Source organism: Providencia sp. (assembly GCF_040396775.1).
In the GTDB taxonomy this organism is placed as follows: domain Bacteria; phylum Pseudomonadota; class Gammaproteobacteria; order Enterobacterales; family Enterobacteriaceae; genus Providencia.
The window spans coordinates 57672-115342 of sequence record NZ_JBEBNT010000008.1 but is presented as its reverse complement, the minus strand read 5'-3'; the positions used below and the strand labels follow the sequence as shown (position 1 = coordinate 115342).

Here is a 57671-nt window from a genome sequence, read left to right as displayed (position 1 = left end):
ACTGACTCACCTCAATGCGTCGGGCGAGGCGCATATGGTTGATGTTTCAGCCAAAGCTGAAACTGTCCGTGAAGCTCGTGCAGAAGCTTATGTCACCATGACCCCCGAAACCTTAACTATGATTGTTGATGGCAGCCACCATAAAGGGGATGTATTCGCAACGGCACGTATCGCAGGTATTCAAGCGGCTAAAAACACATGGCAGTTAATTCCATTATGCCACCCTCTGTTGCTAACTAAAGTGGAAGTCACCCTTGAAGCAGAACAGGCACATAACCGTGTTCGCATCGAAACATGTTGCCGCCTCACGGGTAAAACTGGGGTGGAGATGGAAGCATTAACGGCGGCTTCGGTAGCAGCATTGACCATTTATGATATGTGCAAAGCGGTGCAAAAAGACATGGTCATTGGCCCTGTTCGTTTGTTAGAAAAAACAGGTGGAAAATCTGGACATTTTAAGGTGGAATGATGATCACAGTATTATTTTTTGCACAAGTTCGCGAATTAGTGGGAACGGATAGGCTTGAAGTTACTGAAAAATATCACACGGTTGAGTCTCTACGTCTTGCCCTGTCACAAAAAGGTGATCGCTGGGCACTGGCGTTAGAAAACGGCAAATTGCTGGCGGCAGTTAATCAATCATTTGTTTCCCTTGAACAGCCTCTGGTAGAAGGGGATGAAGTGGCCTTTTTCCCACCGGTGACAGGGGGATAATGATGGAAAACACCCATATTGCCGTCCAAACACACAATTTCAGTGTTGGTGAACAATATCAGTGGCTTGCTGAGTGTGACAGTGATGGTGCTGTCGTTACTTTTACAGGCAAAGTTCGCAATCACAACCTTGGTGATAGCGTCGCAGCCTTAACCCTTGAGCATTACCCAGGAATGACGGAAAAGGCCTTAGCAAACATTGTGATAGAGGCAAGAGAGCGCTGGCCTTTACAGCGCGTGAGTGTGATTCACCGTATTGGCACTTTGCAGCCAGGTGAAGAAATCGTGTTTGTTGGGGTGACGAGCGCACATCGTAATGCAGCATTTCAATCTGCTGAATTTATTATGGATTACTTAAAGACTAAAGCGCCGTTTTGGAAAAAAGAGACATTGCCAGATAACGAACGCTGGGTTGAAGCGAAAGATAGCGACGAAGCATCAGCAAACCGCTGGTAATCGCACTTTTTCCTCCGAAAAATACGAATTTGCCGAATGGTAATGTCATAATAATGTGTTAGACTTTGGTTAATTTTCTCCGATTGCAGTATTTTTACTGTGTCGATTTTTATTTTAGCAAAAGGGTAACCATCATGGGTCAGTTTGATCAACGTAATGATTCTCTTGTCCAGAGGGCCGAAACTGGCGTTCAGGCATTTATGTCACAGGTTTACGGCTGGATGACAGTTGGTCTACTGTTGACAGCATTTGTGGCGTGGTATTCAGTCAGCAGTGGTTTGTATTACACCATTGCAACTAACAAAATTTTATTCTTCGGAATGATCATTGCTGAACTGGGTTTAGTAATGGGAATTTCGTTCTTACTGCAACGAATTAGCGGAATGATGGCAACGGGCATGTTTATGCTCTATTCATTGCTAACAGGCTTGACCATTTCTGTCATCCTCGCCGCGTATACAGGTGAATCTGTCGCAGGGACCTTTGTTATCACTGCGGTCATGTTTGGTGCATTAAGCTTCTACGGCTACACCACTAAGCGCAGCTTAACAGGGATGGGTAACTTCCTGTTTATGGCACTGATTGGTATTGTTGTGGCTTCTTTAGTTAACATCTGGCTGCAAAGCTCAATGATGTACTGGGTGATCACATACGGTGGTGTGTTATTGTTTGCTGCATTAACGGCTTATGACACACAAAAACTGAAGGAAATGGGTGCTCAAATTAATGAAGATGACAGAGAAACAATGCGTAAATACTCCATTATGGGTGCGTTGTCTCTATACTTAGACTTCATCAACTTGTTCCTGATGTTACTGCGTATCTTCGGTGACCGTCGCTAATTGTGAGTAACGCATTCGTTAATTGAATGTTTTAACCAGTAAAATTCAAAACCCTTGTTACTTCGGTAGCAAGGGTTTTTTCATGGTAATCGTACCAAAGAATATAATTTGTTTATTATTTTTTGGTAATTCAGAATTTAGTTAAGTGTTTTACAACGCTAAATCTATTCGCCTTGATAACTGAACTAGGCAATTTTCTTTCTAAAGAGATAATACGCCGCAGAACTGGTGATAATAGCGATAATCAGTAATGGCCATAAACTTTGAAAAACCACTGAAAAATCAGCGTCTTTTAGGTAGATTTGTTTAGTGATTTCAGTAAAGTGGCGAATAGGGTTAACCCAAGTGATGTCTTGCAGCCAAACAGGCATATTCTCGACAGGGGATATATAACCAGATAGCAGTACAGCTGGCATCATAAACACGAACACTCCAATGAAAGCCTGTTGCTGTGTCGAGCAAAGGGCTGAAATTAACAAGCCAAACCCCACTAATGACAAACCATAAAATAGCATTGTGCCGTAGAACAGTAGCAATGAGCCTGCAAACGGAATTTGATAACAAAAAATCCCAATAACCAATACAAGGCTTGCTTGGGCTGTTGCGACAATTAACGCCGGTACCGCTTTACCAATAAAAATCTGCCATGTTGTTAATGGGGAAACCAGTAGCTGATCCAACGTCCCTTGTTCCCTCTCACGTGCAATGGAAAGGGAGGTCACAATCAGCACGCCAATCGTTGTAATGAGCGCCACTAAAGAGGGCACAATAAACCACTTATAATCTAAGTTTGGGTTATACCAGTTGCGAATAACCAACTCACTATTATTGGGTTTAATTTGGTTTTGTGTTAACTCTTGCTGATATTGCATTACAATCTGTTCGACATAACTCGCCGCAATTTGTGAACTGTTTGAATTACGCCCATCAAGTAACAGCAACATATTCGCAGGGGAATGTGAGTCGATATTTGCACTAAAGTTTTGGCTAAAACGCACGGCTAGCAGAGCTTTACGGTTATCGAGAGTGTCGCGTACTTCATGTTCGCTTTTAACCAGCAACACGTGGGAAAATGCACTGGCTTTAGCTAACCGTTGAGTAAGCTCAACAGCGTGTTTACCGCCATCTTGGTCAAAAATGGCAATGGTGGTGTTTGTTACTTCTAATGTGGCCGCAAGTGGGAACAAAATCATTTGAAAAATCACAGGTAAAATCAAAATAACCCGTGTTTGCGGTTCTTGTAATAATGACTGTAATTCTTTCATAATTAAGGTGTATAAGCGATAAAACATAGAGCACCTCAATCAAGGCGGCGGCGTGTTTTTAGCGCCGTCAGACCAATAAATAAGATTGCTGAGGCAATCAATAATAAAAAATCAATCAGCAATACCCAGTAAATATCCCCCGCGAGGAACAACGTTTGCAAGCTGCTGACAAAGTAACGCGCTGGGATAAAATAGGTTACCCACTGAATGATGGCAGGCATGCTATCAATCTCAAAAATAAATCCAGATAGCATTATCGCGGGTAAAAATGCGGCATTTAAGGCCACCATTGCGGCATTAAATTGGTTGCGGGTAATGGTGGATATTAATAACCCCATGCCAAGAGCGGTAGCAAGGTATAGGCTCGTTATAACAAACAGCACTAATAATGACCCGCGATAGGGAACGCCCAGAACAAAGGTTGTCACGACCATGCACAGCACCATCACAAAAGTGCCGAGAACTTGGTAGGGTAATAATTTTGAGAGCAACAATTCAGTGCGAGTAATTTGAGTTGAAAGCAAGGCTTCCATTGTGCCGCGCTCCCATTCACGGGCAATCACCAGTGACGTTAAAATCGCCCCAACAACAGTGATAATAATGCTTATAGCGCCTGGAATAATAAAATGTTGACTGATTGCCGCTTCATTAAACCAGTAGCGCATATTGAGCTCAATTAATGGTGAAACCGCATCTGCATGGTTTTCACCTTGTTGTTGCTGCCATATTTGCCAGACGCCTTTGGTGTAGGCTTGAACAAAGTTGGCGGTGTTTGGTTCACTCCCATCGGTGATAATTTGTATCGCAGCGTGCCCTTCAGGTTGCAGCAGCTGCGCAGAGAAATTCACCGGGATCACGACAATTCCACGAATTTCACCGGCTTGCATTTTGTTGGTTAACGCTTTTCGGTTATCACTGACCGTCGCGTCAACAAAAGGGGAACCTGTAAAGGTATCTACAAGTTCCCGTGCAGGCTGGCTTTGTTGCTCCATTAAAATACCAAGGCGTAATTTACTGGAGTCCAAGTTAATGCCGTAGCCAAAAATAAATAGCAGCATCAATGGGATCAGCACTGCAATTAGGGCACTACTGGGGTCGCGGACAATCTGTTTGGTTTCTTTCCAGCACAACGCTTTTAGCCGGCGCCATGAAAAATAGGGGGCGGAATGCGTCATTTTGCCTCCTGTTGTTTGTCGTAATTCATAATGAGCTCGATAAACGCATCTTCCATAGAGGGATCTGGGTTATCATTAGTGGCAACTTGCTGTTTTAGCTCATCAGGTGTGCCCGCAGCGATAATTTTACCGTGGTAAACCAGCCCTATTCGGTCGCAATATTCTGCCTCATCCATAAAATGGGTCGTCACCATTACGGTTACCCCTTTATCTACCATTCCATTGATATGTAACCAAAACTCTCGGCGAGTTAATGGGTCGACGCCTGAGGTGGGCTCATCCAAAAATAAAATATCGGGCTCATGCATGAGTGAGCAGGCAAGGGCAAGGCGCTGCTTATAACCCAAAGGAAGGGATTCAGTGATTTGATTAATAATGGGGTTAAAGCTAAAAGCATCCACCATTTCTTGGATTTTGCCAGACTGTTTTTTATGGTGTAATCCATAAACCCCAGAGAAAAATTTTAGGTTTTGCCCCACCTTTAAATTGCCATAGAGCGAAAATTTTTGTGCCATATAGCCAAGGTGTTGCCTTGCTTTATTAGAACTGGTTTTTAAATCCATACCCAGCACTAAAGCTTGCCCTTCAGTGGGTTTCATCAGGGCACACATCATTTTAAAGGTTGTGGATTTCCCTGCACCATTGGGCCCTAGTAATCCAAATATTTCACCACGTTTGACTTGGAAATTGACGTGATCCGTTGCAGCAAAATCACCAAATTTTTTAGTCAGATTACGTGCTTCAATCACGGTTTCCTGTGGGTTAGGCGGGATCTGCGGTACAATAGCCGCTAATTCTGAGCGGTGGGAAGGGCCTCCGCCAAGAAGGTCAATGAAGGCATCTTCAAACCGGGGTTGTGCGGCTATAAGCTTACTTTCTTGCATGTTGAGCGCATTTAACAGGCTTTCTTGAGACGCATCAGGCTTCAAAATTAGGCGGACATAACGGCCTTGGATCACGCCATCTGTGGTTTCAGGAAGCACGAGTGCATTTTGCAGTACGGTACGTTTTTGTGCGGCTGGAACTTCAAGTAAATAGGAACGACCCGCCATTTTTTGTGTTAATAACTCAGGTTTTCCCGAATAGAGCAATTGGCCTTTATTGAGAAGTAGAACCTCTTTACATTGCTGGGCTTCATCAAGGTATGAAGTGCTCCACAATATTAACATTCCATCATCAGCAAGGGTGTGAACCATCTGCCAGAGTTCACGTCTTGCGATAGGATCAACACCAACACCGGGTTCATCCAATAGCAAAACTTTCGGTTTACCCAGTAAGGTACAGGCTAAACCCAGTTTTTGCTTCATACCACCTGAAAGCTTACCCGCAAGGCGCTCAGTAAAAGGGGCAAGGTTAGTGAATGAAAGCAATTGTTGGTAAGTTTTTTCGCGCTCTTCCCCAATAACACTGCGCAAATCGGCGTATAAGTCCAAATTTTCTTGAACCGTTAAATCTTCATACAAACCAAACTTTTGCGGCATATAACCAAGGTTTGCCCGTACTGCGATACTGTCTTTAATGGGGTCTAACCCCATGACACTAATCTGCCCTGCGTCAGGTTTAAGCAACCCAGCGAGCATACGCATTAACGTCGTTTTACCTGCGCCATCGGGACCCACCAACCCGGTGACAGACCCACCGTGAATGCCCATTGTGAGGCTTTCAACCGCAGGCGAATCTAAGCCACTAAAGCTTTTTTCGACCCCTTGAAGACGGATGCTGTAATCATCACTCATGGCTATTTCTTACTGTTTGTTATCTGCAAAGTTAATGGTAACAGGCATTCCTTGGCGCAAAGCATCGTCTGCATCATCAACAATAATACGTAATCGATAAACTAAATCAGTCCGTAAATCAGGGGTTTGGACGCTTTTAGGGGTAAACTCAGCGGTGGGGGAAACAAAACCAATCGTACCATGGTACGGTTGGTTAGGGCGGCTATCGGTGTAGAGCGTGACTTTTGCTCCTGGAATGGCGTTCCCAAGGTGTGGCTCGCTGACATAGGCACGCACCCAAACAGGGTGCGTAAGGGTAACACTAAAAATACTATTTCCTGCACCAACATTGGTACCCGGCTCAATGGCTCGAGTCAAAATAGTGCCATCGGAAGGGGCGACTAGTACGGTATCTTGTAAATCGAGTTCTGCTTGGGCAACAGCGGCTTCTGCTTGCAGCCATTCCCCTCTTGCCGCGGCTATCTCTTCTTGGCGAAAGCCACTTTGGTATTGGTTTAGTTTGTCTTGAGCGGCTTGAAGAGCAGCAAAGGCTTGATTACGGTTATTTTTTGCATTATCGAGGTCATTGGCGGAAATGACACGAGAAGCCGCTAAGCCTTGCTGACGTTTATAAAAGTTATCCGCGTATTGCCAAGCAGCTTGTCGTTGGGCGACTTCAGCTTCAACTTGGGCAATTTCTTGGGTGCGGTAACCGCTCTCTTTTAACGCTAACTGTGCTTTGGCACTTTCTCTCATACCTTTAGCTTTATTCAATGCATTAATAAAAGGTGCATCATCCAATTGGCCTAGTTTATCGCCTTTTGCAATGCGCGCGCCCTCATCAACGGCTAAGGACACGAGCTTGCCGGACACTCTAAAACTCAAATTAACCGTTCGTACATCAACATTGCCATATAACGTTAATGTTTTATCTTGTTGAGATTGATAGTAATAATAACCGCCAACTGTTACGCCGATTAATATGACAATAATAAAAACAAAAATAGAACGGCTTTTATTGTTCATCGCTAACCCTAGTTAATCGCCAAAAAATTTTTCCACTTTAATGATTTAATCATATCACTTTTCAATCTGTTTGCGGTGACGTAGTCCTGCTAATAATATATTTGTGTGTTCAATAAGGACTTGATTAATAATTTTAAATTCATTTTCATTGATATGTTTCCACCCCGTTTGGCGTAATAACGTTTCTCGCGCGATGCGAAATGACAGCGTTTCACCTAAAATAGCATGAGTATGAATAAGTGTGGTGAGGTGATTGGGGTCAGCCCCAATATAAACAGCGATTAAGCGGTTTAGGCGTGAATGGATAGGGCCTAAAGCTTGCTCATGAATGATGGTGTAGGCTTCTGTGGGGTTGAGTTGTTCACGTGCTAATATACGAGAAAAGCTTAAGTTTTTCTTTTCCAATTGGAAATAGTTATAGGCGATGACCGTTTTTTGCAGTAAATCAAGAGCTTCCTGAGGTGTTCTTTCATTAACAGGTTGATTTAAAAAATGGTCAATGGCGCTAAACACATCATGAAAACTCTCTTTAATATTTTTAGCGATCATTTTTGCGACAGCTAAATAAAGCCCTTCTTTGGAACCAAAATAGTAGGAAATAGCCGCAATATTTTGCCCTGAGGCTTGTGCTATTTTGCGGGTGGTAGCTCCATCAATCCCTTGTTCTCCATAAACATCTGCTGCTGTAAGTAGTAATTGTAACTTTGCGTTTTCTCCCCGCAAGGTTGGTGACGAATTTATATTCATAAACATTCCTTTAAATCAGAATTAAATCATATCTTATAAGCTCTAATTGGCTCTTTATGTTTAAAAGGGGTCATAAACGACAACTCATAGTGTTGTATAAGTATATATACTATATAGAGGGAATTTTATATTAATTTATTACCCAAACTAAATTAATATATTTATCACCATCAAATAATGTTAGAATTTTGCAATGTCGCACGGCAGTTTGTGCTTTTTCTTCTGACTCACTTCCCCCAGAACTGCCACAATCAACTTGAAGCGGTGAAGCCCGGAGTAATTTAATTTGACAACTTTTTCAGACCTCGCGTTAAACGAGGAAATTTTGCTTGCCATTAATGAGTTAGGCTATGAAAGTCCAACGCCTATTCAACAACAAGCTATCCCCGCAGTGCTTGCAGGAAACGACCTTCTTGCTAGTGCGCAAACCGGAACGGGGAAAACGGCAGGCTTTACGCTGCCGATTTTACAAAAGCTGGTTTCTAACCCTCGCGGTAATAACCGTCGGCCAATCCGTGCACTAATTTTGACGCCAACGAGGGAACTTGCGGCTCAAGTTGCTGAGAATGTAAAAGAATATAGTCGCCACTTGCGTATTCGTTCATTTGTTGTTTTTGGTGGAGTGAGTATTAATCCGCAGATGATGAAACTGCGTGGTGGGGTTGATATTTTAATCGCCACACCTGGTCGTTTATTGGATTTAGAACATCAAAATGCGGTTGACCTTTCTCAGGTCGAAATGTTTGTATTGGATGAAGCTGACCGTATGTTAGATATGGGCTTTATTCACGATATTCGTCGTGTTATCAATAAATTACCTAAAAAACGCCAAAATTTACTGTTTTCAGCAACCTTTTCTGATGACATTAAACAGCTTGCGAATAAATTGCTAAATAACCCTGTTACTATCGAGGTTGCACCACGAAATTCAGCGTCTGAGCAAATAACGCAATATGTTCATTTAGTGGATAAAAAGCGTAAAGCTGAGTTATTGTCATTTATGATCGGCCGTGATAACTGGCAGCAAGTTCTTGTTTTCACAAGAACAAAGCACGGGGCAAACCGTTTAGCTGAACACTTGAATAAAGATGGTGTTAAAGCCGCAGCTATTCATGGTAATAAGAGCCAAGGTGCAAGAACTCGTGCTTTAGCGGATTTTAAATCAGGAGATATTCGTGTTTTAGTGGCAACTGACATTGCAGCTCGCGGCCTTGATATCGAGCAACTGCCTTATGTGGTCAATTTTGAATTACCAAATGTTGCCGAAGACTATGTTCACCGTATTGGTCGTACGGGTCGTGCAGATGCAACTGGTATGGCGGTATCATTAGTGTGCATCGATGAGGCTAAGTTACTTAAAGATATCGAAAAACTGCTGAAAAAATCGATTCCACTGATGGCGATTGACGGTTATGAGCCAGATCCATCCATTAAAGCCGAGCCAATTCAAAAAACACCACAGCGTAATGAGCGTCGCTCTGGTGATAGAAACCATGGTAACAATACTAAGTCACCACGTCGTAGCCATTCGCCAGCTGTAAAATCAGGTGGTAATAAAAGCTCAGCGTCCTCCTCTCCTTGGAAAAATGCACAAAAGAAAGTGAAACAAGGGCGTAATGACGGCTAATTGTTATAAAAAATGATGTGGTTGTTCGCAAAAAGAAGATTGCATTAAATTTTAAGGGGGTAAGGCTCCGCTTTATTCCCTTAAAATCCACTTTTTTATTTTTAAACACCCACTTAAACCAATCGTTTGATTGGAGTTATCTCCCCCTCTTTTAAAATTAATTTTCGACTTATTTAGCCAAGAAAAGGTATTATAGTCGGCTTAAATTAGTGCCTTTATTTGCCTGTTGAATGGGTTGGTACTGTCTATATTCCATAAAAATTGAATTTTACCTTTGTCGTTTTTTTGTGTGAGCCATTTATGCGTGTTTTATTAGCTCCTATGGAAGGAGTTTTAGACCCCCTTGTTCGTTCTTTATTAACTGCGGTTAATGATTATGACCTTTGTATCAGTGAATTTGTGCGAGTCGTTGATACGTTATTACCCGCAAAAACATTTTACCGCTTATGCCCTGAGCTTAAATATGAAAGCCGAACACAGTCGGGCACCCTAGTACGCGTTCAATTACTTGGTCAACACCCTCAGTGGTTAGCTGAAAATGCACATCGTGCCATTGAATTAGGGTCATGGGGAGTTGATTTAAATTGTGGCTGCCCTTCAAAAACAGTCAATGGTCATGGTGGCGGTGCGACTTTACTAAAGCAGCCAGATTTAATTTATCGGGCAGCCAAGGCGATGCGTGACGCTGTGCCGAACGAATTCCCTGTATCAGTTAAAGTGCGTTTAGGTTGGGACAGTATTTCATTTGCTCATGAAATTGCGGATGCTGTCCAGCAGGCGGGGGCAACGGAGTTAACGGTGCACGGGCGCACAAAAGAAGATGGTTATAAAGCAGAGCGTATTAACTGGCAAGCCATCGGTGAAATCCGCCGTCGGTTATCAATTCCAGTTATCGCGAATGGTGAAATCTGGGATTATGGCAGTGCTCAGCGTTGTCTAGAAGTGACAGGCTGTGATGCGGTTATGATTGGTCGAGGGGCGCTTAATACACCAAACCTTAGCCGTGTAATTAAATATAATGAAATTAAGATGCCTTGGAAGCAGGTTGAATCCTTGCTACTGAAATACACAGAGCTAGAGAAGCTCGGTGATACAGGACATTACCATGCTGCTCGCATTAAACAGTGGCTAGGTTATTTACGCAAAGAATATCAAGAAGCGGATGCGCTATTTTCACAAGTAAGAGCCTTAAAAAATGCAGAGCAGATTGCAGCGGTAATTATGCAAAGCGTTAGACAATAATTATAAACAATTTTGTTGTGTTATTATTTTTATTTGCGAATTTTACTTATTGGGTCTTTACTTAAGATATATAGTGGGCGTATCTAATACCGATGATTGAGTACTTTCTCAATCATTTTTGAGTGAAAACCTAGTCTTGGGAGGCTTTAAATGGGCGTTATTGCATGGATCATTTTTGGTTTGATTGCGGGTGTTTTAGCTAAGTGGTTGATGCCAGGTACTTATCATATGGGTTTTATTATGACAACCGTGCTCGGGATTGTTGGGGCTGTTGTCGGTGGTTATATCAGTACATTTTTCGGCAAAGGTAAGGTGGATGGTTTTAACTTTGGCAGCTTTGTTGTCGCGGTGATAGGTGCCATTGTGGTGCTCTTTTTAGCTGGGCTATTTGGTAAATAGTGCTTAGCTTATAAGCCAATAAAAATTCTGAAATAAGCCACTTAATAGGAGTGGCTTATTTTTTATGTGAGTTTAAATACTAAGGTTCTATTGGTAAGCCATTATCTTGGCCCCATTCAGCCCATGAGCCATCATATAAACGCACGTTCGTGTTACCTAATAGCGTTAATGCCATAAGAACCACCGCGGCTGTCATTCCAGACCCACAGGTGGTTATTGACGGCGCTTGGATATCTACGCCTTGCTCTGCAAAGATGGCTTTTAACGTTTCTGGTGATTTAAATTCGCCATTAGCCACTAACAAGTCCCAAGGAACATTTTTGCTTCCCGGAATGTGGCCCATACGTAAACCCGGACGAGGTTCTGGTGCCTGTGCATGGAAGCGGGGGGCTGCTCGAGCATCAATAATTTGTATTTGACCTTCACTAACAACCTCAAGCACTTGCTGCTGATTTAATGCATTTGTATCTTTACGTGAGACTTTAAACAGCTTGTGAGCAGGTGGAGTAATTTCACCTGATTGAGTGGTAAAACCTGCCGCTTTCCAAGCTTCAATCCCCCCAGAAAGGATTTTTACGTTTTTGCATCCCATTGTTGTGAATGTCCACCAAGCACGTGGTGATGAAAATAAATTATTCTGCGAATAAATGATAACTTGGGTGTCATTATCAATTCCCATTGCGCCAACGGCTTGGCTAAAGACTTCTGCACTTGGCAACATATGGGGTAGGTCGCAGGTTTTATCCGCGATTTCATCTTGGTGGAAAAACTGCGCGTTTGGAATATGCTCTTCTAAATAATGCTGACGGCAGTCATAGGGGGCAGTCGGTGGAGGAGACGAAGCATCAAGTACAATGATATTACCGTCAGATAAATGCGTATTAAGCCATTGAGGACTTACAAAATAATCGTTGTACATAAGCTATCTCCATCCTGGGTTGATAAATTATTCGCAGCTATTGAACTTGGTTTGGCGCAGGCAATAATGATGGTGATTGTGGTTGCCCCTGCTCTAACGGGGTTGTGGAACGAGTGTAGATGTTCATCCCTGCAAGGACGATGCCGCCTACGGAACCAAAAGCGCATAATGCGCAAAGTGCGATAACAACCTTTTTCATTTTATATAGCCTGCGTAGAAATAAGAACCCAAAGTATAACTGGATGAGTGTTGCAAACAAGTTAAAAGCGATTTTTTCTGCCTCTGAATTGGTGTTTTGCAAAAGGCTTCCCAATTTTTATGTATAATGGGTTTTAATACAGTAGTTTTGCGAAGCGGTTGGCAAATGTTATTTTTCGCGTTTTCCTGCCGTTGTTATTTTCGTTACCTTACCTCTCACATTTGGTCATCAGCGTAATTTATGTCCCTATCAAACAAAATTAAAGAACAAATAACTCAGTGGTATAAAGGGTTGTCACTACAAATTGATGGGTTTGTTTCCCGAGCGCCACAGCGCCAAATGATCGCGGAAGTTGCTAAAAACTTAGCGGATGATGGTGGCCGCCATTTGGTTATAGAAGCGCCAACTGGAGTCGGAAAGACGCTTTCGTATTTAATACCGGGCATTGCAGTAGGAAGGGAAGAAGGTAAAACGCTGGTTGTGAGTACGGCAAACGTGGCATTGCAAGACCAAATTTTTAGTAAAGATTTACCGCTACTGAGCAAAATTATTCCAGATTTAAAATTCACAGGTGCCTTTGGCCGTGCTCGTTATGTTTGCCCACGAAATTTAGAGGCTATTTGCGCTGCGGAAGGGGAACAAATTGATTTAATGCTGCTGGTGGAAGATAAAACGGAGATAGCCAGTAGTGAAGAGCGGGCAATTTGCCAGCAATTACGTAATGACTTCAATGCCTTTGTATGGGATGGCCTACGGGATCACCACAAACGGGCTTTTCCCGATAGTTTATGGCGTAAAGTCAGTACGGACAAAATGAATTGCTTAGGGCGCAATTGCCAATTTTATCAACGATGTCCGTTTTTTATTGCAAGGCGTGAGATTGAAGATGCAGATGTCGTTGTGGCTAACCATGCTTTAGTGATGGCGGCAATGGAAAGCGAGTCAGTGTTACCTGACCCTAAAAAGCTACTCCTAGTTTTGGATGAGGGGCACCATGTACCTGATGTTGCTCGGGATGCTTTAGAGGTAGAAGGTGAAATTACATTAGTGCAATTGAATGCCCAAGTAGACAATTTTATGAGTCATGTGGGGCAATATTTAGCGCAGTTTCGCCCAGCTAAACCCCCTAAATTGGCAAATCCAGAAAAATTACAGCTACACGCCGAAAAATTGCGTGAGACGTTCCGTGATTTTTCATTGCTTGCGAATGCCGTGTTGCCTGAAACGTCAAAGGAAAGCGAGTACCTTTTCCCGTTAGGTGTATTACCAGAGGCAATGCAACTGTGTTGCCAAGATCTTTTTAAACAAACGGATGCATTAAAAGGTTTAGCGGAATCTATATTAAATGATTTGACGGAGCAAACTGCAAAACAAGATATCGTGCGTTTACACCGTTCTATATTAACAACGAGCCGTGCGATGGGCTATTTTGAGAATATGGCAAAACTTTGGCGATTAGCAGCGCTTGAGCAAAGTTCAGGGGCACCAGTTTCGAAATGGTTAAGCCGGCGCTATGAAAAGAATCAATCTCGTATCTTTATGCATTGTGCGGGAATTCGTGTGAGTGAGCAGCTACAGCATCTGTTGTGGCGTAATGTGCCTCACATTGTTATTACGTCTGCAACACTCCGTTCCTTAAATAGCTATTCACGCTTTATGGAATTAACGGGGTTATCTGAAAAGAGCGATGACCATTTTGTGACACTCTCTTCACCGTTTAACCATATTGAGCAAGGAAAAATTATTATTCCTCAGATGGAATATGAACCGGTAATAGCCAATGAGCCACAGCATCTTGCTGAAATGGCTAGTTTTTTCCGTGAGCAATTTACCCAGGGGCAGCATCGTGGTGTTTTGGTGTTATTTAGTAGCCAAAGGGCGATGGAAGGGTTTCTGGAGCACGTAAAAGACTTGCGTTTACAGCTGTTGGTTCAGGGGGACCAGCCACGCTATCGTTTGGTTGAGACTCATTGTGAAAGAGTGAACAAAGGCCAAGTGAGTGCATTGATTGGGTTACAATCATTTGCAGAAGGGCTTGATTTAAAAGGCGAGTATTTAACACAGGTACATATTCATAAAATTGCATTCCCACCTGTGACGAACCCCGTTATTGTGACCGAAGGGGATTGGTTAAAATCCTTAAAACGCTATCCTTTTGAAGTGCAAAGTTTGCCAAGTGCTTCTTTTAATTTAATTCAGCAAGCAGGGCGTTTAATTCGCAGTCATGAATGCTATGGGGAAATTATTATCTATGATAAGCGATTGCTGACTAAAAACTATGGGAAGCGTTTATTAAATGCGTTGCCTGTTTTTCCAATTGAGCAACCTGAAATGCCGAAAGAGATAAATAAAAAATAGTCTCCACATGCCCTTAAAATAAAAGGCCACAATTAAGTGGCCTTCAGGTCAATTTAAATTGACTCTATTGCGCGACATTACTCAATATTTGCTTCTAAGAACCACAGAAATTTATCCATATCGCGGGATGCGGCGGTAAACATATCCGCAGTGTCTTCATCCTCGACTTCATCAATGGCTTTACGAATATCATTTGCAACAACAGCATAACGGTCTGCGAGTGCTTTTAGGTGATCTTGTACGCTGTGAATGTTAATAGGGTAAGCTTCTAGGGAAGTGAATCGGTTAACTTCTTGTGTGGTACCAATCGCAACCCCGCCTAATTGGACGGCACGTTCTGCAAATTCGTCTAAATGCTCAACTAATGTGGTTCTAAAGCCATCTAACATTTCATGGATGGCAATGAAATTGCGACCACGCATGTTCCAGTGAGCCTGTTTAGTCATTAAAGATAAGTCTGTAAAATGAACTACCATAACATTTAAAATACCAATGGTTTCTAATTTTACGCTATCTTCCAAGTCGTTACGTGTATATAAAAGTTCAGTTGAAGATGTTTTAAATAATTTAGCTGTGCTCATGGTTCATCCTCTTTTTAAATATTGAAACTGGTTAATAACCTCATCTGTTAATAAATATAAAATATTCAGTTTAATTTGTCATAGTGTAATAAACGATTAATTTAATAGGTGGATTCGATATGGTTTATTACACTTGATTTTATTGTGGCTGCTGAGTATTAATTGTTTTTTGCAATAAGTGCGATAGGTGAAATAAATATTAATATAAAGCAGCTTTAATAAATAAATATGACAAAAATATGAAATGTTAATGGCAAGGTAACAGGTTAATAAACTGAATGAATAAGCTTATTAACCTAATTAATACGCAAAAAACAAGGCATTATTTGATTTTCTACGTAACCTCTTCAATTTTTGGTTTGGGTGAGGCTGTTGATGTTGAGCCGATAGAGGCACAAACGATGCACAACAGGGCTAACCACTGGGTTACCGTAAGGTGCTCTTGCAAGAAAACAATACCGAGGAATGCGCCCATGCAAGGCTCTAGGCTCATTAACGTACCAAATGTTCTTGCCGGAAGGCGTGTTAAGGCAATCATTTCAAGAGTATAAGGAAACGCTGTCGATAAAATAGCAACGGCTAAAGCGAGAGGCAAAATGGCAGGGTCGAACATCACCTCAAAGCCTGTTTGCATTAGACCGATAGGGAAAAAGATAAGAGCAGAAATAAAGGAGCCAATTGCCACTGTTGCTGCACCGTAACCCGCCCCTGCGCGCTGGCCAAAAATAATATAAATTCCCCAACATACTCCTGCCCCTAATGCATAAATGGCACCAAGTGGGTCGATGGAGTTGATGTTATCACCGATTGGCAGCAAAAAGAGTAATCCAACAATGACCAGTCCAATCCACAGAAAATCAATGGGTCTACGAGAAGAAAACATCGCAACCGCTAATGGACCTGTAAATTCTAGTGCAACCGCAATCCCAAGCGGGATGCGTTCAAGAGATAGGTAAAATAGGTAATTCATTGTTCCGAGGGATAACCCATAGGTTAACAATGGAACTAATGAGCTTCTTCTAAACTTTAAACGCCAAGGCTTAAAGATAACAAATAAGATGATGGTGGCCAGTAATAAGCGTAAACCTGTTACACCTGGAGCGCCGATAAGAGGAAATAATGTTTTAGCTAAAGACGCTCCACTTTGAATTGAGGTCATCGCTAGCAATAATAACCCTATTGGTAATAGTGGAAATGCGCTCTTTTTGGTATCGGCAGACATAAATAATAAAACCTCAGAAAAACGTCACTAAGTAAGCAAACACGGGGTAAAAGCAATTCGTGTTAAATAAAAATTAAAATATTACGATGAAAAATAATTCAGCCTGATTATCGCATAAAATAGCTTCGCTTTATATTTGTTTATTGCCTCATAGCACTCGCTGATGGGGATGCAAATGCGCTATAAGGAAAATCGATATTGGTTTAGTGAAATAGCAATGGTATAAAAAGAGATTAACAGAATTTTATTATGATAAATAATCGGGATTGAGCTTCTTTAACGCTCCCGTATAATCCTTTTTTCACTAAAAAGTCATAATAAAATGAAAAACGAGGACGTAATGGGAAAAATTAAAAGTATTGCAGTATATTGCGGCTCTAGCATGGGCAAACATGAGATCTACCAGCAAAAAGCCATTGAGTTTGCTAAAGAGATGGTCAAGCGTGATATTACACTAGTCTATGGTGGCGCCAGTGTTGGCATTATGGGCACAATTGCCGATACCGTTTTATCGTTAGGTGGCAAGGCAATAGGCGTTATCCCCTCATTGCTCGAAGAGCGTGAAATTTCACATAAAAACCTGACCGAGTTGTATAAAGTTGACACAATGCATCAACGCAAAAACAAAATGATTGAGCTGGCGGATGCCTTTGTTGCTTTACCTGGCGGATATGGCACGTTAGAAGAATATGCAGAAGTGTTCACATGGAGCCAAATTGGCTTGCATACCAAACCTTGTGCATTGTTCAATATCAATAATTATTGGCAGCCATTAATTGACATGACAAATAAAATGGCTGATGAAGGCTTTTTACACGAAAAGTATCGTCATATGGCGATTGTTAACGATTCGCCAGCGGCGTTAATTGATAGCTTTGAATCTTATATTGCACCGCCAGTAAAAACATACGATTAAGCTATGTAAAAATAATGGGAAAATGATGATAAGAGAAGCTACACGTGATGATTTACAGGCAGTTTTATCCCTCTATCAGACCTTATTTACTGAAATGGCGTTGCTTGACCCTGAGCGTATGAAACCAGCTGAACAGTCGCAAGCATTTATTGAAAATGCCATTGTTGATGATAAGTTCCATCTGTTAGTGGCTGAATTTGATGGTGAAGTTAAAGGGTTTTGTATTGCTCAGCACCAATCGGCGGCTCCTTACAATTGCATGGTTCCACGGGATTTTGCCTACGTTTTTGATTTGATTGTCTCCCCAGATTTTCGTGGCGAGAGAACAGGGCGCCAGTTACTTGATGGCATGAAAAATTGGGCGAAAAGCAAGCAATTTGGCCACTTAGAGTTATCTGTACTAGCGCAGAACCATAATGCGATTCGTTTTTATGAGCGTGAAGGCTTATCTGAAATTACTCGCACCATGGGCATTAAGTTATAATTTACCGCATATCGGCCGAATACGGCCGATTCATCCTATTTTTTACATGCTAATTAGCTATCATCTATTACTAACATAATTATATTTTTAATATATTGTTTTATATTAACTTTATTTTTTTTGATATTTTTAAAACGCCTAAATTAGATTATTTTCATTTTTACATTAAAATGAAAATGGCTAGGGGTTATATGGAATATCCATTTAAAATAAAACGAATTTCACCCGCATTAGGTGCTCTTATTAGTGGTATCGATTTAGCTCAAGAAATAGATGATAAGCAGTTTACAGGGTTGAACTATGCATTGCAGGCATATCATGTTCTTTTTTTCAGGAATCAACCTATACAACCTAAACGGCAAAAACAACTTGCGCAGCAGTTTGGCTTATTACACACACATCCGATTTACCCTCATACACCTGAATGTAAAGAGATAATGGTACTTGATACGGATGAACATAACCCACCTGATAATGACAATTGGCATACCGATGTGACATTTATTGAAACACCGCCAATGGGCGCTGTTTTAGCAGCAAAGCATATTCCCGAATTCGGTGGGGATACCTTATGGGCCAGTGGTGTTGCGGCTTATAGTGCATTGTCTGTTCGGTGGAAACATATGTTGATTGGCTTACAAGCCGTGCATGACTTTACAAAATCATTCCCAGAGTACCGTTTTAATCATTCAGAAAAGAGTTATTCAAGATGGTTGAAAGCGAAAGAAAATAACCCGCCAGTATTGCACCCTGTCGTTAGAACGCACCCACATTCAGGGCGAAAAGCCTTGTTTGTTAATGAAGGTTTTACTACGCGTATCATTGGGTTAACACCAAAAGAGAGTGAGTCAACATTAGCTTTTTTATTCCAACATATTAATAAACCTGAGTTTCAGGTGCGTTGGCAATGGCAAAAAGATGATATGGTAATTTGGGATAATCAAATCACACAACACTATGCGACAGCAGATTATTTACCTGAAAGACGTATTATGCACAGGGCGACAATCATTGGCGGTGTACCTTATTAGAATGACTGTGAAATGAAGATTATCAAAAACAGCACAAGATCTAAGCGTTCGATTATGGCATAATGCGCCGCTATTTATACCCGTCGTATTACAGGTCATAGAAATCTCAGTTTTTCTTACTGTTTAAAGCAGTGTTGTTTGTTTTTTCTATGATGAACATTCTTTAAGACAGGTAACTCTACACCGTTTAATTTAAGGCATAGCAGTGTTAACAACCAACAATATCACTATGCAGTTTGGCAGCAAGCCACTGTTTGAAAACATTTCAGTTAAATTTGGTACAGGCAACCGTTACGGTTTAATCGGCGCAAATGGTGCGGGCAAATCGACGTTTATGAAGATCTTAGGTGGTGATTTAACCCCAACGGCGGGTAACGTCAGCACAACGGATCCGAATGAGCGTATTGGTAAACTTCGCCAAGATCAGTTCGCATTTGAAGAATACACTGTTCTAGATACGGTCATTATGGGCCATATCGAATTGTGGAATGTGAAACAAGAGCGTGACCGTATTTACGCATTACCTGAAATGAGCGAAGAAGATGGCTACCGCGTCGCTGACTTGGAAGTCGCTTATGGTGAAATGGATGGTTACAGTGCAGAAGCACGTGCGGGTGAATTACTACTGGGTGTAGGTATTCCTGTTGAGCAACATTATGGCCCAATGAGTGAAGTTGCACCAGGCTGGAAGCTGCGTGTACTACTGGCTCAAGCCTTGTTCTCTAACCCAGATATTTTGTTACTCGATGAGCCGACGAACAACTTGGATATTGATACTATCCGTTGGTTAGAGCAAGTCCTGAATGATCGTAACTGCACCATGATCATTATTTCCCATGATAGGCACTTCCTCAATACGGTTTGCACGCACATGGCGGATTTAGATTACGGTGAATTGCGCTTATTCACGGGTAATTATGATGAATATATGATTGCAGCGACACAAGCTCGTGAGCGCTTAATTTCTGATAATGCGAAGAAAAAAGCGCAAATTGCTGAGTTGCAATCTTTCGTTAGCCGCTTTAGCGCTAACGCATCTAAATCGAAGCAAGCGACATCACGTGCGCGTCAAATTGATAAAATTCAATTGGATGAAGTTAAAGCCTCTAGCCGCCAAAACCCGTTTATTCGTTTTGAACAAGAGAAAAAACTGTTCCGTAATGCCCTTGAGTTAGAAGCAGTTGCGAATGGTTATGACCAAGGCCTGCTCTTCAAGAATGTTAATTTGCTGCTTGAAGTCGGTGAAAAAATGGCAGTTATCGGTGCGAATGGTATCGGTAAAACGACATTCTTAAAAACCCTAATGGGTGATCAGCCTGCAACAAGTGGGATGGTTAAGTGGTCAGAAAACAGCAGTATTGGTTACTATGCACAAGACCATGCCGAAGATTTCGAAACTGATCTGAACGTTTTTGACTGGATGAGCCAGTGGAAAAACGAAGGTGATGATGAACAGGCAGTGCGCAGTATCTTAGGCCGTTTATTGTTCTCACAAGATGACATTAAGAAGAAAGTAAAGGTGTTATCTGGTGGTGAGCAAGGGCGTATGTTATTTGGTAAGTTGATGATGCAACAACCAAATATCTTGATTATGGATGAGCCAACCAACCACTTGGACATGGAATCCATCGAATCATTGAACTTAGCACTTGAGATGTACCAAGGAACACTCGTGTTTGTTTCCCATGACCGTGAATTTGTTAGCTCACTGGCAAGTCGCATTTTAGAAATCAAAGAAGATAAAGTTGTTGATTTCAAAGGTACTTATGATGAATACCTGACAAGCCAAGGTGTTGTTCTATAATCGTACTTTACCTAAAAACAAAACCCCCAGTGACGTAATGTGACTGGGGGTTTTTGTTTGTCAAAATGAGAAACTGGGTTACCTAGTTCTTTTTCACAAACTCAGATTTCAGCTTCATTTGGCCAAAACCATCAATTTTACAATCGATATTGTGGTCACCTTCGACTAAGCGAATACCTTTCACACGCGTACCGATTTTGAGCATGGTCGAACTGCCTTTTACTTTCAGGTCTTTGACCACAGTGACGGTGTCGCCATCCGCTAACAGATTGCCATTGGCATCTTTAACAATCAGTTCATCAATCTCTGCCACTGGTTCTGCGTCATTCCATTCGTGCGCACATTCAGGGCAAATATACATATCGTTATCAGTATAGGTGTATTCAGACTGACATTTCGGGCAAGGAGGGAATTGCATATTCATACTCTCAGTAGCATTATCAAAATAATAAAACGTGGTGATGTTTATACGTACAGGCACCACAAAAGAGAGATAGTATAAGCTCAAAGGGCAAATAAATTATTTTTTCGGATTAATCTTAATTTAGTAACTAAGAAGAGATTAAAAAGGCGAAAATAATTTCGCCTAGTTGGACAATTAATTCACCTTAGCGGCAGACTTCACAGTGTGGGTCTTTGCTCAGTTTAAACTGGCGAAAATCCATCGTCATCGCATCAAACAGTAGGACTTTACCTGCATTCACTTTGCCATAGTTGGCGAGCAGTTTAATGGTTTCCATCGCCTCTAATGTGCCGATAGTTCCAACGAGTGGAGACATCACACCCGCTTCAACACAGGTTAAGCTATTTTCACCAAATAAACGGCTTAAACAGTGATAACAGGGAGTGTTATCTTCATAAGTAAAAACAGACAGTTGGCCTTCCATTCGTATTGCGGCGCCAGAGACTAACGGTTTTTTCTGCGCTAAGCACAAACGGTTGAGTTGCTCACGAATGGCGACATTATCGGTGCAATCTAAGATGACATCATGGTGAGTAATTAACTCACTCAGCTGCGCATCTTCAAGTTGCGCATTAACCACATCAATATGAATGTGGGGGTTAATCGCACAAAGTTGCGACTTTGCAGAATCAACTTTGGGTTCGCCAATTGTGGTATCACGGTGCAAAATCTGCCGTTGTAAGTTAGAAAGCGATACGGTATCAAAATCAACTAACGTTAAATGGCCAACACCCGCCGCCGCAAGGTATTGTGTTGCGGCACAACCCAAGCCTCCTAAGCCAATGATCAGTACTTTTCCCGCTTTGAGTTTTTCTTGCCCATCAAAATCAAAACCGCGAAGGATGATCTGTCGGTTATAACGGAGCATTTCGTTATCGCTAAGTTCTTGCACGGTGATTATTCGCTTTTTAATAAGTAGTTAAACATTTCAACTTCAACGGTTTCACCAGCTTCGACGCGGCCACGTTCTCTTTCTAACACGATAAAGCAGTTCGCTAAGCTAAAAGAGCTAAATACGTGTGAACCTTGATGGCCTGTTGTAGCAACTTGAAGCTGGCCTTGCTCATTGGTACTTAAAATACCGCGTTGAAAATCCAGACGACCCGGTGTTTTTTTCAATGGGGTGATGACTGGCACTTTGAAACGTAGTGGTGCACGCCATTGGCTATTGCCTGCAAGGCGGGCGATCAACGGCTGAACCAGTTGGTAGAAAGTTAGTGCGGCAGAAACAGGGTTTCCTGGCAACCCGCAAAACCAAGAATTGCTCAGTTTACCGAAGGCAAACGGTTTACCCGGTTTGATGGCTAATTTCCAAAAACCAATGGTACCTAACTCGTCAAGAATTTGCTTGGTGTAGTCGGCCTCACCGACAGAGACACCACCGCTGCTGATCACTAAATCGGCTTGTTTATCTGCTTCAATAAAGGTTTGTTTTAGTTTTTCAGGGGAGTCAGGGATCACACCTAAATCTAACACTTCACAATTGAGCTTTTCTAACATCAAGCGAACAGTAAAGCGGTTGGTATCATAGATTTGCCCGTCACTGAGTGGTTGGCCCACAGCTTGTAGCTCATCCCCTGTTGAGAACACGGCCACTTTTAAGCGACGATAAACTGTTACATCAGCAATACCGAGTGAGGCGATTAATGGCAATTGAGCTGTTGTGAGTAAAGTTCCGGCAGGGAACACTGAACTGCCTTGGGCAATATCTTCGCCAGCTTTACGGACGTTACTACCTTTTTTGATTGGTTGAGTAAATAGGATGCCATCATCTGTTTGTTCGGTTGATTCTTGCATCACTACCGTATCAACGCCCTGCGGAATAGGGGCGCCAGTCATAATACGCACGCAACAACCAGCTTTTAGCTCACCTTCCATCGGGTTACCTGCGAACGACTTGCCTGCCACAGGCATCGGTGTTTTTCCATCCCAATCCGTAAAACGCAAGCCATATCCATCCATTGCTGAATTATCAAAGGGAGGGACATTGATAGGGGAAATTAGGTCAGTGGCAATGATCCGTTGCGCGGATGAAGTCAGTGGAATGATTTCTGTGCTTGTCACGGTTTTGGTCTGAGAAAGTAATTTTTCCAATGCAAGATCTAAAGAAATCAAATCGTTAGTATGACACTGATCCATAAATAATGACCCTCATTATTGTGATATGCCTTGAGGCTTAAATTGTGTTCTTAATGCACATTATGGCAGAAATCATGGGTTGGGTGAATGAATAGAAATTGATTACAGATAGCTTTTGGGCAGATATTACCGATTTATAGAACAAACAAATGCACAAAACGATAAAGCTGTTTTTGTTGTATTAATGTTAAATAGTAAGAAAAAGAACTATTCTAGCTGCAATATTTCTAGAATTTAACGAGTGAAAATTGTGTCAATAAAGCCGATTATGACCTCACCAAGCCGCAGCGCTACCGCGTTTCATATTGCTTTTACCGGTTTTCTTTCATTAATTGTGGTGATGGGGATAGGGCGATTTACGTTAACACCTCAAGTGCCCCTAATGATTGAAGAGCACCAATTAACGTTATCGAGTGCCAGTATTGTGGCTGCATGTAACTACCTTGGTTACCTACTGGGTTCTTTTGACGCAATGCGAGCACGTTCACATGTCGAAAGACGCATGTGGTTGGGCGTGTGGGGCGCTGTCGCTATCACGTTACTGAGCGCATTGTTTAATGGGCCGATATTACACAGTATTGCCCGTTTTGTGATTGGCTGGGCGAGCGGTATTGCGTTGGTCTTAGTGGCGGCATGGGCCAATGAAACCCTTGCGAGGCTTAATCGGCCTGCGCTCAGTGTGGCTGTTTTTGCGGGAACAGGAACGGGGATTTTCGTTAGCGGCATGTTAGCGGTGGGGATCCAACGATGGTATTTAACAGCGAGTGAAGCGTGGGTAATTTATGGTGTGCTCGCGTTAGTTTTGAGCCTATACATCAGCCGTTATTTACCGCGGACAGGGCAATGGCAACGGCCTGCGGGAGAAATCAAAAAATTAACGCTCACTCCTGAAATCAAGCGCTTAGTTTGGTGTTATGGGCTCGCGGGGTTCGGGTATATTTTGCCAGCCACTTTTTTATCACAAATGGCGGCGCAGCGTTTCCCTGATAGTTTATTTGCCCAGTTTGTTTGGCCTGTTTTTGGGGCATCCGCGGTAGTTGGAATTTTATTAGCGATGCTATTGCGAAATTTATCGACAACACGGAACCGTTTGGCCATTAGCTTATGGCTACAAGGTATGGGGATATTGCTAGCTGAGGTTATTCCCTCGATTTCAGGGCTGGTTATCTCGGCGGTATTGGTCGGCACAGGGTTTATGTGCACAGTGCAATTAGCGTTGCAGCTTGGCCGTGAACTGGCACCTGATCATAACCGTTTTATGGCAGGGTTATTGACCACTTTTTATGCTATCGGTCAGCTAGTTGGGCCAACATTATCATTTATTTCTACCTTTTTAACGGGAAAACTAGAACCCGCATTATACATCGCACTTATCGCGTTGGTGGTGGGCGGATTCTTGGTTTATCGTCGTTCTAATAAATAGCTTTGTTAATAAATATTTAATTAATTATATTTTATAAATAATGGCGATTTGCAGCAATGGGTTTACCATAGTGAATAAAGTTGTTGATGGGAATGCAAATATTTCACACCCGTTGTTGTGGTTGTACTGGATTATCTGCACCTGCTGTTTTAGAGTACGGCGCACACCTGCATTTTTATAAAAATAGTCACACCATTTGTGGAGGATCACATGTCATCTCTCAGTAAAGAGGCCGAATTAGTTCACGCTGCGTTAGAAGCCAGAGGGTTAGAAACTCCTTTGCGTATTCAGCCAAAATCAGGCGAGGAACGTAAGCAACTGATTGAAGGGCACATGACAGAGATCATGACGCTGCTCAACTTGGATTTAACCGATGATAGCCTCGCGGATACACCTCGTCGTATTGCAAAAATGTACGTTGATGAGATCTTTTCAGGGTTGGATTATGCCAATTTCCCTAAAATCACATTAATTGAAAATAAAATGAAAGTGGATGAAATGGTGACGGTTCGTGATATCACGCTAACCAGCACTTGCGAACACCACTTTGTCACTATTGATGGCAAAGCGATAGTGGCTTATATCCCAAAAGACAAAGTCATTGGGCTATCGAAAATCAACCGCATTGTGCAATTTTTCTCCCAGCGCCCGCAAGTTCAGGAACGTTTGACACAGCAAATTTTAGTTGCACTGCAAACTTTACTTGGAACTACGAATGTCGCTGTTTCCATTGATGCGGTGCATTATTGCGTTAAAGCGCGTGGTATTCGTGATGCAACCAGTGCGACCACGACAACATCATTAGGTGGGTTATTTAAGTCGAGTCAAAATACACGACAAGAGTTTTTACGTGCGGTTCGTCACTTGTAATTTATGACAACCATCACTCCATCAAGCCGCATCGAGCAGCTTGATACCGTTCGTGGCATGGCAATTCTTGGTATTTTTTTGTTGAATATCTTTGGTTTTGCTTTGCCACTCGCGGCCTATTTAAATCCCTATTACACCGCTAGCACGCCGCCTTCCGAAGCCTTTATTTGGATTATTTTTAACCTGTTTTTTCAAGGGAAAGTCCTCGCTATTTTTTCGATTCTATTTGGTGCGACACTGGCACTATTGCAGGCGCGAACCTTGAAATGGAATCATCGGCGTTTGTCTATTTTAGCTTTATTTGGCGTAATTCATGGAATTGGTCTTTGGGATGGTGACATTCTACTGGCTTATGCATTAACAGGGCTGGTGACTACGTATTTATTGAATCAATATGACGACGGAGCGTTATTGAAAATAGCGATATCCATTTATTTAATCGGCTTATTAATTCTGCTTATTTTAGGTTGGGGTGTTGACCCTCAAGGCTTCTGGCAGACATCAGATGAGCAAATCTATTTTGAATACAGCGCAAAAACGGTGGGTGGCATCGAGGGTGTTATTTATCGCATGAAAGAAATTCAAGCGATGCTGCAAATGTTATTTATTCAGTATGGTTGGCAGTTAATTGCATTGATGATTATTGGTGCGTTATTAATACGAAATGGTTGGTTACGCGGGCAATTTAGTGCCCTACATTATCGTCGCATGGCATTGGTTTTTATTGTACCTTCGTTGATTATTCAAGTGGTTGCGTTATATGGACAGAGCCAGTTTGGTTGGAGTTATTTTTCGACTTCAATTCTTGGCTACATCATTAATGAGTTAGTCATTCCTTTCCAGTCACTGGGTTATATTGCCTTGGTATATGGCTTTTGGGGTTGTATTCGGCATGCTGTGGTTGTTTCATGGTTACAAAATATTGGTCGGATGGCGCTGAGCAACTACATTTTACAAACACTGATTTGTACCACTATTTTTTACCATCTGGGGTATTTCGCACAATTTACCCGCTTTGAGTTACTGGCCTTTATTCCACCTGTTTGGCTAGCGAATATTCTGTTTTCGTATTATTGGTTACGATTTTTCAACCAAGGCCCACTGGAATGGGCGTGGCGAAAGCTAACGGAAAAGTTAAATCAAACGAATGAGTACCGTTAATTTAATTTGCTGACTTCATCAGGGGATACAGCAGGGTAGCCTTTGATACCATCGGGCATTTTTATTGGGGCAGGAATGGATTCTTGCTCACCTAAAAACTTAGGTTCACGTTTTAAAACATACACATCAGCAAGTGCGCCTAAGCGCGCAAATACTTCGCGAACACGAACTTTGAACATCCCCGCAGGCGCAGGAACCGCATAGCACTGTGCATCAATGCCTTTATGCTTAGCAATAAAAACGGCGCGCTCACAATGGAAACGTTGTGTGATGATAGTGAAGTTATCGGTATCAAAGACTTTTTTGGTGCGTACCACTGAGTCTAAAGTGCGAAACCCTGCAAAATCCATCACAATTTTAGAGGCAGGAACACCCGCTTTAATTAAATCCTTACGCATATTAATGGGTTCATTGTAATTGTGCGCACCATTATCACCGCTGAGTAGTAAATATTTTACTTTCCCACTGTGATAGGCTTCTGCTGCACCTTTGATACGGTTGGTGTAATAGAGATTGGTGGCACCAGAGGTGTAGTATTTGGATGTGCCAAGTACCATGCCAACATCACGGGCAGGCAATTGCGCTACATCTTCATAGATATAGGGCGCGGTATCCCAGCTAATCCAACGATCAAGTAGAATAATGGTCGTAACTGCTATCCCTGCAAGAATAAGAAGACCAATAAGCAGACGTTTCCTCATGTCCTAGCCTTGAAAATAAAAATCATAATAAGAAAGTGTTGGCCTCAGTAGACCCACTTCTAGGCTACTTGACTTAAATTAATGACGCAAGTCGCCCAACGTAAAGTCATGTCAATGTTGAGGTCGGGTTTAAAGTTGACCGCTATTAAGCCTGAGAGTTGATTTAAAATTAATCAGATATTGGATGAAAAATGGGTAAGTGAAAATTATTCAAAAAGTGAGTTGCTTCACAGAGCGAAATTTTTTGCCGAGATTGGCTGTTTGTTTTGAAATTTTAATTCTATATTTAATTCAATTGATGAAATTTCATTTCTTTAAGTGGGAGTCATCAGTCCATAAAACAAATATGAAAATCTGATATGTGAGGGAAATATGAAACTGACCACATTACTTGCCGCTAGCGTGATGATAGTGACAGCCAGTGTTGCGGCGAAAGAGTACCAAATTAATCATACTGACCAATTAAAATCATTAAATGATGCACAAAACGAAGCGGTATGGCAGCAAGCTGAAGTATTAACCGACTTTATTTATCCATGGGAAAAAGAAACACCACCAAAAACCGATTTTCGTGCACTTTGGAGTGATGATGCCCTTTATTTTCGCTTTATCGCGGATGATAAAGACATTCAGCTAGGTGATAACGCCGATAAAGACCAAGCGGTATTAGATTCCGACCGTGTTGAGCTATTTTTTGCTACCAGCCCTGAGCTCAAACCTTATTACACGGCAGAAATGGACCCTAAAGGCCGCACGTTCGATGCAAAAGCCAACTATTACCGTGAAGTGGACCCAAGTTGGAATTGGGAAACATTGCAAACGGTAGGCGAAATGACACCGAATGGTTATGTATTAACGGGGAAAATCGATTTGGATGAATTCACACGTTTAAATCTATGGCAAGACAAAGACAAGCAAACGTTAATGTGTGCCATTTTGCGTGGCGAATTCAGCGCAGGTGAAGAAAAACAAGTGCGTAAATGGATTAGCTGGATTAAACCCGATTCCGTGAAACCGGATTTCCATATTCCATCCGCTTTTGGTACCTGCAAATTTGTGAAGTAATCAAAGTGCCGGTCTTTTATGGCCGGCAAATACCTGTTTTTTCCTTGAATGAACTGTGAGAGCGATCATATTCGCTGACGAAAATATTCATTTGTTGTGATTTGATTTGAAATTAAAATTCACATGTAGTAATTTTTAATGAAATATAATTTCAATGTGAGGGCGTTTTAATGTCTCTAGCGGAAAATACACTGAGCGACTGCCTAAAAAATGAATTCAACCAAGAGACGCTACAGTTTTCACGGTTGGATACGTTAGCGATGGCCACTGCGATTAACCAAGCGGATGCAACGGTTGCAGGGGCAATTCAACAAGTTTTACCGAATATTGCTGCGGCGGTTGATGTAATCGCTGCGTGCATGAAACAAGGTGGACGGTTATTTTATATTGGTGCAGGTACCTCTGGTCGCTTGGCGGTATTAGACAGTGCGGAGTGCCCCCCGACATTTGGTACCTCCCCTGAATTAGTTCAATCCATTATTGCGGGTGGCCATGATGCCATGCTTAAAGCGGTTGAAAATATTGAAGATTCAACAAATGCAGCAATTGATGAACTCAAAAAACGTCAACTCACTGCAAAGGATGTGGTTGTTGGTATTGCAGCAAGCGGACGAACGCCTTTTACCCTTGCAGGCATTGAATATGCCAATGAAATTGGGGCATTAACTGTCGCGATCACCACACGGGGTCATGGGCTAATCAGTGATGTGGCGAAATTAGCCATCGCTCCTGACGTTGGGCCAGAAGTGCTATCGGGCTCTACACGCATGAAAAGCGGCACCGCACAAAAAATGATTTTAGGCATGCTTAGCACATGTGTGATGGGGCGTTTAGGGCGTATTCATACCAATTTAATGGTTGATGTTGTCGCAAGTAATTATAAGTTATTACGCCGCGCAGAGCGTATTGTCAGTGAAGTTTGCGGTATTGATACCGAAGCCGCAGCACGGTTACTAGAGCAAGTGGATTACCATCCACGACGCGCAATTTTGATGTTTGAATTACAAATTAATGCACAGCAAGCAACGGAACTCGTTCAACAGCATCCAAATACTACATTGGATAGCCTGTTAGAAACTCGCCGTTAATAAATGGGAAAAAAATGCGGGTAAGCTATCAAAATAGCTGCGCCAACATTAGGGGAACGATATGGCTAATAAAATAGAACATCTGGAAGTACTCGCCAGAGAAATAGAAAAATATGCGGGCGGCTTTGAGAACGTGGCAACATTGACCCACTGTATGACTCGTATCCGTTTAGTCTTAAAAGATAATGAAAAATTTGATGCCGACGCCTTAAAGCAAATCGAAGGGGTGAAGGGCGTTATTTTTAATGGCGAGCAACAACAAGTGATTGTTGGTATGGGAACCGCGGCAAAAGTGTTTTCGGTGATGAACAAGCGCATGCAGGGCAGTGGCGCAGCGAGCACAGAAAATACAGAACCTGAAAAGAAAAAAGGTTTCTCAATTCGTCGTACGCTGAATACACTCGCCGCGATTTTCGTACCAACCATTCCCGCGCTAATTGGTTGTGGTCTGATTATGGGGCTGATTAATATTGTTCGATTAGTCGCGCCTGAAGTGGTCGATCAGTTCCCCGAACTGTTCAAATTATTGAAGTTAATCGGTAGTGCAGTGTTTGCTTACCTGTCGATTATGATTGGGGTTAATACCGCAAAAGAGTTAGGGGCATCAACGTCGATTGGTGCTGTGATGGCGGGCTTGTTGTCAATGCCAGGGTTAGCGGATATCACCTTATTTGGTTCAAAATTAGTGCCAAATAGCGGCGGTATTTTTGCGGTCTTAATGGTGGTGGTGTTCTCCTCCAAATTTGAAGTGTGGTTTAGAAGCATCATCAAAGAGAGCTTAGACCTGATTGTGACGCCATTTGTGACCATTTTAGTTTCAGCGATGGTGGCAATTGCAGTGTTCCAACCTGCGGGGCATTATTTAAACCAAATTTTGGCACAAGGTGTCTCCGTTGCGTTATTAAATAGTGGTGGCGGTGCGGTCGCAACGGGCGGGATCTTAGGCGGCAGCTTCCTGTTCTTATTGTTAACAGGGTTACACCAAGGCTTAATTCCAATTCACGCAGAAATCTTACAAACCTTTGGTTTAAATTACTTATTCCCTATCTTAGCCATGGGCGGTATGGGGCAGGTGGGTTCCTGTTTCTGGGTATTCTTAAAAACTAAAAACCAACGCCTGAAAAAAACCTTAGTCGGTGCGTTACCGGTGGGGATCTTTGGTGTGGGCGAGCCACTGCTATTTGGCGTGTCATTGCCACTGGGTAAACCTTTCATTGCGGGTTGTATTGGAGGGGCTGCGGGCGGGGCGTTAATGGCGTTCTTCCATGTGGGGATCATCATCCCATTTGGCACCGCAGGGTTATCGTTAATCCCATTAGTGGGTGATGGCCAAATCCTTGATTTCCTCATTGCCGTTGCAGGCGCATGGATTGTCGGATTCATTGCCAGTATGATAATAGGCTTCACCGATCCTGAAAAATAATTAAATAAGGAATAGCCATGTCGACACTGACGGTAAAACTGGAAAGCTTGCAGACAAGAGGTAAAGGCACTGAACAGCGGATCGCGAAATTTTTACTTGATAATCGCGAAAGCTTAATTGCTATGAATGCCGCTGAGTTAGCCCAAGCGGCAGGGGTTAGTAGTGCGTCTGTTATTCGCTTTTCACGCCAAATGGGTTACCGTGGCTATCCTGAATTTAAGGTGGATTACCTCTCTGATGAGAAACAACATAAAGCAGAAAGCCTGTATGGTAATTTGAGTCGTAGCGATGATACTTCTCAAATTATTGCAAAAACGGGACAAATGTTTATTTCAGCGATTGAAAAATCCCTTGAGCTATTAGAGCCATCAATGGTTGATGAAGTCGCCAAGCGTATGGTTGATGCCAAACGTATTGTGTTGTTTGGGATTGGCTCTTCAGCGATTGTGGCGAGTGATGTTTTCCATAAACTGATCAGGGTAAACAAGCACACATTATTTAGTTATGACTTGCATGTTCAACTGAGCTACTCTGCGAATTTAAGTGCGGATGATTTTGCAATTGCAGTGACTGCGCGTGGAAACACACTAGAAATCAATAATATGCTTCGTTCTGCTAAAGAGGCAGGCTGTTCTACTGTCGCCTTATGCCGTTTTGGGCAAGATGATGCGACAAAACTGGCCGATTTCACTTTACCGTACTTTTATGATGAACAGCACACGCAGCTTGGTGTCATTACCCCACAAGTTTTGCAGATGGTGACGTTCGATACACTGTTTTTTAAATACCTCACTCTCGCAGACAGTGATGCCGATGCAGCACTGCAAAAAGGGCGGCGAGCCCTGATACAAGGCAAGAATTAATGATTTTAACGGAGTTAGCCATCGGTGCGGTGATCGGGTTGATCATTAGCACCACGGGTGTTGGCGGCGGGGTGATTGTCTTGCCAATACTCACCTACTTTTTCGGCTTAAATGCATTGGCGGCGGTGGCAACGGCGAACTTTTTATCGATGTTGATGAAAATTTCTTCCTCATATATGCATTTTCGCCTCGGGAATATCCCATTCAAAGGGGCCATGATTGTTTTAGCAATTATGTTGCCAAGTACGTTTTTAGCCAGTTTGTTAGTGACATGGCTGGGTAGTCTTGAGGGGTATGAAAAACAAGTTGAATGGGGGATTAACCTTCTCGTTGCAGCAGCAATTATTTTTTCCCTTTATTTATTTGTGCAGAGAATGTTTTTCGCCGCACCAGCAAAAATGACAGTGGTGCAAACTTCCCAATTGAAGTCGATGGCTCTCCCCGCAGTATTAGCAGGAATTGTTCTTGGGGCAACGGGGGTTGGTGGTGGCGTAGTTGTCTTGCCTATGTTGTTGCGTTATATGCAATTGAATATTAAGCAGGCGATAGGGACATCGATTTTTGTCACAACGGTATTGTCTGGGTCATCGGCACTGGCCTATGCGCAGGAAGGGTATACTGACTTAAAACTGGCGCTTATTTTATGCGCGGGCGCATTGATTGTGATGCCAGTGGCGAAATATTTACTGGTTCACCTGTCAGAGCGGACATTCCAATATACTACCTTGCTGTTGATTGCCTGTAGCGCAGTTATGATGACACTGAATTTATTCTCTTTTTAAATAAACAGCCCTATTATTTATATGGCAAATAATAGGGCAAGTTAGCTAATCTAAATTCCATTTCTTTAAATGATTCAGTTCTTTTTCCATTTCTTGGTAAATAAAAACTCGCTCATCATTTAGGTCTTCATCTTGTGAGGATGAATAGTGCTGTAATGTGAAAATAAGTAATCCCGCCGCAATCACAGAAATTAATAAACTGGAAAGGTGTTTCGCCAACGGTGTGGATTGCGGTGCGAGAACAAAAGCACCACTAATAACCGCACCCAAAATAGCGCCGCCGATATGTGCTGCATTATCAATACCAGACTGTAAGCCATTCACTAAAGTTAAAGCGATCATCCCAATGATATTATACAGCGGGCGTTTTAATTGGCTTTTTTCTTCACCAGACAAATTGGGGTTATTAAGGGCTTTTAAAAGGTAAATAACCGAGGCGGCAGCAAGCCCCATAATGGCACCCGATGCACCAATACTGACAGTAATATAAACCATATTATCAGGTAAATATAAGCTGTTCCATGAGTTCATTGATGCGCGACTGGTGGCTTCTCGAATGCTTTCGCTATATTGCCAATAAGCACTAAAGAACGCCGCACCAATACCTGAAAAGAGGTAAATAGCGAGGTACCTGAATTTACCGTATGTTCGTTCACATTCAATCCCTATCACAAACAGTGCCAAGGTATTTAAGGCGAGGTGAAAGCCCCCTGAATGCAACACCATACTCATTGGATAGCGCCACCAATCACCCGTTAAGGAGAGCTGGTAAACATTCGCACCAAATATTAATAAGTTATTTTCTTGGGAATCAAGGGGGGCAGCATAGGTAAGCTGATAAAAATAAACGGTAATATTTACGGCGACTATCAATAAAGTGAGTGCCATGGCCCAAATGGAAAACTTTGGTTTATGGGGAGTGTGAGTCTCTAAAGGGTCAGCCATTTCAATATCCTATCTCTGCGTTGTATTGATATATTAAATAAGCTAAGTCATTAGCGCAATTTACCATTATCTGAACTCGTGTAATTTTTATGTTTTTTCAGACAAATAACAAAAATAAAAAAGGCGCATATTTTATGCGCCTTTCAATTTGATAAACAATAAATTAGAACGAAGTACGTTTATAAGTACGGTACTCTGGTTTCCAGAAATTGCGCTCAATGGCTTCATCCAATGCGCTATCAGAGGTGACAGTTGCTACGCCTTGAACCTGGGCTTCTTTAGCGACTTGTTTCGCAATAATCCGTGAAACATCTTGGATATCAGATAACAAGGGTAATAAAGCCCCTTCGCCATTTTTTGCCAGTGGTGAACAGCTTGCTAATGCGCGGCTAGCCGCCATTAACATGCCATCTGTGACACGTTTTGCACCTGATGCGATAACGCCCAAACCAATTCCTGGGAAAATATAGGAGTTATTGCACTGGGCAATTGGGAAAATTTGCTCTTTATACGATACAGGGCTGAATGGGCTGCCTGTCGCAACCAGGGCTTTTCCGTCTGTCCAATTGATGATGTCTTCTGGGCGAGCTTCAACGCGTGAGGTTGGGTTCGACAATGGCATCACAATCGGGCGTTCACAGTGCTTGTGCATCTCTTTGATGATTTCTTCGGTGAATAAGCCTGCTTGACCTGAAACACCAATCAAAATAGTGGGTTTGGCATTGCGAACAACATCCAGCAATGAAATTGAATCGCTGTCTACATCCCAACTGGCTAAATTAGCGCTGTTTTGGGTTAATTTTGCTTGGAAATCGAGTAGGTTAGGGAGTTTATCCGTCAATAAACCAAAGCGGTCAACCATGTAAATGCGTGAGCGAGCTTCTTCGTCGCTTAACCCTTCGGATTTCATTTGGGCAATGATTTGCTCGGCGATACCACAACCCGCGGAGCCTGCACCCAAGAACGTTACACGTTGGTCACTTAATTTACTGCCTGCGGCATGGCTGGCGGCGATAAGGCTGCCTAATGCGACGGACGCAGTCCCTTGAATATCATCATTAAAGCAGCATAGCTCATCACGGTAACGGGTTAACAATGGCATCGCATTTTTCTGTGCGAAGTCTTCAAATTGCAGTAAAACATTTGGCCAACGGCGCTTAACCGCTTGCACAAACTCATCGAGAAATTCGTTGTATTCGTCGCCAGTAATACGCGGATGACGCCATCCCATATACAGCGGGTCATTCAAGCGTTGCGGGTTATTCGTTCCCACATCAATAACAATTGGTAAGGTATAAGCAGGGCTGATACCGCCACATGCGGTATACAGTGACAGTTTACCAATTGGAATGCCCATACCACCGATACCTTGGTCACCAAGGCCTAAGATGCGCTCACCATCCGTCACGACGATAACTTTTACGTTTTGTTTTGTGGCGTTTTGCAGCATATCGTCAATATGTGCGCGGTTTGGATAAGAAATAAATAACCCACGGGCACGGCGGTAGATATCAGAGAAATGTTCGCATGCTTCACCCACGGTTGGGGTGTAGATGATTGGCATCACTTCGGTTAAGTGGGCATCAATCAAGCGATAGAATAAGGTTTCGTTGGTATCTTGAATGTTTCTTAAGTAGATGTGTTTATCGATATCGGTTTTAAAATCAATTAATTGACGATAAGCACGCTCAACTTGCTCTTCAATAGTTTCAACTTGCTCAGGCAGTAAGCCATGCAGGTTGAAGTTCGCGCGCTCTTCTTCGGTGAACGCACTGCCTTTATTCAATAAAGGGAATTCAAGTAAAATTGGGCCAGCGTAGGGGATATAGAGAGGGCGTTTTGTTTCGTATTCATGTTCCATGAAATATCACTCTTCGGACGATTAATCAACAAAGTCAGGGTAGATCCTAAGCTAAACAGGAAATATGTACAGTAAATAATGATGCAAAATCGTTAAAAATTTTGTAGACATAATAAAGAATTTAGTTAAGGAATGAAACTAAAGCGCACTTTTACGTTGCAATTACGGTGGGTAGATCACGGTTAGTAAAATAATGGTTTTAATCAATTTTTTTAAATTTAAAGGTGAAAATACAGTTTTCTTTATTATTTCCTGAATTTGTTAATTTATTTTTATCTTTAGCCTAGAAAATGTTTTTTTAACTAAATAGCAATAAAATTATATTTTAAAATATCATATATTGCTGCATGTTTTTATTTTTCATAAATTATAAACGCTGTTATATCTTAAATTATTTTTAATAAGGAGCATTACCGTGTTTGGTTTAATTTTGAAATATAAAAAAACGGTGTTATTAATAGTGGTTTTCTTCTTGAGTATTTTAAATTATTCAAAGGCTAATTATAATTCAGCAGAAACAATCAGAACAGTCGACCAATATCTTTATGAGAATAAATATGGTTCACCCATATTTGGCCGTATTGTGGCAGATTACTTTTATTTGGTAATGAAAGAAAAAGGTAAACCTATCAATAAAGACTTAATGGATAAACTACATTATGACCATGCATTAGAAACACTTACCGTATTAAATAGTAAGCTAATAAAGCAAAGTTCTGGGGAAAATGTCTCTCGCGATATGACCTACAAAGAAGCCGATGAATTACATTATTTGGTAATGTTACGTAATAAAATTCCAGAAGAGGCTTGGGTATTAGGCGTTGTGTTTTCTGTATTAGGCGAAAAACAAAAAGAATTCTACTGGCAAAAAATCATGGAAGCGTCAGGCGATAGAGGGCAAGAATTATCGGTGATATACAGCTTAATGAAAGTGATGTTAGAAAAAGGAAAAAAAACAAACGACAAAGAAAAAATCATAATTAATAAATGGCATAAACGGATGGATAAAATATTATCCATGGCAAAGTATTGACCATATATATGAATTAATCAATCTTGAGGTATAAGCAAAATATGCGATTTAATGTTTTTTTAATACTTCCACTATTATTATTTTCGTGTGCTATTAATGCAAACAATCGGCCCGGATTTGTGTGTGGAAAGTTTAACGGTAATGTTGTTGAAGTTCCTCGGGAATATGTTGACTTTATTGCTGAGTATGAGGGGTATAGCTATTTTTATCCAAGGTTTATTGAAAATAAAACAGGGTGTGATGCTAATTTCACTGTATTGCCTTTAAGAATGACATGGCCGGAGATGAAACCCGTCGATAGAATGAAGTTAGATCAAAATGAAGATAAAATAAGTATTGCAGTAAAACCAATGACAAATGATACAGCAACAATGAATAAATTTAGGGATAATTTAATAAACAGTGATTATTTAGGTATCAGAAGTGATGTTTATTATGATGATGAACTTGACCTCTATTTTGTTGAATATTTAAAAAAAGATGCAACAAAATATAAAGGTAAAGCATACCAAGATAAGACACGAGTGTATTGGGCTGAAAATAAAAATGAAGTAATGAGTATAATTAAATGCCATTGGTTAACTTTAAAAGGAGGCTATCATAGATGTGATATAAATGGACGTATCCCAGAAATTGATGCTTATTTTCAAACGGATATAAAATGGAATCAAATTAGTCAATGGGAACGTATTTTATTCAAGTCAAAGAAATTTGTGATTAACCATCTTAAATAGAAAAGGAATTTCAATGTTAAATAATAAGAAATACAGTGCTAGCCGAGAGTTTACAGAGCATGATATTAATACAATAAAAAAATATTTAAGAGAGGACAAAAGCCCGAAAGAAATGTATCAGTATTTAGCTAATAAAGGCGATAGGTACGCATTGTTTGCCGGAGTTAGTGGTAGCGAAGGGGGTTTCTGGGGACGATCGACATTATATTTTTCATCGAATAGAGATTTATGGTTAAATAGGGAGTTCCTTGATGATATATATGAAGAAATAGATTTTAATTTAGCTAATGAGTATCTTATTTTGCTAGAGAATAAACTTAATAAATCGGGAGGAAAACTTGTTGAACTCACTGATCTTAGCTACGAAGAGTTGGTTGAAATTAATCGAAAAGCTTGTGATGTCAGTTGGTTTAGTATTGATGATTGGTATTTAAATGGTGTATTTGAATCACTTTCTTTGAGCGAAAGGCAGGGGTTTTGGTCTCACAGGTTAAATTCTAGTACTGAATTTAAAGAACAAGTTAATCATCATTATAAAACATTTGAGATGATGCTTAAAAAGCATATTTCAAGTACAGAAAATAAAAATGAGATAACAAAAAAATGGTTAAGTAATAATTTCTATGTCACAGAGTACAGAGGGTTAACTGGGAATAAACTTAAAGGCTATTTCGATATAATAGCTTCTGATCCTGAGTTGAAAGATCTTATTAATAAGATAGATAAAAGTATAAAAACAGAGGAGGAGGAACTGGGTGAGGTGATCTCATGGACGTTTCACTATGTAGATCCTGAAAATTTATTAACCCAAGATGCTGCATTATTAATGAAAAATGAAAATATATTATTTTGGGAAAGTAAAGAAGAAAAATTAAAATTTTTAATTAATGATGTTAGAGAAAATATTCATAATCGTAGAAAGAAGCGTTCTGCACTATTTGATGTTAATGAACAGGATAAATTTGAATTACATTTAAAAGATGTACAGGATGTGTGTGAAAAATTGGAAGAGAAAAGAGATCCTCAAATTTTATATAATTACTTTGAAGCTAATAATGAAAGGTATGGTGTGATTCCAAATGGGCTTGTTAGAGGTGATTCGTTTGCAGGAAAAATGGCAACAAATTTCTTAATTGAAAGAGCTAGAAAAGATAATATCATATTAGATTCCAATGATTTGAAAGAAGTTCAACTTAAAATAGCTATTAAGAATTGTAACCTAGTACTTGATAAATTCAAGTATAATAATACTAAAGTTTTGCGTGAAAGAATGGATATTGTTGAAGTTAAAAAAATACATGACGATTCATTTAGTGATTTGAATTTACCTAAAGATGCATGGACATTATCAATTCCATTACAGATTATCCCTGCTGATAAACACAACGAAGTTTATAAAGAAATGTTAATAAATTCAGGAAATAGCCAAAATGAAGTTGAGTTTGGACTTTATCTAATGGATGAAATGATGATGGAAATAATAAAAAATCCATCTAAAGAAAAATTTAATTTGTTTGTTGAATGGGCTAATACGGTATCTACAGTTGATAATATAAAAGAAACAGGATCTGTTTTTGGCGAATACCTTGCAGAGAGAGGAACGACAGCAACAGAATATATAACTGCTAAAGTGAGAGAGTTAAGAGAAGTTATCCCTAAAAGCGATTTGGATTTCAGCGGGGAAGCGAATTTAAGTTCAGATAAAAAAGCGCCAGTGACAAGTGGTGGAATAATGCCAGCAAGCCACCCACTTGAAAATATGCCTTCCATGAAAAACTTACACAATCCTTCTAATACTTCTCAATCTACAGAGCTAAATTTTAGCGGACACGATGTTTCATCGAGCTTTCTAGAAGGCAGAATACAAAGTAATCATCACCTTGAAAATATGCCTTCTATGAGGAATTTATCTAATTCTTCTAATATGTCTCACTCAACGGAATTTAATTTTAGTGGGTATGATGTTTCATCGAGTTTTCTAGAAGGTAGAATACAAAGCAATCATCACCTTGAAAATATGCTTGGAAACCTTAGTGAAAACATGTCTTCCATGAACCATTCTGCGAACTCTTTTGGTAAAGATTTTAGAATGCCACAAGCACCAAGTATTTCTGACTTTAGCTACGGTGGTTATGGTAGTTCTTCATCCAGATTTTCGTTCTAATCTGTATTCATACACCATAATTTTTCAATAAAAAACGGTGGTTATTGAAATTGAGAAATAACCTCAATAACCACCGCCTTAATCTTTGATACTTAATATGATTTAAATGGATTAATCCAAATAAACCAATTCCACTTGTCGGCAACCTAGTGCATTTAAGGTATTTTCAGTGGTACACCATTGTTTCACTATCGCATCTTGCTTTTCAACCAACTTAGCTTGCTCAATGGCATGGATATCTTTACCAGCAAGGTTAATCATAATTAACGCGGCTTGCAGTGGTGGTAAGCTTGGGTTGAATGCCGCATTTTCAGCGTAGCGCCCTGTAAACAGTGAACCATCTTTGAGCTGCACCGCAATACCTGAATGGGATTCACTATAAGGTGCATGGGATTGATTAGCGGCCTCAATAGCGGCACTTAACAGCCTGTCACGGCTTTGGTTGTTATAACCATGCTGAACAGAATCAAGCAATAGTGTCGTAATGTTTAAATCGGCTGGGCCAAATGAATCAGGTAAATAGTGGTGTAGTACCGCAGGCTCACGACCCGGTAAGTGCACCATAATTTTACCGCCTTCGCGCAATTCATTCATAAATTGTCGGCAATGGCCACATGGGGTGTAATTCACGGTGATTGATGTAATTTGCTTTTCGCCTTTCATCCACGAATGAGTGATCGCACATTGCTCCGCGTGGATCACTTGCCCCATCGAAACATGGCTAAATTCCATATTGGCGCCGAAATATAAATTACCGCTAGCGCCGCAAGCGATTGCACCAACGTGGAAATGGGAGATAGGTGTAACGGCATAGGCCGCTGCAAAAGGGAGTAGTGAGAATGCTAACTCTGAGTCGCTAACACCGCTTTGCGCTTTAATGTGTTGTACTTGCTCAGCCGTTAGCATTCCGGCGAAATCGGATTTATCAATGATAGGTCTAAGTACAGACTGTAGCTTCTCTGGAAGCTCGGCCCAAGCGGCCTTAAATCTTGAATGCATGAGTTACCCTCCCTATTTAATTGTTTTTATTCTATTCAATAAAGCACACAATAATATGTGACTTAAATCACTAATTTAAATGAAACATGTGAAACAAATTCTTTAATTGAGAGATGTATCTCATGTTTTTAGTGTTCGATGATGAGTAAGAGAATATCGTTTTCCCTTACTCATCATATTTAACGGGGTGTGTAACTAATAAGATTAGCTAAAAAGATGCAAAATGACAGGAAATATAAATGGCGCACTTAACGAGGTGATCACCCCACAGGTCATCAATGCGAGTGAACTATAAGCCCCCTCAATGTAATTAACTTCAGCACAACGTGCGGTGCCTAATGCGTGGGAAGCCGTTCCCATCGCAAGCCCGCGAGACGCATGGGTGCGAACACGTAGGGCATCAAATAAACTGTGCCCGAACATTGCGCCTAAAATACCGACAAACAACACGCAAGCGGCGCTAATTGCGGGGATCCCACCAACTGAATCAGCAACCGCCATCGCGATGGGTGTTGTGACTGATTTCGGCAATACGGAGGCTGCGATATCCGGCGTTGCTCCAAGCCAAAATGCAATTGCTGCACCACTGAACATCGCGACGATGCTACCCGCAAAGCAGATGCTAAATAGGGATTTCCATTGGGCACGAATTTGGTGCATTTGCTCGTAAAGAGGGAAAGCCAATGCCACAACGGCGGGTTGCAGTAAATCATTTAGAATTTTACTGCCAGCAAAATAATGCTCATAGGAGGTATTGGTAATAACCAATATGGCGATAAGCACCGCAATGGTAATTAATAATGGGTTTAATATTGGCAGTTTAAATTTCACTGACAATTTGCGAGCAAGGTAAAACACCACAATTGTCAGCGGTAATGACCACCAAATGTGCGTTAACATTATTCGTTCCCCTTAGTTTTATCATTATTAATCACCGAAGAAATTGGTTCTTCAGGGGGAAGGGGAACTTCATCAGCTTTAGCGCCCACGACAGGGCGCTCTTTGTGAATATAGTTGGAACTGATAGCGACAACTATCATCACAATTAAGGTACTGACCATGCAAGAAACCACAATCGGGATCAGTTGTTGGCTCAGTAAGTCATAATAATTCATGATCCCCACACCGATAGGCACAAACAGAATGGTCATATTTTTCAATAAAATACTGCATCCGGGTTGTGCCCAGTGAGCAGGGATAATTTGCAGTGCCAGTAGTGCAAACAGAATGAGCATACCGACAATACTGCCAGGAATAGCGAAAGGAAGTAAGGTAGAGATAAGGTTTCCGACAATCAGGCAGAGGTAAAGTATTGCGAAAGCGCGCAAATACTGCCATCCCGTTATCAGCACCTGTTTAAATGACATGAGATTTGTCCCGTAACTTGATATCTATTCATCATACAATTAACTTTATAATTGTGCTACCGATCACAATAAAAAGACAATAAAAAAGTGGAGAGTTTTTTGGTCTCCACTTCAGAGCGCGGTCAAACATATTATGTTTGGCTGCGGGTTTAATCGATTTTTAAAACAAGTTACTTAACTTGCATACCCGGCTGTGCGCCGCTATCTGGGCTGAGCAGATAAATATCTTTCCCACCAGGGCCTGCTGCCATGACCATACCTTCGGAAATACCAAAGCGCATTTTACGTGGTGCAAGGTTAGCGACCATCACCGTTAAACGGCCTTCTAACGCTTTTGGATCTGGATAAGCAGAACGGATGCCTGAGAACACTTGGCGTGTTTCACCACCGATATCTAACTGTAATTTCAGTAGTTTATCTGACCCTTCAACAAAATCAGCGTGTTTGATTAGTGCAATTCGCAGATCGATTTTTGCAAAATCATCAAAGGTGATTGTATCTTGGATTGGGTTATCCGCCAGCGGGCCAGTCATTTGCTGGATTGGCTTGATGCTTTCTTTTGATGCTTCAACCATCGAATCCACTTTTGTCATTTCAATACGGTTAAACAGGGCTTTGAAAGGTGCGACATCGTGGTTAAGTAATGGTGTGTTAATCGCATCCCAAGACAGTTCAGTATTCAAGAACGCTTCTGCACGTTTTGTCAGACCCGGTAAAACGGGTTTCAGGTAAGTCATTAGGATGCGGAATAGGTTGATACCCATTGAGCAGATATCTTGCAACTCTTGGTCTTTACCTTCTTGTTTAGCAACCACCCAAGGGGCTTTTTCATCAACATAGCGGTTAGCGACATCGGCTAGTGCCATGATTTCACGAATTGCTTTACTGTATTCGCGATTGCAATAATCTTCACCGATAACTTTCGCTGCATCAACAAATTGCTGATATAACTCAGGCTCTGCTAAGTTTGCAGATAACTTGCCATCAAAGCGCTTAGCAATAAAGCCTGCGTTACGCGAAGCTAAGTTAACCACTTTATTCACGATATCGCTATTGACACGCTGGACGAAGTCTTCAAGGTTTAAATCGATATCATCGATACGTGAAGACAGTTTTGCTGCGTAGTAATAACGTAAGCAGTCAGCATCTAAATGGTCTAAATATGAGCGCGCAGTGATAAATGTACCGCGGGATTTAGACATTTTCGCGCCATTAACCGTGACATAACCATGGACAAACAGGTTAGTTGGTTTACGGAATTGGCTGCCTTCTAACATCGCAGGCCAGAACAGGCTGTGGAAATAGACGATATCTTTACCGATAAAGTGGTAAAGATCTGTTTTCGCGTCTTTATTCCAGAATTCATCGAAACTCAGATCACCGCGTTTGTCACACAGGTTTTTAAATGAACCCATGTAACCAATTGGTGCATCTAACCAGACATAGAAATATTTGCCTGGCGCATCTGGAATTTCAAAGCCGAAATACGGCGAATCACGGGTAATATCCCACTGTTGCAGGCCAGATTCGAACCACTCTTGCATTTTGTTCGCCACTTGCTCTTGCAGTGCGCCTGAGCGAGTCCATGCTTGTAGCATGTCGCTAAATGCTGGCAAATCGAAGAAAAAATGTTCTGAATCACGCATCACAGGTGTTGCACCAGAGATGACCGAACGCGGGTTGATTAACTCTGTTGGGCTGTAGGTTGCGCCACACACTTCACAGTTATCACCGTATTGGTCTTCTGCTTTACATTTCGGGCAAGTGCCTTTAACGAAGCGGTCTGGTAAGAACATGCCTTTTTCTGGGTCGAAAAGCTGAGAAATAGTGCGGTTTTTAATAAAACCGTTATTTTTCAGTTTCCCATAAATCAGTTCTGATAACGCTTTATTTTCTTCACTGTGTGTGGAGTGATAGTTATCATAGCTAATGGAAAAATCTGCAAAATCGTTCTGATGTTCTTGGCTCATTTCAGCAATCATAGCTTCAGGTGTGACACCTAGCTGCTGTGCTTTAAGCATGATTGGGGTTCCGTGCGCGTCGTCGGCACAGATGAAATGAACCTCTTTGCCGCGCATTCGCTGATAACGGACCCAAATATCAGCCTGAATGTGTTCCAGGATATGACCAAGATGGATTGAACCGTTAGCATAGGGTAACGCACAGGTTACCAGTAATTTATTCGCGACTTGAGACATAGTAACTTTCTTACTTCCATTATTTGAAAAGGGTCTTTGATGTTAACCGATCAAAACCATCGCTGCTAGGGGTATAAAAGATTAATTGGAAATTTGTTGGAAAAAGAAATTTTTGCCTCTTCGTGGCTTTTCCTGCGCTTGGCAATCACTATTTTTCGTGTTCTCTGTTATGATTAACCTCAGTCAAAGTATATCCGTCTAATCTCAGGTAGCTTATCGAGTTATATAGGATATCTATAGTTCAAAAATATAAATAAAGGAGCCGGGATGAACGATAAATCCCCCGAGCAGAACAAACCAGAACTGCTGACTGAACAAGTCTCCAAAGTTTTGGCTTCATTTACACACCCAACACTGCAACGTAATCTGATTTCTATCAAAGCGTTACATCATTGTGCAATGTTGGACAATGTGCTGCACGTCGAATTAGTCATGCCATTTGTTTGGAAAGGCCCTTTCCAAACGCTAATTAGCGAAAAAACGGCAGAGCTAAAACAACTCACTGGCGCTCACGCGGTTGAATGGAAATTACGTCACGATGTGACAACGCTAAAACGCGCGAATGATTTGCCTGGCATTAATGGCGTGCGCAATATTCTTGCGGTGAGCTCAGGTAAAGGCGGCGTGGGTAAATCGAGTACTTCCGTTAACCTCGCGTTAGCACTGGCGCAAGAAGGGGCGAAAGTTGGTATCCTTGATGCGGACATTTATGGCCCGTCGATTCCAAATATGTTAGGCACAACATTAGAGCGCCCAACGTCACCTGATGGTCAGCACATGGCGCCAATTATGGCGTATGGTTTAGCGACTAACTCAATCGGTTATTTAGTTACTGATGATAACGCGATGGTGTGGCGTGGCCCGATGGCTAGTAAGGCGTTAATGCAAATGTTGCAAGACACCTTATGGCCAGATTTAGACTATTTAGTTATCGATATGCCACCGGGAACGGGTGATATCCAATTAACACTTTCACAAAACATCCCTGTAACAGGTGCGGTTGTGGTCACAACACCACAAGATATCGCACTGGTCGATGCCATGAAAGGTATTGTGATGTTTAAGAAAGTGAATGTGCCAGTATTAGGCGTTATTGAAAACATGAGCGCGCACATTTGCAGTAACTGTGGCCATGTTGAGCCAATTTTTGGTACGGGTGGTGCAGAAAAATTGGCTGAGAAATACAACACGAAACTGTTAGGCCAAGTTCCGCTGCATATTTCTTTACGTGAAGACCTTGACCGTGGTCAACCAACTGTTATGCGCGACCCTGAAGGTGAATTTGCGGATATTTACCGTGAAATCGCATCGGGTATTTCTGCATTAATGTATTGGGAAGGGGATAAAATCCCAACGGAAATTTCATTCCGCGCGGTGTAATTTAGCGTAATTCAATAGGGGCTATTTAGTGTTTAACATTAAATAGCCTTTTTTATTTGTACTGAGCGCCAGCCCTGTAATTTCCCTTTTTCTGATTTATCTGTGGATTGTTTCTCTATTGAGAAAGGATCGCGTAGAATAAATTAATAGTGTTGTTGAATTCTTTTCCTATGGGTAAGCCCTAAAAGGTGATTATGAAATTTTTAATTTTTATTGTCGTAGTGGTGCTGATCGTTATTTATTTTTATAACCGTATCGTGGCATTACGTGAAGCCGTGGTTTCCAGCGAAACTGAAATTTCAGTTCAATTAGACAGACGCGGAAAAGTGTTTGATAGCTTACTTGCGACGGTAAAAAAATATTTAAGCCATGAAACGGAAGTGTTCAGTAAAATTACCGAACTGCGCACTCAGGCTCAAAATGCGACGGGTGATAAAGCACGTGAAGCGGAAGATGCGCTATCCAAAATGGTGAGCAGCGGGGCGATTAATGTCGCAGTTGAAGCCTATCCAGAGCTGAAATCTGATGCAATCATGGCAAATTTGCAAGAAGAAATCGTGTCTTCAGAAAATAAGCTTTCTTTTGCAAAACGTGGTTATAACCGTACTTTAGAAACCTATAATGCTTATATTGCATCCATGCCTGCCGCGCTTATTGTTGGCATTATTCCTAGCTTAAAAATATCAAAAGAATACTGGCGCCTTGATGAAGAGACGATTAAGTCCGAAGAGTCACGTCGTATTAATTTCGACTAATTATCGATTAACCGCCATTTGGCAAATTATCGGAACAGCTTAGGATGTTCCGATAATTATCTGTGATAGAAAGCAGGGTATTTTATGGATTTTCGTAACGTCATACGTAAAAATAATATTCGGACTCGTTTTGTGGTGATGAGCTATATTTTTATTATGCTTATCATTGGGTTATTAGCGGATATTGCCACGCATCCAAATGAACAGTTAGATTTGTTTGATAATGCAATGGAATTTGTGACGTTAAAAGAAATGCCAATTGCGACATTTATCGTTTTAGGTTTGACATTCCTTGGGTTGATTTATATTCATTTTCGAGGCCATAAAATGATGTTGGCAGGGATGAATGCGAAAGAAATCAACCCAGAAAATGCCACCAGTTCAGAAGAAAAACAGCTGTTTAATATTATTGAAGAGCTTAGTTTAAGTGCGAGTTTAGGTTATATTCCCCGTTTATATATTTTAGAAAGTGATGAGCCAAATGCATTTGCTGCGGGCTGGAATGGTCGTAATGCGTTGGTTGGCGTGACGCGTGGTCTGCTTCAAACACTGAACCGGCAAGAAGTGCAAGCCGTTCTGGCTCACGAGGTCGGCCATATTATACACGGTGATTCGAAGCTGACCCTGTATGTGGGTATCTTAGCGAACGTGATTTTGACGGTAACCAACGTATTTAGTCAGATTTTTATTCGTACCGCAGGGCGAAGCCGTAATAATGTGGCTAATAAAGCCCAAATGATTTTAATGGTCTTGAATTTTGTGTTGCCGTGGATCACGCAAATTCTGTATTTTTATTTGTCCCGTACTCGTGAATATATGGCGGACGCGGCGGCAGTTGATCTCACTTCTGATAACCAAGCGATGATCAGCGCGCTGAAAAAAATATCTGGGCAACATGAAACGCATGAATATGATGAGAGCAGTACAGGGCAGGCTTACCGTAAAGCAGCTTATATTTTTAATAAAGGGGATTCTGTGTTTTCCACTCACCCTTCTATTGAAAATCGCATTGCTGCATTAGAAGGTAAGAAGCCATTTTAGCCCTATAAATTAAAGGGCTAATCAGCAATTCCCCATTTTCTATCGAATATTGGCGTTTTTTTTAGCGAACTTTGTCGAGGGACGCTGGAACAACACGCCATTACCCCCTATAATTCCGCCAACGTAACATTTTGATGTTATGTATTTTCATTTCTAAAATATTTAACCAGGTTATCATTTTATGACTGACATAGCGCATCACTGTACCATTGTAGGTATATCGGGAGCCTCTGCATCTGGCAAAAGCTTAATTGCAAGCACTCTATATCGTGAATTACGAGAAAAGGTCGGTGATCATAATATCGGTGTTATTCCAGAGGACTGTTATTATAAAGACCAAACAGATGTGCCAATGGAAGAACGACTTAAAGTGAACTATGACCATCCGAATTCAATGGATCACAGTTTGCTTTTTGAACACCTCCGATCACTAAAAAGTGGTCAAGCAGTAGAAATCCCGCAATACGACTATGTCGCTCATACTCGCAAAGAAAAAACCATCACATTCAAACCTAAAAAAGTCATTATTATTGAAGGTATTTTATTGTTAACCGATAAACGCCTACGTGGTGAGATGGATTTTTCGATTTTTGTTGATACACCACTCGATATTTGCTTGATGCGCCGCATTAAACGTGATGTAAATGAACGTGGTAGAACATTAGATTCCGTGATTGACCAATACAATAAAACGGTTCGCCCAATGTTTTTACAGTTTATTGAGCCATCGAAGCAATATGCCGATATTATTGTGCCTCGCGGTGGGAAAAACCGTGTGGCAATTGATATCTTAAAAGCGAAGATCGGGGAATTCTGCCAAGATTAATCAAGGCAGAGACTAACAATATGAAGGGGGAAACAGCCATGCGTCTTTGTGATCGCGATATTATTCAATGGATGGATGATGGTAAATTAGTGATCAGCCCACGGCCACCTGTTGAACGGATCAATGGTGCAACCGCAGATGTTCGTTTAGGAAATCAGTTTCGTGTTTTTCGAGGACATACCGCGGCATTTATCGATCTTAGTGGCCCAAAAGATGAAGTAAATGCTGCTCTGGATCGTGTAATGAGTGATGAGATCGTGTTAAGTGAAGACGAGCCATTTTTCTTACATCCAGGGGAATTAGCACTTGCAGTGACGCTTGAGTCTGTTACGCTCCCTGATAACCTTGTGGGTTGGCTTGATGGTCGCTCATCACTGGCCCGATTAGGCTTGATGGTGCACGTTACCGCACATCGCATTGACCCCGGCTGGAAAGGGCAAATCGTGCTAGAATTTTATAATTCAGGTAAGTTACCGTTAGCATTACGCCCTGGCATGGTCATTGGGGCGCTGAGCTTTGAGCCATTATCGGGCAGTGCAGATCGCCCTTATAATAGCCGCCAAGATGCAAAATATAAAAACCAACAAGGGGCTGTTGGTAGCCGTATCAGTGAAGACTGATACTCGCTAAACTTCGCGGGAATTGTGTCATTAAAGGATTTTAATGGCGTAATTTTCGCCCATTTTCAGGGAAAGTAATGGTGTGAGTTCACGTTGGTGATGGTCGCAGGCAGAGTTTAAGAGAGGGAAGCATGAAACGTTTTTTAACGACACTGATTATTTTACTTGTTGTCATTGTTGCGGGTTTAACCACATTAGTGATGCTGGTCAATCCGAATGATTTTCGTCATTATATTGTCGAGCAAGTAGAGAAGAAAAGTGGCTATCAGCTTGAATTCAATGGGGATATGCGTTGGCATGTTTGGCCGACATTGAGCATTATCACAGGCCCCGTCTCTCTGACTGCACCGAATGCATCCACACCTGTTTTAAGCGCTGAAAATATGCGCTTAGATGTTGAACTGTGGCCTTTGATTTCCCACCGTTTATCTGTCGAACAAATTGTGATTGATGGTGCTGTTATCCGTAAAACACCAGAAAGTGCACCTCAAGCACACAGTAGCGACCCTATTGCACCTGGGGGCTCTACCTCTCAAACTACCTCTGTTGATAAGAGTAACTGGTTGTTAGATATCGAAAAAGTTGATATTTCTAACAGCCTAGTGATTTGGCAAACGCCAAAAGATGAATTTAACCTGCGTAATATTAACCTGTCACTGAAAAAAAATAACAATCAGCAAGTGGTGGTCAAATTCAGTGGTAACTTAAATAAAAACCAACAAGAATTTGTGTTCGATACGCGTGCAGATGTTGATTTATCGGCAATCAACCAAAAAATTAGCGGCCAATTAACGCAGTTTGATTATTCGCTTAGTGGTGTGGATTTACCTGAAAACGGAATATCTGGGCAAATCACCACAGATTTTTTATATAACAAAGGGCAGGAGCCTAATGCGAATTTAACCAATCTATCGATTAAAGCCAATGAAAGCCTGTTAACAGGGAATATTCACGTAAAATTAGACGATATTCCGAAACTGGCTGTTGAATTAACATCTGAAAAATTAGATTTGGATAATTTGTTAGGTACAGTCTCTACCGCTGCAACATCGGAGGCGGAAACAAATAATAACCGTGTTGGGGTCAAGCCTGTTATTTCAGGAACAAATACACAACGGTATGATTTATCAGGTTTAAAATCATTTACGGCCAATGTTGATTTATCGGTAGGGAATTTAATTTATCGAGGAATGTCGGTCAATGATGTGGTGATTAGTGCCCAAAACCAAACGCCACGTTTAACGGTTTCTAAATTACAAGGTAAAGCGTTTGGTGGTGAGTTCTCATTACCTGTTACGTTAAATTATAGCTCGGTGCCAGCGACGGTTTCGGCAAAACCCGACTTTAAAAATATTGATTTAACACCGTTATTAAAAGCGTTTAATATGCCACAAAAACTCAGCGGCATTATCTCCCTCAATGCGGCGTTATCGGGTGTTGGTTATGATGATTATGCGGTGAAAAACCAATGGCAAGGGCCTGTTAACTTTGAACTGAGAAATGCAAAATTGCATGGGTTGAATATTCCACAATTAATTCAGCAATCTGTTTCCCGTGTAACGAACAAAATTAATGCCCCCGTGAATACAGGGAATTATACAGAAGTTGAATTATTCACAGTTAAAGGCTACTTGAATAAAGGTAATATGAATATTTCATCAATGAATGCGAAATCCGCTTTGGTGAATATTAACGGCCAAGGCCGCGTAAATATTCCAAATGAAAGCATTGATGTGAATTTAGGTGTCAATATTTTTGGTGGCTGGGCGGGGGATTCACGCCTAGTACAGCAATTACAAGGCATGAATATTCCACTGCGTATTTACGGTAATTGGCATAGTTTGCAATATCAGCTTGATGTGGAGAAATTGCTGCGCAGCGAATTGCGTACTCAAGCTAAACAGGCCATCGGTAACTTCTTGAAGAAAGAAGAAAATAAAGGGCTGAATGAGCTATTAAATGCACTGTAAGCATGTTACTAATCGCAAACATCCGATAACACATTTGCGATTAGTCTTGCTCTTGTTTAATGGTGCTCAGTTAGTTTAGCTGTTTTAGATTTATTTATCGATTCTACATTCTCTTGACGCGATTTTGCATAGTTATTAGAGGCACTATTTTCGTAATTGTTTTTCTTTTGTAGTGGTTTTAACTCATCTTGTCGTTTTTGCATTCTTTTTTCAAAACTCTCAAGTTTTTTGAGTTTTGCAGATTGCCCTCTCGTCATATTACTTTCAATTCTAGGACTAAAATCTTGAATTTTATTTTTTATATCTCGTAAGCTATCTGAAATATCAGTGATTTCTTGGGCTGATTTCCAACTCGCTTTTCCTGTCATTAATTTATGGATGCTGCTTTTGATCTTTGAGATTTCTCTAGACAATACATCTAAATCTTCAGTCGTTACTTTAGGTGGTTTCACTGTGGTGACAGGTTCATTTGTTTTTACCCCTGCATTCGCGCTTTTCATTGTAGTTTCTTGTGCGGGTAAGTTAAATGAAACATGTTTCTTGGCTACGCTATTTTGATGGTTATCCCCTGATTTTAAAATAGGCTTAATGGGCAATGGGGTCGATGAATTCGTGATGCTTTTTGCTGAGTTTCCCAAGGTGCTATTTGTTTTTTGATTTGTATTACAAATATTGGCACGTGGAATTTTGATTATTATTGGTGATATTTTGGTTTTCATGATTACTGTCTCTTTAAAATTTTGATTATTAAACTGGTTTAATTATTCAAGGTTTCAATGTTTTCTGCTTTTAAAAAACGATGAAGAGTACATTTTTACCGTATTATTTGATGTGTAACGGTACGGCATACTTCTTTTCTGTTATGAATTTTTCAAATGTTAGTTGGTACTCAATTTTTAACATCTGGTTTTTTAAAGAGGTTAATATTTTCTGTTTCCTTTTATGGTGCGGATAACTCGAGTTGTTGAGTAAAATCTGGCAATCATTCAAGCAGATAACTATAGAGTTAAATTCAGATTGCATCTCTATTATGTCATTTGGATGTAATGCCTCATTGTTTGATATCAGCGGTGTTATTCTATTATTGAGGTCATTTATTTTAGATGACATATTTTTTTTTAGTATCTGAATATCATTTAAATGAACAGTCTTTTTTATTGTAGTGGGCAGTCGATTTTTTTTATTAGGCTGCATTTTTAGCAGGTCAATAGCATCGTTGGTCTTTTTTTTACCATGATTGTGTGGTGTTTCAGCTACTCTAGGAAAATCAATTAAATCGTTTTTTAGCCTTGTTGCTTGATTTGCAATTGAACTAGCAGTTCTATTGATTTGTGAATTGCTTATTAAAATACGTGTAATGGAATTAAACTTTGAAAGTGGCAACATGAATTAACTTTTAAATGAATATTATTTAATGATGATAATTATTCACGAAGAAAATGGGTTATCTTGCAAAAAACGCGATTGAACGGTGTTTGGTATAAATCTAATTAATATATCGTAAGGTTATCGGCAAAAAAATACCGACCTCTTGGCCGGTATTTTGGTATTTAGTTAAGGTTAGTCATCTTCATATTCATAACCATCCCCTTCGCGAGCGGGTGGTGTGATTAAGACTTTATTGACACGGTGGCTATTGACTTCCAATGGTTGGAAGATACAACCATTAATGGTGACTTGCTCGCCGACTTCTGGAACACGTTGTAAATGCTCCATTAAGAGACCCGCGATGGTTTCGTATTCACGTTTGTCATCTAATTCCATCGGCACAAACATGATCAAGTCTTCCAGTGGCATAAAGCCATTGGCAATCCACGTACCGTCATCAAGTTTTTGAATATCATGACGCGAATCATTCTCTTCATCACCAACGGGTAAGTTACCTGCGATGGTTTCCATCACGTCGGTCAATGTCACGATACCTTCAATAGAACCAAACTCATCGACCACAAATGCAAAGTGAGTATGCGCTTTACGGAACTGTTCCAATGCTTTGAGCAGTGATAGGCCTTCAGGGAAGATCAGCGGTTGAGTGATTAACGCACGTAAATCCAGTGGTTTACCATTCAGTTGCTGCTTCACTAAATCCATCACATGCACAACACCAACAGGTTCATCGCTTATCGTTTCATCAATCACCACAAGGCGTGAGTGCGGGTTTTTCTCCATCAATTGCAACAAATCGCTAGAGGATTTATTGATATCAAGATAGTCCACATCGTGGCGCGAGGTCATGATACTTTCAACGTTACGCTGCGCCATCCCTAGCACACGAGCAATCATCAAACGCTCTTGTGGGTCAAAGACCGATTTATTATCTGCGATAAGGTCAGAGGTGTGAGGGTCTAATTCACCTCGTTCTGAATTACCACTTAAAATGCGCAATACCGCTTCAGCTGTACGTTCACGCAGTGGGCGTGTACCTGTCAGGAATTTACGACGGTTAAATTGCGCAAATTGGTTTAGCACCTCAATCATGATTGAGAAGCCGATAGCCGCGTATAAGTAGCCTTTCGGAATAGCGTAGCCAAAACCTTCTGCCACAAGGCTGAAACCAATCATCAACAAGAAGCTTAAACACAGTATGACAATGGTTGGGTGCTGGTTAACAAAGCTAGTTAACGGTTTACTTGCCCAAATCATTAATGCCATTGCAATGGTCACTGCCGCAATCATAACGCCGATATGGTCAACCATACCGACCGCAGTGATTACAGAGTCCAGAGAGAACACGGCATCAAGAACAATAATTTGTGCAACAACAGCCCAGAAATTCGATGTCTTCCTTTGGGTATTTGCGTGTTCGTCTTTACCTTCTAGCCGCTCGTTGAGTTCCATCGTTGCTTTAAACAAGAGGAACAGCCCCCCAATTAACATAATCAGGTCTCGGGCACTAAATGGGTGCTCAAACAGCGTGATTATTGGTTTGGTGAGGGTAATGAGCCACGATAAGCTGAATAGAAGCACAACACGCATAATTAGGGCTAATAAAAGTCCAGTTACACGGGCTCTATCACGCAGCTTTGGCGGGAGCTTATCTGCCAGAATGGCGATGAAGACGAGGTTATCAATACCAAGAACGATTTCTAGAACGATTAGGGTAGCGAGGCCCGCCCAAATCGAAGGATCTGCGATCCATTCCATACAGTTTGTTTTACCTTCTGATATGACGGCTTATACCGACTGGAGAATAATGCGGTTTGTTGAGAGAAATATCAATAAAAATTCACTTTATCCTAGAAATCCTTTAAGTTGCAGCGGTGTTGACTACGCTACGCTCGCCGAGTCACATAGTGTATCTATGCTCCCCGTCTATCTTCGCTTATCGCCTACCTGCAACGTGAATTATTTGGAGTATAGTCGGGCAATTCTTGACAAAAATGGCGTTGTATACGTCATCGATTGCATCAATAACTACCATGCAGCACAATCCTAGGTTAATATGTGATCCCGTTAACAGAATGTCAGCACATTGAGGCTGACTTGGTCCTAATCAGACAGGAGTTGTTCATGTCAAAGCAGCAGATTGGTGTTGTCGGAATGGCGGTCATGGGGCGTAACCTTGCGCTCAATATTGAAAGCCGTGGTTACTCAGTGTCTATCTTTAACCGTTCTAAAGATAAAACAGACGAAGTAATTGCCGAAAATCCAGGGAAAAACCTCGTTCCCAACTATACAATTGAAGAGTTTGTTGACTCTCTGGAAAAACCACGCCGCATCTTATTGATGGTTAAAGCGGGTGAAGCAACGGACAAAACAATTGCCTCGCTGACTCCTCATCTGGACAAGGGTGATATCCTTATCGACGGTGGTAACACGTTATTCACGGATACAATCCGTCGTAACCGTGAATTATCCGCACAAGGTTTTAACTTCATCGGAACAGGTGTTTCTGGTGGTGAAGAAGGCGCACTAAAAGGCCCTTCAATTATGCCTGGTGGACAAAAAGAAGCTTACGAACTGGTTGCGCCAATCTTAAAAGAAATCGCAGCGAAAGCGGAAGGCGAACCTTGCGTGGCTTACATGGGGCCAGACGGGGCAGGTCATTACGTTAAAATGGTCCATAATGGTATCGAATACGGTGACATGCAGTTAATCGCTGAAGCTTATTCATTGTTAAAAGGTTCATTAAACCTGAGCAATGAAGAGCTGGCAGGCACCTTTGCAGAGTGGAACAAAGGTGAATTGAGCAGCTACCTGATTGAAATCACTGCCGACATCTTCAAGAAAAAAGATGAAGATGGTAAGTACCTTGTTGACGTGATCCTAGATGAAGCGGCAAACAAAGGCACGGGTAAATGGACGAGCCAAAGTGCGCTGGATTTAGGCATTCCTCTGACATTAATCACTGAGTCTGTTTTCGCACGTTATATTTCTTTCTTAAAAGACCAACGTGTTGCAGCGTCTAAAGTCTTAACAGGCCCAATCTTAAAACCCGTTGAAGGGGACAAGAGCGCGTTTGTTGAGAAAGTCCGTCGTGCACTGTACTTAGGTAAAATCGTTTCTTATGCACAAGGCTTCCAACAGCTAAAAGCGGCATCAGACGAGTATAACTGGGACCTGAATTACGGTGAGATTGCAAAAATCTTCCGTGCAGGCTGCATCATTCGTGCGCAATTCCTGCAAAAAATCACGGATGCTTACAACCAAGATGCAAAAATTGCCAACTTACTGTTAGCACCATACTTCAAACAAATCGCGGACGAATACCAACAAGCACTGCGTGATGTTGTGTGCTACGGCGTGCAAAATGGTATTCCAACACCAACGTTCTCTGCGGCGATTTCCTATTACGATAGCTACCGCTCAGCGGTATTGCCTGCAAACTTAATCCAAGCGCAGCGTGACTACTTCGGTGCTCACACTTATAAGCGTACGGATAAAGATGGTGTTTTTCACACTGAGTGGATGGAATAAAGCTAACATCATCCTTTATCGATGATGCAAAAGGCGCTAAATTTAGCGCCTTTTTTGCCTTTCATAGGCAGAATGAATAAATGATGAATTTATTTATTTTATCATTTCTTTTTTGATAGTTAGATTAATCGTTTCTGCTACATTATTCATCAATCATTGAATAACATAACTTTTTACTACGGTGTCTGAGCATAGTTTCATGCGTAATTTTCTTATTTTATTGCTTTTATTAGTCTTACTTGGCCCATTGGGTATCGATTTATACCTGCCGACTATCCCTGATATTGCGAAGGATTTAGGCAGCAGTGAATCCGTTATTCAATCGACTATTGCGCTATTTATTCTAGTCCTAGGTTTAGGGCAATTGATTTCGGGACCGCTGGTGGACCGATACGGCCGCAAACCTATCGCAATGGTTGGCATGGTGCTCTACATTATTGGTGCGGGTGTTGCCATTGCGGCCACGACGCCAACGGTGTTTATTGCCTCCCGTTTGTTGCAAGGGGTTGCCGTTTGTTGCACCTCTGTGGTGGCATTTAGCTGTGTTCGTGACCGTATGAACGGCACTGAAGCGGCGCGCGCATTTGGTTTTCTCAATGGTACATTGAATATTGTGCCAGCGCTTGCACCATTATTAGGTGGGTTACTGGCAGAAGCATGGGGTTGGCGCGCGCCATTTTGGTTCCTTGCGTTGTATGCCGTGATCATAATGGTATTGGTCGCGGTATTTTTACCTGAGACACGCCCTGCAAACTTGCCTAAAGTGAAAGTGATCCCTGTGGAAACCTATTGCCGCGTTTTAGGGAATCGTCAATTTATCATTTTTGCTCTCGTTAATGCGGGCACTATGGGTATGGCATTAACTTATGTTTCCCTCGCACCGACGGTATTGATGGGGGATGCTCAATTAAGTCCATTAGCATTTTCTATCGTGTTTGGCATAAATGGTTTTTGGATCATGTTTGCTAGTTATATTGCGAACCATTTTATTCATAAAATTGGGCGTCCTGCGTGTTTATTTGTGGGCAGTTCTATGATGGCAATTGGCAGTTTAGGGTTGGTATTGGGTTTTGTGGTGTTGCCTGAAGCTATTCAAAGCCATTGGAGCGTCTATATGTTACCCGTGGCCTGCGCCTGTACTGGGCTTGCCTTTATGATGGGAACGGCAACCAGTTATGCTTTAGAGCCTTTTGGTAATGAAGCGGGTACCGCATCTGCGTTAGTGGGTTTTGTCCAAATGGCTGGCGGCGCTGCTTTAGGTCTATTGGCTATCGCGTTACCCATCGCACCAAAATTATCGTTAGCAATCGTGATGTTAGTTGGCTGTATTTTTGGTTTAGTGGCGAGAAAGGCCAGTTTGAGGTTAGCAGAGCCTCATTAATAATGTAAGAGCAGGTCGATAAGCCTGCTCTTACTCATATTGGTTTAAATGGTTAGCCCATTAATGGTCGTGGGTAATTTAAGTTCTCTAATTTCAATATTTTTAGATTCTTTTAGCTCACCTTTAATAAAAATTTTAACTTTAACGGGCTTTAAGTCTCGCTCAATATTCACATGAAAACGGTTCATATGAGATGTTTTGAAATTGGTACCATGAAGTTTGTATTGTCGCGTTGTTCCATCTTCAAGGTCGAATTCCAAATAAGAAGAACAAGAATCTAGCTTCTTATTGTCTTCATAAACCATACCTGAAGAACCATATAAAATATCTTGTACATGGTTTGATTTTTGTTTTTCAGGATCGGTGACTAAAATTTGCCCTTCAGGATCATAAAAACCGAGTACGGTAATAACGGGAACATCTTGTTTTATTGGTTTTTTGTGTAACCCATGGTGATGAGATTTAACCCATGACTTACCATCGGAAATATAGGTTATTTTTTCATTTTTCTTAATTTTATCAGTTTCACCATTAAGGTGAACAGTCGTATCCCAGTCAGCACTAGTTTCTATTATGATGGTATCTTCCGCATTTCTCGATGATGCGTCAGGTAAATGTATATTTTTACTATGATAGCCATTACCTAATTTTATTTTTAGCACATCATATTTTTCGAGTGCTTTACATAATTTATATAGAGAGATATCTTTACCATTTTTAACGGGAATATTAAATTGGAGAAAGCTTGGTAATTCTAAATAGGTATCTTCCATTTTGCTTG

54 protein-coding genes (2 of these 54 cut by a window edge) are annotated in these 57671 nt (G+C 41.3%); 31 read left to right on the top strand and 23 right to left on the bottom strand.

The annotated features are described in order from the left end of the window. The 4 genes from moaC to ABWP91_RS10995 form a co-directional block, all read left to right on the top strand. Positions 1–469: the 3' portion of a cyclic pyranopterin monophosphate synthase MoaC gene (gene moaC, locus ABWP91_RS11010; protein WP_353243321.1), read on the top strand. Its footprint begins 8 nt before the window's first position; 469 of the gene's 477 nt are visible here — the last part of the coding sequence; the start codon falls outside the window, past its left edge; its stop codon occupies positions 467–469. Beyond that, the gene (moaD, locus tag ABWP91_RS11005) at positions 469–714 is read left to right on the top strand and encodes a molybdopterin synthase sulfur carrier subunit (protein WP_353243320.1); all 246 of its coding nucleotides are present in this window, start codon (positions 469–471) and stop codon (positions 712–714) included. Before moaC ends, moaD begins: the two co-directional genes overlap by 1 nt. Positions 715–716: 2 nt before the next feature. Continuing rightward, positions 717–1169, top strand: coding sequence for a molybdopterin synthase catalytic subunit MoaE (gene moaE, locus ABWP91_RS11000; protein WP_353243349.1), 453 nt, complete (start codon positions 717–719; stop codon positions 1167–1169). A 134-nt stretch (positions 1170–1303) separates the two neighbouring features. Continuing rightward, positions 1304–2011 carry a Bax inhibitor-1/YccA family protein gene (locus ABWP91_RS10995; RefSeq protein ID WP_206085344.1) on the top strand — a complete coding sequence of 236 codons (708 nt, stop codon included), beginning with the start codon at positions 1304–1306 and terminating at the stop codon, positions 2009–2011. A gap of 185 nt (positions 2012–2196) precedes the next feature. Here the strand turns inward: ABWP91_RS10995 and ABWP91_RS10990 are convergent, their stop codons facing one another. The 5 genes from ABWP91_RS10990 to ABWP91_RS10970 are packed head-to-tail and all read right to left on the bottom strand — an operon-like array spanning position 2197 to position 7945. Beyond that, the gene (locus tag ABWP91_RS10990; protein ID WP_353243319.1) at positions 2197–3303 is read right to left on the bottom strand and encodes an ABC transporter permease; all 1107 of its coding nucleotides are present in this window, start codon (positions 3301–3303) and stop codon (positions 2197–2199) included. 8 nt (positions 3304–3311) lie between these two features. Continuing rightward, positions 3312–4451: an ABC transporter permease gene (locus ABWP91_RS10985; protein ID WP_353243318.1), complete on the bottom strand. Its 1140-nt coding sequence runs from the start codon at positions 4449–4451 to the stop codon at positions 3312–3314. After that, the gene (locus tag ABWP91_RS10980) at positions 4448–6187 is read right to left on the bottom strand and encodes an ATP-binding cassette domain-containing protein (protein ID WP_353243317.1); all 1740 of its coding nucleotides are present in this window, start codon (positions 6185–6187) and stop codon (positions 4448–4450) included. Before ABWP91_RS10980 ends, ABWP91_RS10985 begins: the two co-directional genes overlap by 4 nt. Before the next feature lie 9 nt (positions 6188–6196). After that, positions 6197–7192, bottom strand: a complete 996-nt coding sequence (gene hlyD / locus ABWP91_RS10975; RefSeq protein ID WP_353243316.1) for a secretion protein HlyD — start codon at positions 7190–7192, stop codon at positions 6197–6199. Positions 7193–7246: 54 nt separating this feature from the next. After that, complete coding sequence (locus tag ABWP91_RS10970) at positions 7247–7945, bottom strand: CerR family C-terminal domain-containing protein (RefSeq protein WP_219244250.1); 699 nt, start codon at positions 7943–7945, stop codon at positions 7247–7249. Between the two features lie 280 nt (positions 7946–8225). Between ABWP91_RS10970 and rhlE the strand changes: the two genes are divergently transcribed. From rhlE to ABWP91_RS10955, 3 genes are all read left to right on the top strand, one after another. After that, positions 8226–9566, top strand: a complete 1341-nt coding sequence (rhlE, locus tag ABWP91_RS10965) for an ATP-dependent RNA helicase RhlE (RefSeq protein WP_353243315.1) — start codon at positions 8226–8228, stop codon at positions 9564–9566. A 300-nt stretch (positions 9567–9866) separates the two neighbouring features. Next, positions 9867–10808 carry a tRNA dihydrouridine(16) synthase DusC gene (dusC, locus tag ABWP91_RS10960; protein WP_353243314.1) on the top strand — a complete coding sequence of 314 codons (942 nt, stop codon included), beginning with the start codon at positions 9867–9869 and terminating at the stop codon, positions 10806–10808. A gap of 150 nt (positions 10809–10958) precedes the next feature. Further along, complete coding sequence (locus ABWP91_RS10955) at positions 10959–11207, top strand: GlsB/YeaQ/YmgE family stress response membrane protein (protein WP_125893372.1); 249 nt, start codon at positions 10959–10961, stop codon at positions 11205–11207. A gap of 79 nt (positions 11208–11286) precedes the next feature. On the opposite strand, the gene sseA is transcribed toward ABWP91_RS10955, so the two are convergent. Beyond that, the gene (sseA, locus tag ABWP91_RS10950) at positions 11287–12126 is read right to left on the bottom strand and encodes a 3-mercaptopyruvate sulfurtransferase (RefSeq protein ID WP_353243313.1); all 840 of its coding nucleotides are present in this window, start codon (positions 12124–12126) and stop codon (positions 11287–11289) included. 37 nt (positions 12127–12163) lie between these two features. Beyond that, entirely contained in the window at positions 12164–12325 is a 162-nt protein-coding gene (locus tag ABWP91_RS10945; protein WP_219244245.1) for a YohO family small membrane protein, read from the bottom strand. A gap of 240 nt (positions 12326–12565) precedes the next feature. On the opposite strand from ABWP91_RS10945, the gene dinG reads away from it, so the two are divergent. Next, the gene (dinG, locus tag ABWP91_RS10940; RefSeq protein ID WP_353243312.1) at positions 12566–14683 is read left to right on the top strand and encodes an ATP-dependent DNA helicase DinG; all 2118 of its coding nucleotides are present in this window, start codon (positions 12566–12568) and stop codon (positions 14681–14683) included. 77 nt (positions 14684–14760) lie between these two features. On the opposite strand, the gene dps is transcribed toward dinG, so the two are convergent. Further along, on the bottom strand, positions 14761–15264 hold the full coding sequence (gene dps / locus ABWP91_RS10935; protein ID WP_353243311.1) for a DNA starvation/stationary phase protection protein Dps: 504 nt from the start codon (positions 15262–15264) through the stop codon (positions 14761–14763). Positions 15265–15598: 334 nt separating this feature from the next. Then, a complete protein-coding gene (gene rhtA / locus ABWP91_RS10930) occupies positions 15599–16486 on the bottom strand; it encodes a threonine/homoserine exporter RhtA (RefSeq protein ID WP_353243310.1) in 888 nt (295 codons plus the stop codon). Between the two features lie 340 nt (positions 16487–16826). Between rhtA and ABWP91_RS10925 the strand changes: the two genes are divergently transcribed. The 4 genes from ABWP91_RS10925 (at position 16827) to ABWP91_RS10910 (ending at position 20721) form a co-directional block, all read left to right on the top strand. Then, positions 16827–17402: an LOG family protein gene (locus ABWP91_RS10925; protein ID WP_353243309.1), complete on the top strand. Its 576-nt coding sequence runs from the start codon at positions 16827–16829 to the stop codon at positions 17400–17402. 25 nt (positions 17403–17427) lie between these two features. Beyond that, positions 17428–17886 carry a GNAT family N-acetyltransferase gene (locus ABWP91_RS10920; RefSeq protein WP_353243308.1) on the top strand — a complete coding sequence of 153 codons (459 nt, stop codon included), beginning with the start codon at positions 17428–17430 and terminating at the stop codon, positions 17884–17886. A gap of 191 nt (positions 17887–18077) precedes the next feature. Then, complete coding sequence (gene tauD, locus ABWP91_RS10915; RefSeq protein ID WP_353243307.1) at positions 18078–18917, top strand: taurine dioxygenase; 840 nt, start codon at positions 18078–18080, stop codon at positions 18915–18917. A 205-nt stretch (positions 18918–19122) separates the two neighbouring features. After that, on the top strand, positions 19123–20721 hold the full coding sequence (locus tag ABWP91_RS10910) for an ABC-F family ATPase (RefSeq protein WP_353243306.1): 1599 nt from the start codon (positions 19123–19125) through the stop codon (positions 20719–20721). 82 nt (positions 20722–20803) lie between these two features. Here ABWP91_RS10910 and ABWP91_RS10905 read toward each other — a convergent pair whose 3' ends face one another. From ABWP91_RS10905 to moeA, 3 genes are all read right to left on the bottom strand, one after another. Next, a complete protein-coding gene (locus tag ABWP91_RS10905) occupies positions 20804–21139 on the bottom strand; it encodes a zinc ribbon domain-containing protein YjdM (protein WP_353243305.1) in 336 nt (111 codons plus the stop codon). A 190-nt stretch (positions 21140–21329) separates the two neighbouring features. Beyond that, positions 21330–22076 carry a molybdopterin-synthase adenylyltransferase MoeB gene (gene moeB / locus ABWP91_RS10900; protein WP_353243304.1) on the bottom strand — a complete coding sequence of 249 codons (747 nt, stop codon included), beginning with the start codon at positions 22074–22076 and terminating at the stop codon, positions 21330–21332. Positions 22077–22081: 5 nt separating this feature from the next. Then, positions 22082–23323 (bottom strand): molybdopterin molybdotransferase MoeA, encoded by a 1242-nt coding sequence (gene moeA / locus ABWP91_RS10895; protein ID WP_353243303.1) that lies wholly within the window; start codon positions 23321–23323, stop codon positions 22082–22084. 268 nt (positions 23324–23591) lie between these two features. Here moeA and ABWP91_RS10890 point away from each other — a divergent pair, with 268 nt between their 5' ends. The 3 genes from ABWP91_RS10890 (at position 23592) to yeiB (ending at position 26777) form a co-directional block, all read left to right on the top strand. Then, positions 23592–24746, top strand: a complete 1155-nt coding sequence (locus tag ABWP91_RS10890) for a YbfB/YjiJ family MFS transporter (RefSeq protein WP_353243348.1) — start codon at positions 23592–23594, stop codon at positions 24744–24746. A 210-nt stretch (positions 24747–24956) separates the two neighbouring features. Further along, on the top strand, positions 24957–25616 hold the full coding sequence (gene folE, locus ABWP91_RS10885) for a GTP cyclohydrolase I FolE (protein WP_353243302.1): 660 nt from the start codon (positions 24957–24959) through the stop codon (positions 25614–25616). A 3-nt stretch (positions 25617–25619) separates the two neighbouring features. Further along, complete coding sequence (gene yeiB / locus ABWP91_RS10880) at positions 25620–26777, top strand: DUF418 domain-containing protein YeiB (RefSeq protein ID WP_353243301.1); 1158 nt, start codon at positions 25620–25622, stop codon at positions 26775–26777. On the opposite strand, the gene sanA is transcribed toward yeiB, so the two are convergent. Then, on the bottom strand, positions 26774–27478 hold the full coding sequence (sanA, locus tag ABWP91_RS10875; protein ID WP_353243300.1) for an outer membrane permeability protein SanA: 705 nt from the start codon (positions 27476–27478) through the stop codon (positions 26774–26776). The two genes, yeiB and sanA, sit on opposite strands and share 4 nt — an antisense overlap. Positions 27479–27850: 372 nt before the next feature. Between sanA and ABWP91_RS10870 the strand changes: the two genes are divergently transcribed. The 5 genes from ABWP91_RS10870 (at position 27851) to ABWP91_RS10850 (ending at position 32699) form a co-directional block, all read left to right on the top strand. Then, the gene (locus tag ABWP91_RS10870; protein WP_353243299.1) at positions 27851–28543 is read left to right on the top strand and encodes a carbohydrate-binding family 9-like protein; all 693 of its coding nucleotides are present in this window, start codon (positions 27851–27853) and stop codon (positions 28541–28543) included. Positions 28544–28713: 170 nt separating this feature from the next. Further along, positions 28714–29631, top strand: a complete 918-nt coding sequence (gene murQ, locus ABWP91_RS10865; protein ID WP_353243298.1) for an N-acetylmuramic acid 6-phosphate etherase — start codon at positions 28714–28716, stop codon at positions 29629–29631. A gap of 61 nt (positions 29632–29692) precedes the next feature. Then, positions 29693–31054 carry a PTS transporter subunit EIIC gene (locus tag ABWP91_RS10860; protein WP_353243297.1) on the top strand — a complete coding sequence of 454 codons (1362 nt, stop codon included), beginning with the start codon at positions 29693–29695 and terminating at the stop codon, positions 31052–31054. A 17-nt stretch (positions 31055–31071) separates the two neighbouring features. Next, on the top strand, positions 31072–31917 hold the full coding sequence (locus ABWP91_RS10855) for a MurR/RpiR family transcriptional regulator (protein WP_353243296.1): 846 nt from the start codon (positions 31072–31074) through the stop codon (positions 31915–31917). Further along, positions 31917–32699, top strand: a complete 783-nt coding sequence (locus ABWP91_RS10850) for a sulfite exporter TauE/SafE family protein (RefSeq protein WP_353243295.1) — start codon at positions 31917–31919, stop codon at positions 32697–32699. Before ABWP91_RS10855 ends, ABWP91_RS10850 begins: the two co-directional genes overlap by 1 nt. Before the next feature lie 45 nt (positions 32700–32744). Here ABWP91_RS10850 and ABWP91_RS10845 read toward each other — a convergent pair whose 3' ends face one another. Together ABWP91_RS10845 and ABWP91_RS10840 are read right to left on the bottom strand one after the other, a co-directional pair. Continuing rightward, entirely contained in the window at positions 32745–33644 is a 900-nt protein-coding gene (locus ABWP91_RS10845; RefSeq protein ID WP_353243294.1) for a rhomboid family intramembrane serine protease, read from the bottom strand. Positions 33645–33807: 163 nt separating this feature from the next. Beyond that, a complete protein-coding gene (locus tag ABWP91_RS10840) occupies positions 33808–35505 on the bottom strand; it encodes an NAD-dependent malic enzyme (protein WP_353243293.1) in 1698 nt (565 codons plus the stop codon). A gap of 415 nt (positions 35506–35920) precedes the next feature. On the opposite strand from ABWP91_RS10840, the gene ABWP91_RS10835 reads away from it, so the two are divergent. Genes ABWP91_RS10835 through ABWP91_RS10825 form a run of 3 tightly spaced genes read left to right on the top strand, consistent with a single transcriptional unit; the run spans position 35921 to position 39436 of the window. Beyond that, entirely contained in the window at positions 35921–36538 is a 618-nt protein-coding gene (locus ABWP91_RS10835) for a hypothetical protein (protein WP_353243292.1), read from the top strand. Positions 36539–36579: 41 nt separating this feature from the next. Then, complete coding sequence (locus ABWP91_RS10830; RefSeq protein WP_353243291.1) at positions 36580–37272, top strand: hypothetical protein; 693 nt, start codon at positions 36580–36582, stop codon at positions 37270–37272. A 13-nt stretch (positions 37273–37285) separates the two neighbouring features. After that, complete coding sequence (locus tag ABWP91_RS10825) at positions 37286–39436, top strand: hypothetical protein (RefSeq protein WP_353243290.1); 2151 nt, start codon at positions 37286–37288, stop codon at positions 39434–39436. A 111-nt stretch (positions 39437–39547) separates the two neighbouring features. Here the strand turns inward: ABWP91_RS10825 and cdd are convergent, their stop codons facing one another. From cdd to metG, 4 genes are all read right to left on the bottom strand, one after another. Further along, the gene (gene cdd, locus ABWP91_RS10820) at positions 39548–40435 is read right to left on the bottom strand and encodes a cytidine deaminase (protein WP_353243289.1); all 888 of its coding nucleotides are present in this window, start codon (positions 40433–40435) and stop codon (positions 39548–39550) included. Between the two features lie 204 nt (positions 40436–40639). Then, complete coding sequence (locus ABWP91_RS10815; protein ID WP_353243288.1) at positions 40640–41335, bottom strand: CidB/LrgB family autolysis modulator; 696 nt, start codon at positions 41333–41335, stop codon at positions 40640–40642. Continuing rightward, entirely contained in the window at positions 41335–41802 is a 468-nt protein-coding gene (locus tag ABWP91_RS10810; RefSeq protein ID WP_353243287.1) for a CidA/LrgA family protein, read from the bottom strand. The genes ABWP91_RS10815 and ABWP91_RS10810 overlap by 1 nt, the downstream gene beginning before the upstream one ends. 170 nt (positions 41803–41972) lie before the next feature. Continuing rightward, positions 41973–44000, bottom strand: coding sequence for a methionine--tRNA ligase (metG, locus tag ABWP91_RS10805; protein ID WP_353243286.1), 2028 nt, complete (start codon positions 43998–44000; stop codon positions 41973–41975). Between the two features lie 267 nt (positions 44001–44267). On the opposite strand from metG, the gene apbC reads away from it, so the two are divergent. The 6 genes from apbC to asmA all read left to right on the top strand — a co-directional run bounded on the left by apbC (position 44268) and on the right by asmA (position 50592). Beyond that, positions 44268–45380 carry an iron-sulfur cluster carrier protein ApbC gene (apbC, locus tag ABWP91_RS10800; protein WP_353243285.1) on the top strand — a complete coding sequence of 371 codons (1113 nt, stop codon included), beginning with the start codon at positions 44268–44270 and terminating at the stop codon, positions 45378–45380. A 194-nt stretch (positions 45381–45574) separates the two neighbouring features. Beyond that, a complete protein-coding gene (locus tag ABWP91_RS10795; RefSeq protein ID WP_273804443.1) occupies positions 45575–46135 on the top strand; it encodes a LemA family protein in 561 nt (186 codons plus the stop codon). A gap of 84 nt (positions 46136–46219) precedes the next feature. After that, positions 46220–47176: a zinc metalloprotease HtpX gene (gene htpX / locus ABWP91_RS10790; protein ID WP_353243284.1), complete on the top strand. Its 957-nt coding sequence runs from the start codon at positions 46220–46222 to the stop codon at positions 47174–47176. Between the two features lie 181 nt (positions 47177–47357). After that, positions 47358–48002, top strand: coding sequence for a uridine kinase (udk, locus tag ABWP91_RS10785; protein WP_353243283.1), 645 nt, complete (start codon positions 47358–47360; stop codon positions 48000–48002). Positions 48003–48040: 38 nt separating this feature from the next. Further along, positions 48041–48622: a dCTP deaminase gene (dcd, locus tag ABWP91_RS10780; RefSeq protein WP_206085396.1), complete on the top strand. Its 582-nt coding sequence runs from the start codon at positions 48041–48043 to the stop codon at positions 48620–48622. Between the two features lie 131 nt (positions 48623–48753). After that, positions 48754–50592 (top strand): outer membrane assembly protein AsmA, encoded by a 1839-nt coding sequence (asmA, locus tag ABWP91_RS10775; protein WP_353243282.1) that lies wholly within the window; start codon positions 48754–48756, stop codon positions 50590–50592. Between the two features lie 56 nt (positions 50593–50648). On the opposite strand, the gene ABWP91_RS10770 is transcribed toward asmA, so the two are convergent. The 3 genes from ABWP91_RS10770 to ABWP91_RS10760 form a co-directional block, all read right to left on the bottom strand. Continuing rightward, positions 50649–51311 (bottom strand): hypothetical protein, encoded by a 663-nt coding sequence (locus ABWP91_RS10770; protein ID WP_353243281.1) that lies wholly within the window; start codon positions 51309–51311, stop codon positions 50649–50651. Between the two features lie 103 nt (positions 51312–51414). Next, a complete protein-coding gene (locus tag ABWP91_RS10765; protein WP_353243280.1) occupies positions 51415–51978 on the bottom strand; it encodes a hypothetical protein in 564 nt (187 codons plus the stop codon). 174 nt (positions 51979–52152) lie between these two features. Beyond that, on the bottom strand, positions 52153–53736 hold the full coding sequence (locus ABWP91_RS10760) for a TerC family protein (RefSeq protein WP_353243279.1): 1584 nt from the start codon (positions 53734–53736) through the stop codon (positions 52153–52155). Between the two features lie 366 nt (positions 53737–54102). On the opposite strand from ABWP91_RS10760, the gene gnd reads away from it, so the two are divergent. Continuing rightward, positions 54103–55509: an NADP-dependent phosphogluconate dehydrogenase gene (gnd, locus tag ABWP91_RS10755; RefSeq protein ID WP_353243278.1), complete on the top strand. Its 1407-nt coding sequence runs from the start codon at positions 54103–54105 to the stop codon at positions 55507–55509. Between the two features lie 199 nt (positions 55510–55708). Beyond that, positions 55709–56890, top strand: a complete 1182-nt coding sequence (locus ABWP91_RS10750) for a multidrug effflux MFS transporter (RefSeq protein ID WP_353243277.1) — start codon at positions 55709–55711, stop codon at positions 56888–56890. A gap of 44 nt (positions 56891–56934) precedes the next feature. Here the strand turns inward: ABWP91_RS10750 and ABWP91_RS10745 are convergent, their stop codons facing one another. Next, a protein-coding gene (locus tag ABWP91_RS10745; RefSeq protein WP_353243276.1) for a M66 family metalloprotease crosses the window boundary here: on the bottom strand, positions 56935–57671 show its end. It continues 2476 nt past the right edge of the window; 737 of the gene's 3213 nt are visible here — the last part of the coding sequence; its start codon lies beyond the right edge, outside the window; the stop codon is at positions 56935–56937.

Coding starts and splice junctions, on each gene's coding strand:
- asmA (WP_353243282.1), top strand. CDS start 48,754: ATGAAACGTTTTTTAACGACACTGATTATTTTACTTGTTGTCATTGTT.
- murQ (WP_353243298.1), top strand. CDS start 28,714: ATGTCTCTAGCGGAAAATACACTGAGCGACTGCCTAAAAAATGAATTC.
- ABWP91_RS10795 (WP_273804443.1), top strand. CDS start 45,575: ATGAAATTTTTAATTTTTATTGTCGTAGTGGTGCTGATCGTTATTTAT.
- ABWP91_RS10970 (WP_219244250.1), bottom strand. CDS start 7,945: ATGTTTATGAATATAAATTCGTCACCAACCTTGCGGGGAGAAAACGCA.
- ABWP91_RS10765 (WP_353243280.1), bottom strand. CDS start 51,978: ATGTTGCCACTTTCAAAGTTTAATTCCATTACACGTATTTTAATAAGC.
- dinG (WP_353243312.1), top strand. CDS start 12,566: ATGTCCCTATCAAACAAAATTAAAGAACAAATAACTCAGTGGTATAAA.
- tauD (WP_353243307.1), top strand. CDS start 18,078: ATGGAATATCCATTTAAAATAAAACGAATTTCACCCGCATTAGGTGCT.
- folE (WP_353243302.1), top strand. CDS start 24,957: ATGTCATCTCTCAGTAAAGAGGCCGAATTAGTTCACGCTGCGTTAGAA.
- metG (WP_353243286.1), bottom strand. CDS start 44,000: ATGTCTCAAGTCGCGAATAAATTACTGGTAACCTGTGCGTTACCCTAT.
- ABWP91_RS10855 (WP_353243296.1), top strand. CDS start 31,072: ATGTCGACACTGACGGTAAAACTGGAAAGCTTGCAGACAAGAGGTAAA.
- ABWP91_RS10945 (WP_219244245.1), bottom strand. CDS start 12,325: ATGAAAAAGGTTGTTATCGCACTTTGCGCATTATGCGCTTTTGGTTCC.
- yeiB (WP_353243301.1), top strand. CDS start 25,620: ATGACAACCATCACTCCATCAAGCCGCATCGAGCAGCTTGATACCGTT.
- htpX (WP_353243284.1), top strand. CDS start 46,220: ATGGATTTTCGTAACGTCATACGTAAAAATAATATTCGGACTCGTTTT.
- ABWP91_RS10845 (WP_353243294.1), bottom strand. CDS start 33,644: ATGGCTGACCCTTTAGAGACTCACACTCCCCATAAACCAAAGTTTTCC.
- ABWP91_RS10850 (WP_353243295.1), top strand. CDS start 31,917: ATGATTTTAACGGAGTTAGCCATCGGTGCGGTGATCGGGTTGATCATT.
- ABWP91_RS10825 (WP_353243290.1), top strand. CDS start 37,286: ATGTTAAATAATAAGAAATACAGTGCTAGCCGAGAGTTTACAGAGCAT.
- hlyD (WP_353243316.1), bottom strand. CDS start 7,192: ATGAACAATAAAAGCCGTTCTATTTTTGTTTTTATTATTGTCATATTA.
- ABWP91_RS10770 (WP_353243281.1), bottom strand. CDS start 51,311: ATGAAAACCAAAATATCACCAATAATAATCAAAATTCCACGTGCCAAT.
- dps (WP_353243311.1), bottom strand. CDS start 15,264: ATGAGCACAGCTAAATTATTTAAAACATCTTCAACTGAACTTTTATAT.
- udk (WP_353243283.1), top strand. CDS start 47,358: ATGACTGACATAGCGCATCACTGTACCATTGTAGGTATATCGGGAGCC.
- apbC (WP_353243285.1), top strand. CDS start 44,268: ATGAACGATAAATCCCCCGAGCAGAACAAACCAGAACTGCTGACTGAA.
- ABWP91_RS10860 (WP_353243297.1), top strand. CDS start 29,693: ATGGCTAATAAAATAGAACATCTGGAAGTACTCGCCAGAGAAATAGAA.
- sseA (WP_353243313.1), bottom strand. CDS start 12,126: ATGTACAACGATTATTTTGTAAGTCCTCAATGGCTTAATACGCATTTA.
- moeA (WP_353243303.1), bottom strand. CDS start 23,323: ATGGATCAGTGTCATACTAACGATTTGATTTCTTTAGATCTTGCATTG.
- ABWP91_RS10990 (WP_353243319.1), bottom strand. CDS start 3,303: ATGTTTTATCGCTTATACACCTTAATTATGAAAGAATTACAGTCATTA.
- moaE (WP_353243349.1), top strand. CDS start 717: ATGGAAAACACCCATATTGCCGTCCAAACACACAATTTCAGTGTTGGT.
- dusC (WP_353243314.1), top strand. CDS start 9,867: ATGCGTGTTTTATTAGCTCCTATGGAAGGAGTTTTAGACCCCCTTGTT.
- ABWP91_RS10985 (WP_353243318.1), bottom strand. CDS start 4,451: ATGACGCATTCCGCCCCCTATTTTTCATGGCGCCGGCTAAAAGCGTTG.
- ABWP91_RS10890 (WP_353243348.1), top strand. CDS start 23,592: ATGACCTCACCAAGCCGCAGCGCTACCGCGTTTCATATTGCTTTTACC.
- ABWP91_RS10750 (WP_353243277.1), top strand. CDS start 55,709: ATGCGTAATTTTCTTATTTTATTGCTTTTATTAGTCTTACTTGGCCCA.
- ABWP91_RS10980 (WP_353243317.1), bottom strand. CDS start 6,187: ATGAGTGATGATTACAGCATCCGTCTTCAAGGGGTCGAAAAAAGCTTT.
- ABWP91_RS10810 (WP_353243287.1), bottom strand. CDS start 41,802: ATGTCATTTAAACAGGTGCTGATAACGGGATGGCAGTATTTGCGCGCT.
- ABWP91_RS10925 (WP_353243309.1), top strand. CDS start 16,827: ATGGGAAAAATTAAAAGTATTGCAGTATATTGCGGCTCTAGCATGGGC.
- dcd (WP_206085396.1), top strand. CDS start 48,041: ATGCGTCTTTGTGATCGCGATATTATTCAATGGATGGATGATGGTAAA.
- ABWP91_RS10995 (WP_206085344.1), top strand. CDS start 1,304: ATGGGTCAGTTTGATCAACGTAATGATTCTCTTGTCCAGAGGGCCGAA.
- gnd (WP_353243278.1), top strand. CDS start 54,103: ATGTCAAAGCAGCAGATTGGTGTTGTCGGAATGGCGGTCATGGGGCGT.
- ABWP91_RS10815 (WP_353243288.1), bottom strand. CDS start 41,335: ATGTTAACGCACATTTGGTGGTCATTACCGCTGACAATTGTGGTGTTT.
- sanA (WP_353243300.1), bottom strand. CDS start 27,478: ATGAGGAAACGTCTGCTTATTGGTCTTCTTATTCTTGCAGGGATAGCA.
- ABWP91_RS10920 (WP_353243308.1), top strand. CDS start 17,428: ATGATAAGAGAAGCTACACGTGATGATTTACAGGCAGTTTTATCCCTC.
- rhtA (WP_353243310.1), bottom strand. CDS start 16,486: ATGTCTGCCGATACCAAAAAGAGCGCATTTCCACTATTACCAATAGGG.
- ABWP91_RS10905 (WP_353243305.1), bottom strand. CDS start 21,139: ATGCAATTCCCTCCTTGCCCGAAATGTCAGTCTGAATACACCTATACT.
- ABWP91_RS10760 (WP_353243279.1), bottom strand. CDS start 53,736: ATGGAATGGATCGCAGATCCTTCGATTTGGGCGGGCCTCGCTACCCTA.
- ABWP91_RS10870 (WP_353243299.1), top strand. CDS start 27,851: ATGAAACTGACCACATTACTTGCCGCTAGCGTGATGATAGTGACAGCC.
- ABWP91_RS10955 (WP_125893372.1), top strand. CDS start 10,959: ATGGGCGTTATTGCATGGATCATTTTTGGTTTGATTGCGGGTGTTTTA.
- cdd (WP_353243289.1), bottom strand. CDS start 40,435: ATGCATTCAAGATTTAAGGCCGCTTGGGCCGAGCTTCCAGAGAAGCTA.
- ABWP91_RS10840 (WP_353243293.1), bottom strand. CDS start 35,505: ATGGAACATGAATACGAAACAAAACGCCCTCTCTATATCCCCTACGCT.
- moaD (WP_353243320.1), top strand. CDS start 469: ATGATCACAGTATTATTTTTTGCACAAGTTCGCGAATTAGTGGGAACG.
- ABWP91_RS10830 (WP_353243291.1), top strand. CDS start 36,580: ATGCGATTTAATGTTTTTTTAATACTTCCACTATTATTATTTTCGTGT.